General features: G+C 24.0%; 54 protein-coding genes (1 of these 54 only partly in view). 50 read left to right on the forward strand and 4 right to left on the reverse strand.

What is annotated here, in order from left to right; translation table 4 throughout:
* On the reverse strand, nt 1-326 hold the 5' portion of the coding sequence (locus tag SFLOR_RS02400) for an FMN-dependent NADH-azoreductase (protein ID WP_100916504.1). The gene continues 277 nt to the left of window position 1, outside the view; 326 of the gene's 603 nt are visible here — the first part of the coding sequence; its start codon is at nt 324-326; its stop codon lies beyond the left edge, outside the window.
* Nucleotides 327-426: 100 nt separating this feature from the next.
* On the opposite strand from SFLOR_RS02400, the gene udk reads away from it, so the two are divergent.
* The 19 genes from udk (at nt 427) to SFLOR_RS02495 (ending at nt 24,094) form a co-directional block, all read left to right on the forward strand.
* On the forward strand, nt 427-1,050 hold the full coding sequence (gene udk / locus SFLOR_RS02405) for a uridine kinase (protein WP_100916505.1): 624 nt from the start codon (nt 427-429) through the stop codon (nt 1,048-1,050).
* 202 nt (nt 1,051-1,252) lie between these two features.
* Nucleotides 1,253-3,187, forward strand: a complete 1,935-nt coding sequence (gene parE / locus SFLOR_RS02410; RefSeq protein WP_100916506.1) for a DNA topoisomerase IV subunit B — start codon at nt 1,253-1,255, stop codon at nt 3,185-3,187.
* A gap of 33 nt (nt 3,188-3,220) precedes the next feature.
* Nucleotides 3,221-4,201 (forward strand): hypothetical protein, encoded by a 981-nt coding sequence (locus SFLOR_RS02415; RefSeq protein WP_100916507.1) that lies wholly within the window; start codon nt 3,221-3,223, stop codon nt 4,199-4,201.
* A gap of 12 nt (nt 4,202-4,213) precedes the next feature.
* A complete protein-coding gene (gene parC / locus SFLOR_RS02420) occupies nt 4,214-6,919 on the forward strand; it encodes a DNA topoisomerase IV subunit A (protein WP_100916508.1) in 2,706 nt (901 codons plus the stop codon).
* 116 nt (nt 6,920-7,035) lie between these two features.
* Nucleotides 7,036-7,479 (forward strand): hypothetical protein, encoded by a 444-nt coding sequence (locus SFLOR_RS02425; protein WP_157806933.1) that lies wholly within the window; start codon nt 7,036-7,038, stop codon nt 7,477-7,479.
* Nucleotides 7,451-9,661: an SF1B family DNA helicase RecD2 gene (gene recD2, locus SFLOR_RS02430; RefSeq protein ID WP_100916510.1), complete on the forward strand. Its 2,211-nt coding sequence runs from the start codon at nt 7,451-7,453 to the stop codon at nt 9,659-9,661. Before SFLOR_RS02425 ends, recD2 begins: the two co-directional genes overlap by 29 nt.
* Nucleotides 9,662-9,699: 38 nt before the next feature.
* On the forward strand, nt 9,700-10,893 hold the full coding sequence (gene scm1 / locus SFLOR_RS02435; protein ID WP_100916511.1) for a motility-associated protein Scm1: 1,194 nt from the start codon (nt 9,700-9,702) through the stop codon (nt 10,891-10,893).
* Nucleotides 10,894-10,968: 75 nt separating this feature from the next.
* Nucleotides 10,969-12,111: an N-acetylglucosamine-6-phosphate deacetylase gene (gene nagA / locus SFLOR_RS02440; RefSeq protein ID WP_100916512.1), complete on the forward strand. Its 1,143-nt coding sequence runs from the start codon at nt 10,969-10,971 to the stop codon at nt 12,109-12,111.
* The gene (locus SFLOR_RS02445; RefSeq protein WP_100916513.1) at nt 12,101-12,679 is read left to right on the forward strand and encodes a hypothetical protein; all 579 of its coding nucleotides are present in this window, start codon (nt 12,101-12,103) and stop codon (nt 12,677-12,679) included. Before nagA ends, SFLOR_RS02445 begins: the two co-directional genes overlap by 11 nt.
* The gene (locus tag SFLOR_RS02450; RefSeq protein ID WP_157806934.1) at nt 12,672-13,655 is read left to right on the forward strand and encodes a Gfo/Idh/MocA family protein; all 984 of its coding nucleotides are present in this window, start codon (nt 12,672-12,674) and stop codon (nt 13,653-13,655) included. Before SFLOR_RS02445 ends, SFLOR_RS02450 begins: the two co-directional genes overlap by 8 nt.
* 1 nt (nt 13,656) lies before the next feature.
* Nucleotides 13,657-14,319, forward strand: coding sequence for a deoxyribose-phosphate aldolase (gene deoC / locus SFLOR_RS02455; protein WP_100916515.1), 663 nt, complete (start codon nt 13,657-13,659; stop codon nt 14,317-14,319).
* 410 nt (nt 14,320-14,729) lie between these two features.
* On the forward strand, nt 14,730-15,914 hold the full coding sequence (locus SFLOR_RS02460; protein WP_100916516.1) for an arginine deiminase: 1,185 nt from the start codon (nt 14,730-14,732) through the stop codon (nt 15,912-15,914).
* Nucleotides 15,915-15,939: 25 nt separating this feature from the next.
* A complete protein-coding gene (gene argF, locus SFLOR_RS02465) occupies nt 15,940-16,932 on the forward strand; it encodes an ornithine carbamoyltransferase (RefSeq protein ID WP_100916517.1) in 993 nt (330 codons plus the stop codon).
* Nucleotides 16,933-16,974: 42 nt separating this feature from the next.
* A complete protein-coding gene (locus SFLOR_RS02470; RefSeq protein ID WP_211282859.1) occupies nt 16,975-18,447 on the forward strand; it encodes a YfcC family protein in 1,473 nt (490 codons plus the stop codon).
* Between the two features lie 18 nt (nt 18,448-18,465).
* Nucleotides 18,466-19,398, forward strand: a complete 933-nt coding sequence (gene arcC, locus SFLOR_RS02475) for a carbamate kinase (protein WP_100916518.1) — start codon at nt 18,466-18,468, stop codon at nt 19,396-19,398.
* A gap of 107 nt (nt 19,399-19,505) precedes the next feature.
* Nucleotides 19,506-21,191, forward strand: a complete 1,686-nt coding sequence (locus SFLOR_RS02480; RefSeq protein WP_100916519.1) for a hypothetical protein — start codon at nt 19,506-19,508, stop codon at nt 21,189-21,191.
* Nucleotides 21,192-21,226: 35 nt separating this feature from the next.
* Nucleotides 21,227-21,757 carry a GNAT family N-acetyltransferase gene (locus tag SFLOR_RS02485; RefSeq protein ID WP_100916520.1) on the forward strand — a complete coding sequence of 177 codons (531 nt, stop codon included), beginning with the start codon at nt 21,227-21,229 and terminating at the stop codon, nt 21,755-21,757.
* A 53-nt stretch (nt 21,758-21,810) separates the two neighbouring features.
* Nucleotides 21,811-23,604, forward strand: coding sequence for a PTS transporter subunit EIIC (locus tag SFLOR_RS02490; protein WP_100916521.1), 1,794 nt, complete (start codon nt 21,811-21,813; stop codon nt 23,602-23,604).
* Nucleotides 23,605-23,698: 94 nt separating this feature from the next.
* The gene (locus SFLOR_RS02495) at nt 23,699-24,094 is read left to right on the forward strand and encodes a hypothetical protein (protein ID WP_100916522.1); all 396 of its coding nucleotides are present in this window, start codon (nt 23,699-23,701) and stop codon (nt 24,092-24,094) included.
* A 65-nt stretch (nt 24,095-24,159) separates the two neighbouring features.
* Here the strand turns inward: SFLOR_RS02495 and coaBC are convergent, their stop codons facing one another.
* A complete protein-coding gene (coaBC, locus tag SFLOR_RS02500) occupies nt 24,160-25,335 on the reverse strand; it encodes a bifunctional phosphopantothenoylcysteine decarboxylase/phosphopantothenate--cysteine ligase CoaBC (RefSeq protein WP_100916523.1) in 1,176 nt (391 codons plus the stop codon).
* Between the two features lie 123 nt (nt 25,336-25,458).
* On the opposite strand from coaBC, the gene rpsU reads away from it, so the two are divergent.
* The 10 genes from rpsU to SFLOR_RS02550 all read left to right on the forward strand — a co-directional run bounded on the left by rpsU (nt 25,459) and on the right by SFLOR_RS02550 (nt 32,386).
* The gene (gene rpsU / locus SFLOR_RS02505) at nt 25,459-25,623 is read left to right on the forward strand and encodes a 30S ribosomal protein S21 (RefSeq protein ID WP_100916524.1); all 165 of its coding nucleotides are present in this window, start codon (nt 25,459-25,461) and stop codon (nt 25,621-25,623) included.
* A 92-nt stretch (nt 25,624-25,715) separates the two neighbouring features.
* Entirely contained in the window at nt 25,716-26,156 is a 441-nt protein-coding gene (locus SFLOR_RS02510; protein WP_100916525.1) for a hypothetical protein, read from the forward strand.
* A 69-nt stretch (nt 26,157-26,225) separates the two neighbouring features.
* On the forward strand, nt 26,226-26,777 hold the full coding sequence (locus SFLOR_RS02515; protein ID WP_100916526.1) for a Holliday junction ATP-dependent DNA helicase RuvA: 552 nt from the start codon (nt 26,226-26,228) through the stop codon (nt 26,775-26,777).
* Nucleotides 26,767-27,705 carry a Holliday junction branch migration DNA helicase RuvB gene (gene ruvB, locus SFLOR_RS02520; RefSeq protein WP_211282860.1) on the forward strand — a complete coding sequence of 313 codons (939 nt, stop codon included), beginning with the start codon at nt 26,767-26,769 and terminating at the stop codon, nt 27,703-27,705. Before SFLOR_RS02515 ends, ruvB begins: the two co-directional genes overlap by 11 nt.
* Before the next feature lie 63 nt (nt 27,706-27,768).
* Nucleotides 27,769-28,050: a hypothetical protein gene (locus tag SFLOR_RS02525; RefSeq protein WP_100916527.1), complete on the forward strand. Its 282-nt coding sequence runs from the start codon at nt 27,769-27,771 to the stop codon at nt 28,048-28,050.
* Between the two features lie 215 nt (nt 28,051-28,265).
* Entirely contained in the window at nt 28,266-29,114 is an 849-nt protein-coding gene (locus tag SFLOR_RS02530) for a S66 peptidase family protein (protein WP_100916528.1), read from the forward strand.
* 15 nt (nt 29,115-29,129) lie between these two features.
* A complete protein-coding gene (locus tag SFLOR_RS02535) occupies nt 29,130-29,939 on the forward strand; it encodes a hypothetical protein (protein WP_169919184.1) in 810 nt (269 codons plus the stop codon).
* Nucleotides 29,940-30,005: 66 nt separating this feature from the next.
* Nucleotides 30,006-30,518: a hypothetical protein gene (locus SFLOR_RS02540; protein WP_100916529.1), complete on the forward strand. Its 513-nt coding sequence runs from the start codon at nt 30,006-30,008 to the stop codon at nt 30,516-30,518.
* 54 nt (nt 30,519-30,572) lie between these two features.
* Entirely contained in the window at nt 30,573-31,580 is a 1,008-nt protein-coding gene (locus tag SFLOR_RS02545; protein WP_100916530.1) for a hypothetical protein, read from the forward strand.
* The gene (locus SFLOR_RS02550) at nt 31,580-32,386 is read left to right on the forward strand and encodes a hypothetical protein (RefSeq protein ID WP_100916531.1); all 807 of its coding nucleotides are present in this window, start codon (nt 31,580-31,582) and stop codon (nt 32,384-32,386) included. Before SFLOR_RS02545 ends, SFLOR_RS02550 begins: the two co-directional genes overlap by 1 nt.
* Here the strand turns inward: SFLOR_RS02550 and SFLOR_RS02555 are convergent.
* Nucleotides 32,383-33,207, reverse strand: coding sequence for a hypothetical protein (locus SFLOR_RS02555; RefSeq protein WP_100916532.1), 825 nt, complete (start codon nt 33,205-33,207; stop codon nt 32,383-32,385). The genes SFLOR_RS02550 and SFLOR_RS02555 overlap by 4 nt on opposite strands.
* A 91-nt stretch (nt 33,208-33,298) precedes the next feature.
* On the opposite strand from SFLOR_RS02555, the gene SFLOR_RS02560 reads away from it, so the two are divergent.
* The 9 genes from SFLOR_RS02560 to SFLOR_RS02600 all read left to right on the forward strand — a co-directional run bounded on the left by SFLOR_RS02560 (nt 33,299) and on the right by SFLOR_RS02600 (nt 42,491).
* The gene (locus tag SFLOR_RS02560) at nt 33,299-34,234 is read left to right on the forward strand and encodes a hypothetical protein (RefSeq protein WP_100916533.1); all 936 of its coding nucleotides are present in this window, start codon (nt 33,299-33,301) and stop codon (nt 34,232-34,234) included.
* Between the two features lie 60 nt (nt 34,235-34,294).
* Nucleotides 34,295-34,879 carry a YqeG family HAD IIIA-type phosphatase gene (locus SFLOR_RS02565; RefSeq protein WP_100916534.1) on the forward strand — a complete coding sequence of 195 codons (585 nt, stop codon included), beginning with the start codon at nt 34,295-34,297 and terminating at the stop codon, nt 34,877-34,879.
* Entirely contained in the window at nt 34,866-36,158 is a 1,293-nt protein-coding gene (yqeH, locus tag SFLOR_RS02570) for a ribosome biogenesis GTPase YqeH (RefSeq protein WP_100916535.1), read from the forward strand. The genes SFLOR_RS02565 and yqeH overlap by 14 nt, the downstream gene beginning before the upstream one ends.
* A gap of 158 nt (nt 36,159-36,316) precedes the next feature.
* Nucleotides 36,317-37,279, forward strand: a complete 963-nt coding sequence (locus SFLOR_RS02575) for an ROK family protein (protein WP_100916536.1) — start codon at nt 36,317-36,319, stop codon at nt 37,277-37,279.
* Nucleotides 37,280-37,314: 35 nt separating this feature from the next.
* On the forward strand, nt 37,315-37,512 hold the full coding sequence (locus SFLOR_RS02580) for a DUF896 domain-containing protein (RefSeq protein WP_100916537.1): 198 nt from the start codon (nt 37,315-37,317) through the stop codon (nt 37,510-37,512).
* Between the two features lie 87 nt (nt 37,513-37,599).
* Nucleotides 37,600-40,161: an endo-beta-N-acetylglucosaminidase gene (locus SFLOR_RS02585; protein ID WP_100916538.1), complete on the forward strand. Its 2,562-nt coding sequence runs from the start codon at nt 37,600-37,602 to the stop codon at nt 40,159-40,161.
* Between the two features lie 10 nt (nt 40,162-40,171).
* Nucleotides 40,172-40,873, forward strand: coding sequence for an ABC transporter ATP-binding protein (locus tag SFLOR_RS02590; protein ID WP_100916539.1), 702 nt, complete (start codon nt 40,172-40,174; stop codon nt 40,871-40,873).
* A complete protein-coding gene (locus SFLOR_RS02595; protein WP_100916540.1) occupies nt 40,866-41,759 on the forward strand; it encodes a cation-translocating P-type ATPase in 894 nt (297 codons plus the stop codon). The genes SFLOR_RS02590 and SFLOR_RS02595 overlap by 8 nt, the downstream gene beginning before the upstream one ends.
* 246 nt (nt 41,760-42,005) lie before the next feature.
* Nucleotides 42,006-42,491: a hypothetical protein gene (locus SFLOR_RS02600; RefSeq protein WP_100916541.1), complete on the forward strand. Its 486-nt coding sequence runs from the start codon at nt 42,006-42,008 to the stop codon at nt 42,489-42,491.
* 58 nt (nt 42,492-42,549) lie between these two features.
* On the opposite strand, the gene SFLOR_RS02605 is transcribed toward SFLOR_RS02600, so the two are convergent.
* Nucleotides 42,550-43,197 carry a nitroreductase family protein gene (locus SFLOR_RS02605; protein WP_100916542.1) on the reverse strand — a complete coding sequence of 216 codons (648 nt, stop codon included), beginning with the start codon at nt 43,195-43,197 and terminating at the stop codon, nt 42,550-42,552.
* A gap of 275 nt (nt 43,198-43,472) precedes the next feature.
* Here SFLOR_RS02605 and SFLOR_RS02610 point away from each other — a divergent pair, with 275 nt between their 5' ends.
* From SFLOR_RS02610 to SFLOR_RS02660, 12 genes are all read left to right on the forward strand, one after another.
* The gene (locus SFLOR_RS02610; protein WP_100916543.1) at nt 43,473-44,336 is read left to right on the forward strand and encodes a Cof-type HAD-IIB family hydrolase; all 864 of its coding nucleotides are present in this window, start codon (nt 43,473-43,475) and stop codon (nt 44,334-44,336) included.
* A gap of 19 nt (nt 44,337-44,355) precedes the next feature.
* A complete protein-coding gene (locus tag SFLOR_RS02615; RefSeq protein ID WP_100916544.1) occupies nt 44,356-45,393 on the forward strand; it encodes an oxidoreductase in 1,038 nt (345 codons plus the stop codon).
* Between the two features lie 352 nt (nt 45,394-45,745).
* Complete coding sequence (locus SFLOR_RS02620; RefSeq protein ID WP_100916545.1) at nt 45,746-46,648, forward strand: BspA family leucine-rich repeat surface protein; 903 nt, start codon at nt 45,746-45,748, stop codon at nt 46,646-46,648.
* A gap of 567 nt (nt 46,649-47,215) precedes the next feature.
* Complete coding sequence (locus SFLOR_RS02625; protein ID WP_100916546.1) at nt 47,216-48,127, forward strand: type I phosphomannose isomerase catalytic subunit; 912 nt, start codon at nt 47,216-47,218, stop codon at nt 48,125-48,127.
* Nucleotides 48,128-48,221: 94 nt separating this feature from the next.
* Nucleotides 48,222-50,702, forward strand: coding sequence for a fructose-specific PTS transporter subunit EIIC (locus SFLOR_RS02630; RefSeq protein WP_100916547.1), 2,481 nt, complete (start codon nt 48,222-48,224; stop codon nt 50,700-50,702).
* A 208-nt stretch (nt 50,703-50,910) separates the two neighbouring features.
* The gene (locus SFLOR_RS02635; protein WP_100916548.1) at nt 50,911-51,735 is read left to right on the forward strand and encodes a MurR/RpiR family transcriptional regulator; all 825 of its coding nucleotides are present in this window, start codon (nt 50,911-50,913) and stop codon (nt 51,733-51,735) included.
* A gap of 70 nt (nt 51,736-51,805) precedes the next feature.
* A complete protein-coding gene (locus SFLOR_RS02640) occupies nt 51,806-53,461 on the forward strand; it encodes a PTS transporter subunit EIIC (protein WP_100916549.1) in 1,656 nt (551 codons plus the stop codon).
* Between the two features lie 3 nt (nt 53,462-53,464).
* Nucleotides 53,465-54,643 (forward strand): aminotransferase class I/II-fold pyridoxal phosphate-dependent enzyme, encoded by a 1,179-nt coding sequence (locus SFLOR_RS02645; RefSeq protein ID WP_100916550.1) that lies wholly within the window; start codon nt 53,465-53,467, stop codon nt 54,641-54,643.
* Between the two features lie 16 nt (nt 54,644-54,659).
* On the forward strand, nt 54,660-55,034 hold the full coding sequence (locus SFLOR_RS02650) for a Rid family detoxifying hydrolase (protein WP_100916551.1): 375 nt from the start codon (nt 54,660-54,662) through the stop codon (nt 55,032-55,034).
* Between the two features lie 263 nt (nt 55,035-55,297).
* A complete protein-coding gene (locus SFLOR_RS02655) occupies nt 55,298-55,933 on the forward strand; it encodes an ATP-binding cassette domain-containing protein (RefSeq protein ID WP_100916552.1) in 636 nt (211 codons plus the stop codon).
* Nucleotides 55,896-56,051, forward strand: a complete 156-nt coding sequence (locus SFLOR_RS05860) for a hypothetical protein (protein ID WP_157806935.1) — start codon at nt 55,896-55,898, stop codon at nt 56,049-56,051. The genes SFLOR_RS02655 and SFLOR_RS05860 overlap by 38 nt, the downstream gene beginning before the upstream one ends.
* On the forward strand, nt 56,041-57,573 hold the full coding sequence (locus SFLOR_RS02660) for an ABC-2 family transporter permease (protein WP_100916553.1): 1,533 nt from the start codon (nt 56,041-56,043) through the stop codon (nt 57,571-57,573). The genes SFLOR_RS05860 and SFLOR_RS02660 overlap by 11 nt, the downstream gene beginning before the upstream one ends.
* The last annotated feature ends 98 nt before the right edge of the window (nt 57,574-57,671 follow it).

Genomic DNA, 57,671 nt, shown 5'->3' on the forward strand with positions numbered 1-57,671 from the left:
TGATCTGCTAATAGAACATGATCTAGATAATTTTTAATTAAACCAGACACGTTAAAATTATTCATTGGACTTGATATAACTATTTTATCTACTTCTTTTAATTGATTAATATATTTTAAAGCATCGTTTTCATTGAAATATACTCCAAAGTTTTCTCTTGATAAAGTTTTGTGAGCCATTTCTTCTTTATTTAAATCTAAATTAATTATTTCATCATCTGGATTTAAAGCTTTGTATTCTTTAATAAATCTATTTGTTAAAGCTAATGAAAATGATTTTTCAGCAGGACTAACTGTTCCTGTAATTACTAACACTTTTTTTGACATAATTTCTCTCCTTATCGCTAGTTTAATTTTATAATTAAATTAATAAAAATAATTTATTAATTTAAGAAATTATATATAAAATAAATAAAAGAGGTATAAAATGGAAAAAGTTACAATAATTATTATTGCTGGGGGAAGTGCTGGGGGAAAAACAACTGTAGCACAAACAATAGCAAATGAAATTTTTATGGACAAAGATGTAGTACATTTATCAATGGATAGTTATTATAAAGATTTTAGTGATTTATCTTTTGAAGAAAAGCAAACTTTAAATTTTGATCATCCCAGTTCATTAAATATAGAATTACTTTGTCAACATTTAGATAATTTAAAACAGTTTAAATCTATTGATGTTCCTGTTTATGATTTTAAAACTCATTCACTTAAAAATGAATTTATTAAAATAAATCCTTCAAATGTTGTTATTTTAGATGGTATTCTTTCTTTACATATAGAGGAAATCAGAAAAAGAGGAGATATTAAATTATTCATTAGAACTGATGATGATATAAGATTTATCAGAAGACTTTTAAGAGATGTTAATGAAAGAGGAAGAAAACTAGAAGATGTTGTTAATCAATATCTAAATACTGTAAAGCCAATGCATAAATTTTTTGTAGAGCCATCTATTGATTATGCTGATTTAATTATTCCTTATTATGAAGGTAACAATATTGCAATTGACATGGTCGCTTCAAAAATAAGTAGTCTGCTAAAAAAATAAAATCATTTTAACCATTAATATATAAAGAAAATGAGTTGGAAAACTCATTTTTTTGATAAAATTTTTCTCATATTTAATGTTTTTTTAGTAATTTTTATGAAAAAAACAATAAAAACCCCTTAAATAAAGGGTTTTTTAAGAAAATTGACATTAAATATTTAAATGTGATATATTTATTCTAAATGGAATATGAGGTAAAAATATGAATGAAAATAATAAAGATTTATCTTATACAGAAGATAGTATTCAGATTTTAGAAGGTTTAGAAGCTGTTAGAAAAAGACCAGGTATGTATATTGGTTCAACTGATTCAAGAGGACTTCATCATCTAGTTTGAGAAATTGTAGATAATTCAATTGATGAAGCATTAGCAGGTGTTTGTACAGAAATTAATGTTTCAATCGAAAAAGATGGATCAGTAACTGTAAAAGATAATGGTAGAGGAGTGCCAATTGGGAATTATAAAGGTACAACTCAATCAACTCCAGAAATAATATTTTCAGTTTTACATGCTGGGGGTAAATTTGGTGGAGATGGTTATAAAACTTCAGGAGGACTTCACGGTGTTGGTTCTTCAGTTGTTAATGCACTTTCAAGTAAATTTAAAGTAACTATTTATAGAGATGGTGTTATTTCTAAAATCAAGTTTGCAAATGGTGGTAAATTAGTACAACCTTTAAAACAAATTGGAACAAGTAAGCAAAATGGAACAGTTGTTAATTTTTTGCCTGATGAAACAATGTTTTCAACAACTAAGTTCTCTTTTTCAACAATTAGTGAAAGACTAAAAGAGTCAGCACTATTAAATTCAGGACTTAAGTTAACATTGAAAGATAATAGAAGTGATAAATATGTTGAATATATTTATGAAAATGGTTTAACAGAATTTGTAAATGAACTTAAAGGAGGTCAAAAATCTTTATGTTCTCCAATTTTATTAAAAGGAAGCGAACAAAATATTGATGTGGAGATTGCTTTAACATATACAACAGATTTTTCAGAAACAGTTTTAGGTTTTGCCAATAATGTTAAAACAAGTGATGGGGGAACTCATGTAACTGGTTTTAGAACAGGTTTAGTAAAAGCATTAAATGAATATGGAAAAACAGAAAATATTTTAAAAGAAAAAGATAAAAGATTAGATTCATCTGATATAAAGGAAGGCTTAATTGCTATTGTTACTGTTAAAGTTCCTGAAGATTTAATTCAATATGAGGGACAAACTAAAGGAAAGTTAGGTACTAGTGAAGCAAGAACTGCTTGTGAAAAAGTTACAGAACAAAGTATTAGTTTTTGATTACAAGAAAATAAAACAATAGCTATCTCTATTATTGAAAAAGCTCTTTTAGCAAGAAAAGCAAAAGAAGAGGCAAGAAAAGCAAGACAAGCTGTTAGAGATCAAAAATCTAAATTTAAAGCAAGAAATATGCTTGGTAAATTAACTCCTGCACAAGGTAAAAATAAAGAAGATAATGAATTATTCTTAGTGGAGGGAGACTCAGCTGGAGGAAGTGCAAAATCAGGAAGAGATAGAAAATTCCAAGCTATTTTGCCTTTAAGAGGTAAAGTTATTAATGCAGAAAAAACTAAATTAATAGACTTATTAAAAAATGAAGAAATAACAACAATTATTAATGCAATTGGTGCAGGTATTGGAAGTGATTTTGATTTAAGTGATTCAAATTATGGAAAAATAATTCTAATGACCGATGCTGACACTGATGGAGCACATATTCAAACATTGCTATTAACGTTTTTCTATCGTTATATGAAGGAATTGATAATAAACAAAAATATTTATATTGCTATGCCACCTTTATTTAAAGTAACAACAGGTTCAAATAAAAAGGACTTTATTTATTTATGAACTGAAGATGAATTAACAAAGTTTATGAAAAAAGCAAAATCAAAACTGGAAATTCAAAGATATAAAGGGTTAGGAGAAATGAACGCTGACCAACTTTGAGAAACAACAATGGATCCAGAATATAGAAAGTTAATTCAAGTTACAATTGATGATGCACTTGCTGCAGAAAATTCGTTTAGAACTTTAATGGGAGATAATTCTGAAAAAAGAAAAGAATGAATTGAAGAAAATGTAAAATTCACACTTGAAGAAAAAGTTGAATTTATTTAATCAATAATAAGTATTTAAAGGGGTGATAATAGTATGGAAAGCAAATTGAATTTTAATCAAAAGGTACAGATTATTTTAAGTAAATTTGAAGAGCACAATAAAATAAATAAAGATATTAAAAGATATGGAAATATATTTAATACTTTTGCTTTTACTTGAGAAATTAAAAAACCAAATTTATTTTTTGAATTAAAATCAACTGATTATGATGAAAATAATTTTTCCATTACATCACTTGCCGGAGAACAATCAATTGAAATAAATATTGAAAATGATAATGAAGTTAACTGATTAATAAAAACACTTAATAAATTTATTGAAAAATCTTATAAAACAATGAAAAAAGCAAGAGAATTTTCAAAACCTAATGTAGGAATTTTAATTTATGATGAATTCACTGATTCTTACTTTTTAAATCCAACAACAGGACCAATTCTTTTAAAATCCAAAGAAATTTTAAAAGAAATTTCTTCAACAAGAATTGATATTTTTAATATTTTTATTAATTTGCGTTCTATTGCTGTTGAAGAAGACAGAAGAATTGAAATTTTTGGTTATTCAAAACAACAAATCATCAAATCAATTAATCAATCAATTAATAATATTAAAGAGTGCTCTACTAAAATAAGAAAAATAGAGGGTATTCCAAGATATATTGCAACATTAAAGCAAGAAGAAGAAAAAATCTTTTATAATAATTATGCAACAGTCAATTATGATTTAGAAAGTGAAAATCTTAAAAAAGTTAATGAAGTTCAAGTAGAAGCTAATTTGGAAAAGATTGAAGATTTAGAAAAAATATATATTCAAATAAGAAGAGATGAAGAGATAAACAAAACAATGATGGATTTAGCAAGAAGTTTAATTGCAAAAAATGAACCTAAACTTTATACACAAAATTCAATAACAGGTATGTGAACATTATCAAAAGAAGGTAGAGATACCATGAGAAATCTAAATATAATTGATTTCATTAATACAGATATTAGTGAAATCAATTATGAAATATATTAGGAGGAAAATATAATGGCAGTTAAAGATGAAAAGGGAATTATTAATTTTGCACTTGAAGAACTGATGGGTGATCGTTTTGGAAGATATGCTAAATATATCATCCAAGAAAGAGCCTTACCTGATGTTAGAGATGGTTTAAAACCAGTACAAAGACGTATTTTGTTTACAATGAATGAAATCAATTTAACTCATGACAAAGCATACAAAAAATCAGCTCGTGTTGTTGGGGATGTAATTGGTAAATACCACCCTCATGGAGATACTTCTGTTTATGATGCTCTTGTTCGTATGAGTCAACATTGAAAATTAAATATTCCTTTAGTTGATATGCACGGTAATAATGGATCAATTGATGGAGATAGTGCAGCTGCAATGCGTTATACTGAAACAAGACTTGCAAAAATTTCAAGTATAATTTTAGCAGATCTTCAAAAAAATACTGTTTTATTTGCTCCAAACTATGACGATTCAGAAAAAGAACCAACTGTTTTACCTGGATATTTTCCAAATATTTTAGTTAATGGAGCAACTGGAATTGCTGCAGGATATGCAACAAATATGCCTCCACACAATATTGTTGAAGTAATTGATGCAATTATTGCAACAATTAAAAATCCGCAAATTAAATTAACAGATATTTTAAAAATTGTAAAAGGTCCAGATTTTCCAACTGGGGGAATTGTAATGGGACAAGAGGGAATTGAATCTGCATTTGAAACTGGAAAAGGAAGAATTATACTTCAATCAAAAATGCACAGAGAAGAAGACAATATTGTTATTGATGAAATTCCTTATGAAGTTGTTAAACAAGATCTTGTAAGAAAAATAGGAGATGTTGTTGACGCAAATCCACAAATTGAAGTAAAAGAAGTTAGAGATGAAACAGATAGAACTGGATTAAGAATTGTAATTGAATTATCTCCAAAAGCAGACTATGAAATTACAAGAAAATTCTTATTAAAAAATACACCATTACAAGTTTCATATAATTATAATAATGTTGTTATTGTTGATAAACAACCAAAACAATTAGGTATTATTCCAATAATTAATGCTTATATAAAACACTATAAAGAAGTTTTTACAAGAAAAACTCAATATGATTTAGATAAGGCAGAAAAAAGATTAGAAATAATTGATGGTTTAATAAAAGCAATCTCTATTTTAGATGAAGTAATACAAATTATTAGAAATTCATCAAATAGAAGTGATGCTATTGCTAACTTGATTCAAAAATATGAGTTTAGTGAAACACAAGCTATTGCTATTGTTGATTTAAGACTTTATAGATTAACTTCAACTGATATTGTTAAATTAGAAGAAGAAAAAAAAGAACTTGGACAATTAATCTCTGAATTTAAATCAATATTAGGAGATGTAAAAGTTTTAGATTTAAAAATAATTGAACAATTAACAAAAACAAAAACTGAATTTAAAGTTCCTAGAAGAAGTGAAGTTGTAGGCGAAATTGAAAACATTGATGTAGAAATTAAAAAAACAATTGTAGAAAAAGATTACACAATTTGAATCTCACAAGATGGTTATCTAAAAGCAATTGAAGACTCACAACTTGGAAAAAACTCAATGGAAGACTTTAAACGTAAACCAAATGATATTTGAATTTCACAAGTGCCTGCTTCAAGTTTAGATTTTATTTTATTAGTATCAAGTGCAGGAACATACTATTCTATTCCTGTTTATAAGATTACTCCAAGTAAATGAAAAGAAACAGGAATGCATATAAATAAAGTTGCAACAATTTCAGGAAATGAAAAAATTCTTGCTGCATTTGTTGTAAAAAAATTTGAAAATGCAAAACAAGAAATATTGTTAGCAACTAAAAAAGGTATGATTAAACGTACTCCAATTGAAGATTTGAAAACAAAATTATTTTCTAAACCATTTAGAATTATTAAATTACAAAATGAAGATGAACTTGTGTCTGCTTCATTAGTAACATCTCAAACAAGAACAGTAACAATGCTTACAAGAACTGGATTTGCAGTTAGATATGATATTGCAGAAATTCCTTCTGCAGGTCCAAATGCAAAGGGTGTTAAATCAACAGTTGTTAAAGATGAAGATATTGTTGCAGGTAAAGCATTTACAACTGGAGATGTTCTAATAATTACAAATAAAGGTAATGTTAAAAAAATTAAACAAGATCTTGTTCCAATTATGACAAGACCAAAACGTGGTGTTAGATTATATCCATGAAATAAAAAACGTGATGAATTTGCAACATTCTTATACAATGTTCAAACAAAAGATATTCTAAATATTTTAGATGAAGAAGATAACTTAACACAATTAAATGTTAAAAACTTTAAATTTGCTGAATTAGAAGATGTACCTGAAGATTTAGATATGCCAGAAATAATAACAAGTACTTTAGAAAAATCATTTATTATTAAAAATGGTGATATGCCACCAGCTCCAAGAAGTGGTGATGAAGAAATTGCTAAAGTTATTGAACCTAAGAAAAATATTGTAGAAAAAGAAAAAGTTGAAAAAAAGAAAGTTGTTAAAGAAACACAAGAAGTTGAAAAACATATTGAAGTTAAAAAAGTAGAAAAAAATGAAGTACTTGAAAAAACAAATGAAACTAAAAATATTGAAGTAAAATTAGTTAACAATTCAAAATTAGAAAAAGATAATTCAAATATTGAAGATGAAGATACAAGTGAACTTAAAATAGATATAGATGATCTAGTTTAAAAAACTTCTAACTATTTAATATTCTTAAATAGAAGAATTACTTTTAATTTAAAATAAAAAATTATAAATACTTTCTAAGTATTTTTTTGTTTTATTTATGGTTAAATTATTAAGAAATGAGTGATAACTTGATTATTCAAATTATTGGTTTATATGAAAAAGATAATAGAAATTTAGCGAAATATTTATCAAAAAAATACTCAATGATTTTTTTAGATATATCGTATTTTACAAACAATAATAAAAAAGAAATGATTGATAAATACAGTTCATTTATTTTGAATAACAAAGATTTTATTATAACTGGTTCAATGAGTGAATTAATTTATTCATCTTTTTATAATAGAGATTACTTAATTTGATTGGATAAAAAAGATGAAGAAAAAATAAATAATAATATTAAAATACATAAATTTAATTCTTTATATAAAGAATTTGTAATGGCTAAGTCTTTTAAAATAATTATTGATTCAAATTTAAATTTAAAAGATCAAGAAAAAATATTTTTAAGTATTATGGAGAAAAATAATTATGATTACATACAAGGGAAAAATAAGTAGATTTATTTATAAAGGAGAAAATGGATTTGCTATAGCTATTTTTATTTTATTTAATAATGAAAAAAAATCTATTACTTTGACTGGACCTATATCTTTAATGAAAATGCAAATTATTTATGAAGTTACAGGAGAAGAAGTTGAAGATATAAAAAGAAATCAAAAAAACTTTTCTGTTAAAAGTTTTACACAAGTGAAACATTTTGATAGAGAAGGATTAATAAAATATTTAAGCTCTCCAGCTTTTCCCACAGTTGGAAAAAAACTTGCAGAAAATATTGTTGATTATTTTAAAGAAGATATTTTTAAAAAAATACTTGAAAATAAATCAGAGCTTTTGAATATTAATGACATGACAGAATCAAAAGCAGAAATTATTTTTGATGTAGTTTGTTCAAAATTTGGAGATAACAAAATACTTGATATATTTATTGAAAACAATTTAAAGATGGAGTTTTTAAATTCTCTGCAAAGAGAATTTGAGGATTCAAATATTATAGAAGATATTTTAAAAAATGATTTCTATAATTATGCAAATATAAATAAATTACAACCTTTTTTTGAGGTTGACAGAGTGGCATTGACTTTCGGTATTGAAGAAAATGATGAAAAAAGAATATCATGATATGCTAGTGAATATGTAAAGGAAATTTTATTTAGAGAAGGTAATACTTATACTTCTTTAGAAGAATTAACTAAAAAATTAAAACAACAATTTAATTTACCAGATAAAGAACTTTATAATAAATTGCTTTTTGCAAAAAATGAAAAGATACTTTATTTTAAAAATGAAAAAATTTATACTAAAGAAAGTTATGAAGATGAACAATACATCGCAAAAGAATTATCTACTCTTTTGAATAAATCAAATTCCTTTGTAAAGAGATTTGATTTTCAAGAAAAAATTAGTGAAGTGGAAAAATTTATTTCATTAAGAAGTGGAATTGAAAATTTTAAATATAATGAAGAACAGATTGATGCAATAAAAAAATTTATTGATAATGATATTTCAATTATTACTGGTGGTCCAGGAACTGGTAAGACAACAGTTATTACAGGAATTATAAAAATTTATGAATTAATTTATAATGATTCAAATTTTGCAATCACTGCACCAACTGGAAGAGCTGCAGGAAAAATAAAAGATGATTCTGGATATAAAACCTCAACAATTCATAGATTATTGCAATATTCAGGAAATGATATATTTGAAGCTAATGAAGAAAAACCAATTTATAAAAACTTAGTTGTCATTGATGAGTGTTCTATGATTGACAATCACTTATTTGCTTCTCTTTTAAAAGGTGTAAAAGGAATTAAAAAACTTCTATTAGTTGGAGACATTGAACAATTGCCAAGCGTTAATTATGGAAATTTATATCAAGATTTAATTGAATGTAATCAGTTTAAAACTACAAGACTTATTAAAAACAATAGACAAAAAACTAATAAAGGGGAATTGAATTCGATAATTGAAATATCTAATGCTATTAAAAATGAAACTATTAATGATTTTGATTTTGAAAACTCTACAAATGTAAATTTTGTATTTTCAAAAGACTATAGTCAAGTAGTAAATATTTTAAAAGAAACTTATTTAAATTTAAATCCTTCAAAATTAGAAGAACAATTAAATGAGATTCAAATTATAGCTCCGATGTATAAAGATCAATTAGGAATTGATAATATAAACAGCATTATTCAAAATCTAATTAATCCAGCAACTTCAAAAGTGTATAAAAGATTTGATGCAGAATTTAGGGTAAATGATAAAGTAATGTATATTGAAAACGATCCAATTTTTGAACTTTCAAATGGAGATGTTGGATATATCAAAGAATTAAATTTTATTGGTGATAAACTAAAAACAGCAAAAGTAGTATTTAATGAAAGAGAAATTGAAATGGGAAATAGCTCATTTCAAAAAATTAAATTAAGTTATGCTTGTTCTATTCACAAAACACAGGGAAGTGAATATAGAAATACCATTTTAGTTCTAGATGGAAATAATAGAGCTTCAAATTTCATTTTGAATAAGAAAATGCTTTATACTGCAATAACTAGAGCAAAAGAACAATTAATTATTATTTCAGATAATAATTTATTTATAAAATCTTGTTATAAAAACGCAAAAGAAAGATTAACTACACTAAAAGAAACTATAATTTCACTCAATATTGAATAATTTATATATATAATATAAAAGGACAAGGGGAAAAGTAAATGAAACATAAGAATACATATACAATTGCTATAGTTATTACTGTATTGCTTGTAACAACATTTATAGTTGCTGGTTCAATTTACAGTTCAATTGATGTTACAAAAATTTTAGAGAATAAATTATCAGAAAAGAATAATGACTCTTGAACTAATATCCAAGGACAAAATTTTGAAGTATTAAAAACTACAATCACTAACCCATTATCATTAGCATTTTTCTTATTTGGTATAGGAGGAGTTGACGAACTTAAAGCAACTTCAGATCCATTTAAACTTATAGTTTTTACAATAACTTCAATTATTATTATTCCCACTTTATTAATAGTATTTTTTCTTTATATGTCAATAATAATAACATTAACTTTAATTGAATTTATTAAAAGAGATTCAGAGGTAATGACACTAAAAAATGTAGGTAAATATGGTATGTACGTTTCATTTATTTCATCATTTTTATTTGCATTAATAGGGATTATAATATTTTGTTCAATTGAAAATAATCTTCAAAAGAATTATCAAGGTTTTGAAAAATATGATTCATTCTCTATCATGACTTTTTTAATACATTTATCAAAAGGAACAATTTTTAGTTGAGAAAAAAATGGATTGCTAAATAGTCCAAATATTGTTACAACTGTAAATGTAGCTTTAGTTTTCTTAGTAATTCTATTGCCAATAGCTTTCTTTTGTTTAATAATATTTTCATCATTTTATATTGCAATTTTTGTTGCCAAAAAAGATAGTAGATCTTCAAGATTTTTCAATTGATTAAAAAATATTAGAATTGATTCATTAAAAGAATACATTCAATTAAATCTTAGAAGTCCTTGAATTTGAATATTGTCAATTACTTTTGCATTTACAATAATAATTCCTGGTTTTGTACATCCTTATACAAACGTAACACAAATTTTAATAACTCTAATTAGTATTATAATTATACCAGTTGCATTCTTGCCAATGATAATTGGCTATATTATGGCTAAAAAAATTAAGAGATTTAATTATAATAGATTAATGTTTATTCAGATTTTATTATTAACATTAATAATTTTATTAATTCAATTAAATGCATCAATTTTCTTAAAAGATTATATGTTCAAATTTACTTGACTAAGTGCATTTCTACCACTTGTTACTTGTACTATATCAATGTTTGCAGCATTTGGTTTCATTAAATTTTCAGATAAATAAAATAATACGAATGTGTTATTTTTTTGTTTAAAAATCAAGGAAATGACTTAAAATATAATTGTTAGGAGTCAAAATATGATTTTAAAAAATGCAAAAATAGTGTTAGAAAAAGAAATCATTGAAAATGGATGATTAGAATTAGAGGGTAAAAAAATTAAATCAATTAATCGAGGAAGTACTGATTTAGAGGGTGTTGATTTAAAAAACAATTGATTAATGCCAGGATTTATTGACTGTCATGTTCATGGGGGCTATGGTGTGGATTTTGAAAGCGGGACAATTGAAGCTTTTGAAAAATTCTCAAAAAATGTTGCAATTGAAGGTATTACAAGTTATGTTCAAGGAAGTGTAACAAATTCTAAGGAAAATAATGAAAAGTATCTTCATCAGTTTGCACAATTTATGAAAAAAGAACCAATTGGTTCTAAATGTTTAGGATTACACTTAGAAGGACCTTTTATTTCTAAAGAGAAAAAAGGAGCTCATGAAGTTTCTTTATTGGAAAAACCAAATATTGACTCATTAAAACAACTAATAAAATATTCAAATGACAATATTAGAATTGTAACCTATGCAGCTGATTTACAAGATGGTAGTTTTACAAAATATATGTTAGAAAACAATATTTTACCAAGTGTTGGACATACAAATATGAGATTTGATCAATGCTATAAAGATTATGAAATAGGTTTTAGACATGTAACTCATTTATTTAACGGAATGAGTGGTGTGAGTCAATATGAACCAGGTCTTGCAACATTTAGCTTATATCAAGATGATATTTTGTGTGAAGTAATAACAGATGGAATACATATTGAAAAAGATACTTTAAAATTAATTTACAAAATTAAAGGTCCAGAAAATATTTGTATTATCACTGATGCAATGAATGCAAAAGGTTTACCAGATGGTGAATACAAATTGGGGAATTTGGAAGTTATTAAAAAAGGTATGAAAGTTTCTTTAAAAAGCAGTGGAGTTTTAGCAGGAGCTGGAGCAACCTATGATCATAATGTTAGAACAATGATAGAAGCAAATCCCGAAATTAAAATGCCAGATTTAGTTAAAATGACTTCAATCAATATTGCAAAACAGTTAAAAATATTTTCTCAAAGAGGAAGTATTGAGGAAAATAAATTTGCAGATTTAGTTGTTTTAAACAATGATTTGCAAGTTTTAAAAACAATAGTAGAAGGAAAAGTAATATATGAAAAATAAAATTAATCCTAGAAGTTTCACAATGATAAAATTTTTGTTAACTTTAGGTTTAATTTTTAATTACTCAATTTCACTAGTATCAGTTATTGATGTTTTTAAAAGTAAAAATAATAATTTATTATTAAATACAAAAACATACTTAGCAGTTCAACTACTATTATTTATTTCAGCGATTATAAGTATTTTAATTTTTTTCTTAGTTAGAAAAGATGTTAATAAGAAATTAAGTTATAAGTATAATAAGAAAGAAAAAAAATTAATTTATATAATATGTTTTCTTGTAGCTTTAATTTTCTTGATATCTTTAGTTAATTTACTTATGTTTTTATTTTTATTTAAAAATATTATTATAATGATATTTACATTTTTAATTATTCAGTTATTATTAGGAATTGGTGTTTCAATTTTGGAAAGTTACTCAAGACTTACAGAACAAGCTTTAGTTAATAAATTATGATTTAATAATGAAGAAAATACACAAAATGTAGATAAAACTTCTAAAACTGAAACAAAAGTTTTAGATAAAAAAGATGATTTTAACCCATTTATGGAGGAAAATAATGATTAAATTTGGAACTATAGGAACTTCTTTAATTACAGAAAACTTTATTCAATCTGCAGTTAAAAATCCGAACTGTAAAATAGTTTGTTGCTATTCAAGAGATAAAACAAAAGCACAAAATATTATCAGAGAAAATAAACTTTATGCCAAAGCAGTTGACAATTTTGATCAAATGTTAGATGAAGTTGATGCTGTTTATATTGCTTCACCAAATGGTTTACACTATGAACAAGCAAAATACTTTTTAACACAACAAAAGCATGTTTTGCTTGAAAAACCTTTAACGCTTTTATTTGATCAAGCAGTTGAATTATTTGAAATTGCTAAAAGAAATAATGTTTTTTTAATGGAAGCATATAAAACTTTTCATTGTCCACAATTTTCACATTTATTTGAATTTGTAAAAAATTATCAACCATTTATAGCAAATTTAAATTTAAATAAATATTCTTCAAGAATGGAGAAAGTCAAACTAGGTCAATTTGACTCTGTATTTGATGCAACCCTTGGGAAGGGATCAACTTATGATATGCTGATTTATCCAGTTGAATTAAGTATTGCACTATTTGGTCCTGTTGTTCAAGTAAAGGCAATGGGTCAAAAACTTACAAATGGAAGTGGAATGAGTGATTGTGTTCTTTTAACACATGAAAGTGATGTTCTTACAAATATTGTTTGTAGTAAAGTAAGCACAGGAAGAATTCAAAATGAATTACTCTCTGACATAGCAACACTGACTTTTAAAAATGTTATACAATTAGAAGAGATTAATTTGTATAATCATACAAATTCAGATGAAGTTCAACTAATTCATAAATCAAATAATGATAAAGATTTATTTGAATATGAAATATCTGTATTTTTAAAAATGATATATGAAAATGATTTTTACTTAAGGGACTATTTATTAGATATTAGTTGTGAAGCAATAAGAGTTTTAAATTTAGTTGAAAAAAATCAAGAAAAATTAGGAGATAACTAAAATGAAATTAAATAGATATATAGATCACACTTTATTAAAAGCAGATGCTAAAAAAAAGGAAATCGAAAAATTATGTAATGAAGCTAAGGAATGGGATTTTGCAACTGTTTGTATAAATCCATGTCATATTAGTTATGCAAAAGAATTACTAAAAGGTACAAATGTTGGTATTACAACAGTTGTTGGTTTTCCTTTAGGAGCAAACACAAGTGAAGTAAAAGTTTTTGAAGCAAAACAAGCAATTGAAAATGGTGCAACTGAAATTGATATGGTTATCAATATTGGTGCAGTAAAGGATGCTAATTGAGATTTAGTTTTAAATGATATGAAAGCTGTAAAAAAAGCATCTCCAAATAACTGTGTTAAAGTTATTTTAGAAAATTGTTTGTTAACAAAAGAAGAAATTGTTAAATGTTGTGAATTGGCTTTAGAAGCTAAATTGGAATTTGTAAAAACCTCAACAGGTTTTTCAACATCAGGAGCTAACTTAGAAGATGTTGTTTTAATGAAATCAATTGTTAAAGATAAAGCAAAAGTGAAAGCAGCTGGAGGAGTTAGAACTTTTGAATATGCAATTAAAATGATTGAAAATGGTGCTGAAAGATTGGGTACAAGTGGTGGAGTTGCCATTGTAAAAGGTGAAGAACATAAAAATGGATATTAAAACATTTTTGTAAATATAATAAAAACTGCTTTTATAAAGCAGTTTTTATTTTTTGAAAAAAGTTCTTTATTATTATAATCCTTTAAGAATTATAATAATAAAGTTTTTTATTTTCTATTCTTATTTTTAATTAGTAAAACCATTTTAATTTGTCTATTTTGAATGTTTTTTTTTTTTTTTTTTGAAATAAGATATTTCTGTAAAACAGTTATAAAAATGGAAATATTTCCCTTTTTATATAAATTAAAATTTTTATTTAAAAGAAAGAAAGAAATAATTATTTTAATTTATAGTTAATATTTAAAACTTTAATATAGAGAGTTTAGTATTAAAGATTTAAATTTAATTGAACTTTTTACAACTTACCTTATAAATCAATATCAATTGTATAAATTTAAGGAGGAATAGATATGAAAAATAAAATTAATGTGTATTCAGAAATAGAGCCTTTAGAATCTGTTTTATTACATAGACCTGGTAAAGAAATTGAGAATTTAACCCCTGATTTACTTGAAAGATTGTTATTTGATGATATACCTTTTTTAAAGGTTGCTCAAGAGGAACATGACAAATTTGCTGAAGTTCTTATAAATAATAAAGTTCAGGTTTTTTATATTGAAAAACTTGTACAAGAAGCTTTAGATCAAAATCCTAACTTAAAAGATAAATTTGTAGATCAATTTATTGATGAAGCAAAAATTGAAAAAGAATGAAAAAATAAATATCGAGAATTTTTAATGAGTATGTCTAATCTTGACATGGTAAATGAGATGATAGGAGGAACTAAAAAAATTGATTTAGATCCAAAAGATAAAAGTGATTATCCGTTTATATCAGATCCGCTTCCAAATTTATTATTTCAAAGAGACCCATTTGCTTCTGTAGGAAATGGAGTATTTTTAAATAAAATGTGAAGTGTTACAAGAAACAGAGAAACAATATTTGCTGATTTTGTGTTTAAAAATCACAAAGACTTTAAAGAACAAATTGAAATATATTATGACAGAAATAATGAGTTCCCAATTGAAGGTGGAGATGTTCTAGTTTTAAATAAAGAAATTTTAATTATAGGTATATCTCAAAGAACAAGTATTGATGCTGTTAGATTACTTTCTGATAAGTTATTTAAAAATACAACATTTAAAAAAATAATTGCAATGGACTTACCTAAATCAAGAAGCTATATGCACCTTGATACTGTCTTTACAAATATTGACTATGATAAATTTATTGTTCACCCATTAATTTTTGACGATATTAATAACTTTAAAATAATTGAAATATCACAAGAAGGTGAAAAAGAAATTAAAGAAAGTTTAGTTAAATTTTTAGAAGATATAACAGGCAAAAAAATTCAACTAATAAAATGCGGTGGAGAGGATTCAATTGCTGCAGGAAGAGAACAATGAAATGATGGAACAAATGTTTTGGCAATTGCTCCTGGAGTTGTTATTGCTTATGAAAGAAATTGAGCTACAATTGATCTTTTAGAAAAAGCAAAAGTAAAAGTTTTAAAAATACCAAGTAGTGAATTGTCAAGAGGTAGAGGTGGACCTAGATGTATGTCTATGCCTATTGTAAGAAAACAAAAATAATAAAAAGAAAAGAGGAATTTTAAAAATGATAAATTTAAGAGGAAGAAGTTTGCTAACAGTATTAGATTTTTCTAGAAGAGAAATTGAATACTTACTTGATTTAGCAAGGGACTTAAAAAGAGCGAAATATGCTGGAAATGAAGTTCAAAGATTAAAAGGTAAAAATATATGTCTTTTATTTCAAAAAACAAGTACTAGAACAAGATGTGCTTTTGAAGTAGCAGCAATGGATCAAGGAGCTGGTGTAACTTATATTGGTTCTGAAGGATCACAAATGGGAATTAAAGAATCAATTGCAGATACTGCTCGTGTTTTAGGAAGAATGTATGATGCAATTGAGTTTAGATGTAACAATCACAGTGATGTAGTTGAACTTGCTAAATATGCTGGAGTTCCTGTATTTAATGGTTTGTCAGATAAATTTCATCCAACTCAAATGATAGCTGATTTTATGACCATTATTGAAAAATTTGGAACTTTAAAAGATAAAAAACTTGTTTTTTGTGGTGATGCAAGAAATAATATGGGAAATTCATTAATGGCTTGTTGTGCAAAATTAGGAGTTTCATTTACAGCAGCAGCTCCAAAACAATTATGACCTGATCAAGATTTAATTAAAACTTGTAAAGAAATTGCCAAAGAAACAGGAGCTGTAATTGAATTTGAAGAAGATATTAAAAAAGCTGTTGTAGGAGCAGATGTCATTTATACAGATATATGAGTTTCTATGGGAGAACCAGATTCTGTTTGAGATGAAAGAATAAAATTATTGAAACCATATCAAGTTACTATGAATTTATTTAAATTAGCAAATAAAGATGCTATATTTATGCACTGTTTACCTTCATATCATGATTTAAATACTGATATTGGTAAAAAAATTAATGAAAAATATGGTTTAAGTGAAATGGAAGTTACAAATGAGGTTTTTGAATCAAAAAAATCATGAGCTTTCGAAGAAGCAGAAAACAGACTTCATTCAATTAAAGCAATTATGGTTGCTATGATTGGACTTTAAAAAATACTACTTTAGCAATTTTAAATTTGTGAAAGGAGTATTATGAAAAAAATAAAAGATAAAAAGAAATTTCAAATGCCAACAGCTTTTACAATTCTTTTCTTTATAATTACATTCTTTGTTCTTCTATCTTGAATATTGCAATGAAGTGGTGTAACTTATGAAGCTAATAAAGAAACTCATACTGTACAAGCGTTAGGTATATTAGATATATTTTATTCAATCATTCAAGGATTTCTTTCTAAAGCTGAAATAATAATTTTTATATTAGTTTTAGGAGGATTTATAAATGTAGTTTTAGAAACCAAAGCTCTAGAAGCTTTTACACAATCAGTGTCTAAAAAATTAGGTAATAAAGCTATTTGATTGATTCCAATATTAATGCTATTCTTTAGTTTTTGTGGTTCAACATATGGAATGGCAGAGGAGTCACTTGGATTTTATTTAATTATAATTCCTTTAGTATTGTCATCTGGATATGATAAGTTTACAGGTTTATTAATAGTATTGTTTGGTGCTGGAGCTGGTGTTTTAGCTTCAACTGTTAATCCATTTGTTATTGCAGCTGCAACTGATGCAGCTGGGGGTAAAATCTCAAGTGGAGAAGGTATGGCTTGAAGATGAATAAGTTGAATGTTTATTAGCACATTTGCGATTTTATATGTAATGTGATATGCAATTAGAACTAAAAAAAATCCCAATAAATCAGTTACATTTTCAACTTTAGAAGAAGATAAAGTATTCTTTTTAGGAGAAAGTGTTGAAGAGATTAAATTTAACAAAAGAAGAGTTGCAACTTTAATTGTATTTTTAATAACTTTTGTAATTATGGTCATATACTTAGTTGCATGAGATTCAATTTTAGGGGGAAATAAATTTGAATCAGCTGGTAAATGAATGAATAAAAATATTCCCTATCTTACTGCTCTTGTTCCAGGTTTTGGAAAGGGATACTTACCAGAAGTTGCTTTATTTTTCTTTGTAAGTTCTTTAATAATGGGAGCTATTAATTGAAAAGGTGAAAAAAACTATGTTGAGCAAATGATCGTAGGTACAAAAGATATGTTAGGAGTTTGTCTTGTAATTGCAACAGCAGCTGGTGTTGGTGTTGTAATGGAAAAATCAGGTATTCAACTTCTATTTGTAAATGGACTTTCAAGTGTAATGAAAGATATGAATAAAACTTTATTCATATTAATCTCATTTATCTTATTCCTACCTTTATCATTTGTAATTCCTTCTACAAGTGGATTTGCAGCTGCTATATTTCCAATTTGAGGACCATTGGCAGTAACAATTGGAGCAGGTTCAGGAAGTGTTCTTGCATTTAGTTTTGCAAGTGGAATTATAAACCTATTTACTCCAACTAGTGGAGTTGTTATGGGAGCTTTAGGAATTGCCAAAATGGATTATGGATCTTTCTTAAAAGAAGCATGAAAATTCATTTTAGGAATTACATTAGTTTGTTGCTTATTATTAATTATTGGATCATTTATGCCATCAAGTATATTTTAGAAATGGAGATATAAAATTATGTTAAAAATTGTTGTTGCTCTTGGAGGAAATGCTTTAGGAAATACACCAAATGAGCAAAAAGAAATAGTAAAAGAGACAGCTAAGAATTTGGTAGATTTAATTAGTGCTGGACATAAATTAGTTATTGTTCATGGTAATGGACCTCAAGTTGGAATGATAAATCAAGCATTCAATATTGCAAATACTTATGATAAAAAATCTCCACTTGTGGATTTTCCAGAATGTGGAAGTATGAGTCAAGGATATATTGGCTATCATTTGCAAAATGCTATTAAAAATGAGTTTGAAAAAAGAAAAATGAACTCCAATAACGTTATAACTTTAGTTACTCAAACCAAAGTTAGTAAAGAAGATAGTGCTTTTAAAAATCCAACAAAACCAATTGGTGATTTCTATGAAAAGCAAGTTGCTTTAGAACTTAAAGAAAAAAATAACTGAGATATGATAGAAGATGCAGGTAGAGGATATAGAAGAGTTGTGGCTTCACCTAAACCAGTTGATATAGTTGAAAAAGATGTAATTAAATATCTTCTAGAAAAAAACGTTTGTGTCATATCAGGGGGAGGAGGAGGAATTCCTGTAATTGAAGAAAATAATCAATTACAAGGAGTTGCTTCTGTAATTGACAAGGATTTTGCAGCTGCTAAAATAGCTGAAATAATACAAGCAGATAAATTAATCATTCTTACAGCAGTCAATAAAGTTCTTATAAATTATGGTAAAGAAAATCAGACTTCTCTTGATTCTGTTACTCTAAAAGAATTGGAAAAATATATTGGTGAGCATCATTTTGCACCAGGAAGTATGCTACCAAAAGTTCAAGCAGCAATGGAATTTGTAAAAAATAGTGGCAATCAAGCTTTGATTGGTTCACTTACAGAAACAAAAAGTGTAATTGAAGGAAAATCTGGAACTATTATTAAAAAATAAATTATCAATGAGTATAAAATTAAATTGATGATTAGATAAGGTTGTTTATAAAGCAACCTTTTTTTGATATAATATAGTTGTTATTTTGTATCTTGGGGAGGTTTATAATGGTAAAACATGGTTTTGAAATTGAAAATTATAATTTATCACCATCAATTAGAAAAAGAATTGATGATTTAATAAATTTAAATTTAAATCCTTCAACAATTAGTTTGATTACTGCTGAATTTTCCTCAATAAGTGATGAAATAAAGCAAAATATAGGAAAATATATAGCAAGACTTTTAGAAATAGAAAATTTTTTGCTTGAACAAGAATATAACAAAAGTAAAGATGCAAATTATGGCTTAAATTTTAAACAAGAAATAAATATCAAAAATCGTCAGACAAATCTTTTGAGAATACAACAGATTTTTGCTAAAAAAGATAATGAAAATGAAAGAGTAAATATTCAAAATAATGATCAAGATGTTAATAATCATTCTGGATATTTAAAGAGTTATAAAGAGGCAATGTTTATTAAAAATGAAAATGAAAAAAGTAGAAATGCTAAATTAGAAGAATTAGCAAATAAAAAACGAAGAATAGAGATGGCAGTTTTAGAAGAACAAGAGAAAATAAAAACTGCTCAAAAACAGTATCAAAGAGCAAAACTTGATGATGATGAAATTACTCAAGAAATAAAGCTTAATATTATTAAATTTGCAAATGGTAGATTAAAAGAAATATCTGAAGCTATTGAAACTTACAAAACAGTTGACAAAATACCAAATGAAGTTATTGATAGTAAAATTATAAACTCAAAAAATCAACAAGAAAACTTTGAAAATAAATTAAGCAAGGATAGTTTTTTTAATGAAGAGGATATCACACAAACATTGGAAATAGATTTAGAAACATTTTTTGATGTGCCTGGATTTGAAGAAGATGATAATTATGAATATGATGAATATTATGATTATGACTTTGATGATTACAATGAAGAAGAAAAGGAAATCAAACTTTCTGATATTGATTCAATAAAAAAACAAACAAATCAACATAAATATAATGAATTAGTTTCAACTAAACAAGAATCAAAACAAGAATCAAAACAAGAATCAAAACAAGATAAAAAAATATTAAAAGAAATAAATGCTGAAAAAATAATAAAGAAAATTAAAAAGAAAAATAGAGCAAAAGATAAAGAAATTGAAAGAATTTTAAAAGAAAAAGAACAACTTGAAAAAGAGCTAATCAAATTAAAAGAAGAAAAGAAAATTATTGAACTTAGAGAATGAGAAAATAAAAAGAAAAAATTAAATGAAAATTTTGAAGAAACATTAAAAAAAGAAAAAAGAAAATTTGATACTACTCATCAAATTCTTGAAAAAAAATGAAAAGCTGAGTCTATTAATCAAGTATTAAATTCAAAGAAAAAGGCTTTTAATGCTGTAAAAACTATAAAGGAAAAATCTAATAGTAATCCTGAAATAGATTCAAACAATGAATTGATATCACTTGAAAAAGCAAATGTGCGTAAAGTATTATTTGAAGAACTGCAAAGTTTAAAAGAAAACAATGAAGAAAAAATCTCATTTCAAAATAAAAATGATATATCAATAGAAGTTAAAAAACAAAATAAATTTGAAGAAGATGAAAAAAGAATAGGTTATTTGGAAAGAAAAAGATCTCTTAATATAATTTCAAAAGAAGAGTTAAAAGAACTTGAAACTAAAAAGAAAAATAATAATCATATTTCTTCAAAAATAAATTTAAAAAAATATAGATTAGTTACAAAACATAGCTCATAAAAGAATAAAAGTTGATTTATTAAAGGGAAAATAAAATGAAAATAAAATTAGTTGAACCTAAAATTGAGTATGAACAAAAATTAATAAATGCAATTAATGAATTTTTTGAAGTTGATAATATAAAAAACGACATTAATGGTAGCTCAAATATTACTAGTTTCGATTCAATTCAAAAGTGATTAGATTTTATTAATAAAAAAAATCTCGATGTAAATTTGGTTCCTTTTAATCAATATTTAGTTATTAATGAAACTAATGAATTAATAGGATTTGTAAATATAAGATTATCTTTAAATAATTATTTACTAAATTTTGGAGGGCATATAGGTTATTCTGTAGTTCCTAGCCATAGGCAAAAAGGCTATGCAACAGAAATTCTTAATCAAGCATTAAAAGAATGTTGAAAAAATAATATATTTGAAGTATTAGTTACTTGCAAAAAAGATAATACAATTTCTGAAAAAGTTATTCTCAAAAACGGTGGAGTTTTAGAAGATTTGAGAGAAAATGATAAAATAGAATATAAGAGATTTTGAATTAATAAAACAAATGGCGTTATTAGTTAACAAATAAAGCCATTTTTTTTATGCTAAAATAACGTTATGAGGTATGATAAATAATGCAAGCAGGTCAACAACTTTTCAATGGTTTTGATATATCATGATATACAAAAAATAGAATGAAGAGCTTTCTTAAAAAAGTTGGAGCAAGCTTTGGTTTTGTAATTATTTTAATGCCTATCTTTGGAATTATTTTATCTATAGGAAATGCTGCAAATGTAAGTTTTTTAAAAGAAATAGGAAGTATTTTATTTTCAAATATTGGTATTTGATTTACACTTGCAATAATAATTGGTTTTACTTCAAATAAGGGAGCAGCAGTCTTTACAGGAGTTTTATCTTATCTTGTAGTAAATGTTTTTATTGCAGCTTCAATAAATAAAAATAATGAAAATACTTTTTTTAATATTTGATTTTGACATAATCTTTCAGTAAATGCATATTTATCAAAATTATTTTTTGGTGGAATAGAAACGTTTAACTCGGGAGTTATTGGGGGAATTCTAATAGGAATTTATGTAACTTATATTTACAATAAATTTAAAGATACTCAACTTCCTAAAGGATTGGAATTTTTTGCAAGAGAGAAATTAGTTATTATTTTATCTGTTATTTTCTCTTTAATTTTTGCATCGCTTTTTATAATTATATGACCTGTATTTGGTTTTATATTAACTGCAATAGGAAGTGGAGTTGCTAAATCTCCAATTGGACTAGACTCATTTATTTTTAGAACAGTTCAAAGAATGTTAATTCCTTTTGGATCTAGTTTATTGTGACAATCACCAATGTGATATACCCAAATAGGAGGTAGTTTAAATGAATATCAACAAGATTTATTAATTCAATATTTATATAGAGTAACATCTCAAGAAAATCTGCAAACAATTAATTTATTAGCTTCAATTCCAGAAAAAGGCCACAGTCAACAAGAAATTATTGAGATTTTTTCTAAATACTTAAATGAATATATAAGCTATGATTGATTATTTAAATCTATGAATGAATGATTTGAAAATACAAATAGTATTTTTGCTACTAATCCAAGTGGAGATCAAATTATTTGAAATATAGTTTCAACAAATAAATATATAACAGTTGATGATTGTTGAAATTCTGGATTAAGAATAAGTAGGTTTATATCTGGGGGATATGTTAATTCAATTTTTGTTCTCCCAACATTGAGTTGTTTAATGTTTTTAATGACTCCAAAAGGAGAAAAAAGAGCTAAAGTGGGTATTTATATCACAGCTGCATTAACTGCAATGCTTGTGGGTGTGACAGAGCCTGTAGAGTACTTATTTTGTTTCACTATGCCATTATTCTATTTTTCAATATACTGTCCTTTTAATGGTCTGATAGCTGCAATTACCTCTTTATTTAAAGTTAAAGTTGGAACTTCTTTTTCAACAGGTTTATTTGATTTTACACTAAGTGGAATTGTTCCAACTGTAAATGGCGTAAATACAAGAATATGAATTATTCCATTAATTGGTATTTGTTCATCAATTACAATCTTTGCAATAGCATTTTTCTGATTTAAATTTTTTAATAAAAAAGAAAATTTAATTAATATAAATGCAAGAAAATTAAGAGACTCTTTACAATTATTTATTGAAGATTTGGGAGGATTTAAAAATATTAAACAGTACTCTTTAAAAGAAAATCAATTAGAAGTAGTATTTAAAAATGTACCTGATTTCAAAAGTTTATTTAATTATGTTAATAAAATTGAAAAACAAGAAAAAGGACTAAAACTTTCAATTAAACCAGAAAATGAAGAGGTAGTATTATTATTCGACAAAATATATGAAAATAGAAAGACAAAGAAAGAGATTAATAAAAGTATTTAACTCATATTTTTTATAATTTTAAAATAAAGAAAATACAATTTTTTGTTAATGTTATTTTTAAGTGTAAAATTATTTTGAAGGGATAAACTTTGTCATGAATAAAAAAAACTTAACAAAATTTCTATTTATAATTTATGCAATATTTGCAAGTTTTTTTATTATGAGTGTTTTGGGTCTATTTTTAGTACCATTATTTAATAAAAATTATGATCTAATTACAGTTTTTTCATCTATTTATTTAGAAAGTATTATAGGATTTGTTATTTTCTATTTTTCCATTGGATTTATTTTTTGTTCTATAGCATCATTTTTTATGATGAAAAGTTATGAAAAAGACAAATTCACTAAAAAAGTTATTTGATTTTCAATTCCTGGGTTTTTAGCAATGATTTGAGCAATTCCAATGGGTTTTATTTTATATAAATATATAACTTATTTTAAAAAACAAAAAAAAATTATTACAAGAAAAAGATTTAATTGAAGAAGATAACAAAGAATCAAAATTTTAAAATTAATATAAAAAATGAGATACTTCATTCTACAAAGTATCTCATTTTAAATGTTGTCATTTATAGTTTTTAAAATATTAAAAGCAACTTTATCTTTTTTTAATTGTTCAAATTCAATAACTTTTTTTGATTTAGCCAATAATATTTTAATTTCATTAAATTCAGATTCCATTGCATTTGCTAAATTAACAATTAGCATATCTAAATTCTTTTCATTTAATTTATTTCATGCTTTTTCTAAGTTAAAATCATTTGCAAGAGAAAAACCTACTAAAAATTGATGAGTTTTTTGTTTGCCAAGTTCTTTTAAAACATCAACAGAAGGGGATAAAGAAATTTTCAGATCTTCATCTTTTATTGATCTTTTTTCTATTTTTTTGTCAATATAATTTTCAACTTCAAAGTCATATAAAGCAGCACTACAAATAACTACATCATATTTTTTATAATCTTTTAACATTTCCTCAAGCATTTCATTGTTTGTTTTTACATAAATATTATCTTTATCAATATTGTTTGCTATTAAAGTATCACCAAACACTGTTTTAAGATATTTTGAGTTATTTTTTAAGATATTTCTTAATTCACTGCCCATTTTGCCACTACTTGCGTTTGTAATGTATCTAACTTTATCAATATAGCTTCTAGTTTTTCCAAAATTAAGCAAAATTGATTTTTCTTTTAATTTATCGAATCTATTTAAATAATTATCTATAACTTCTACAACTTCAATAGGTTCTAAAGCTCTTCCAATTCCTTCATGACCACTTGCTAATTTACCATATTTGGGCTCAATTCATTCAACTTTATTGGTTGAAATCAATATTTCTTTGTTTCTTTGATTTATAGGGTTTAAATACATATTTGAATTCATACTTGGAAATAAAATAGTATTATAGTTTGAAACAGCAAATATTAAACTTGCAATATCATCTGCTATTCCACTAGATATTTTTCCTATATAATTATAACTTGCAGGATATACTATATTTAAGGAACTTTCAAAGGCAATCTTTATGTGATCTCCATAGTGATGATTATCATAGAAATCCCTGTCAAAAATATCTTCTAAATGATCAATATTGTTTAAATTAACAAATTTCTTAGCATTTTTTGTAGCAATTATTTTAACTTCATATCTTTCTTTTAATAAGTTATAAACTTTCAATGATTTGCTTGCAGCTATTCCACCTGTGATTATTAAATTTACTTGTCTTTTCATATTTTAGTGTCCATTTCTTTTATAATTATCTTATTTTTTTTTATTTTTTTCATTTTTTTCTTAAAAAATATAGACATAATTAAATTAACAATCTATAATAAATTTTGACTAGGAGTTGAAAAAATGGCAAGTGTTGTTGTACGCGAAGGTGAACCAATTGAAAAAACACTAAAACGTTTTCAAAAAGTAGCTGCTTCAAATAAATCTGAAGCAAGAAAACGTGAATATCATTTAAGTAAAAAGGAAAAACGTATTTATAAACAAAAGCAAAATAAAAAATTTGGATAAGATCCATTTTTTTTTTTTTTTCTTATTTAAGTTTCTTCTTAACAAATAAGATATAATATTAATATATTTAATTATTAAACAAGGAGATAACTATGGCAATAAAAAATTCACAATCAAATGAGGTTAAAGTTTTAAGACCAGATGCTGTAAGCAAAAAAAATCCAAATCTTAATAAATTTGATAAGAAAAAAATTATAATTCCAGAATTTACTTCAAAAGTTGAATTACTAAAACAAGCTAATAAAGTAGCTTCTTATAAAAATTCAAAAGGTCAAAATTATCTAAATGATTTACCTGAGGGAGTTAGAAAATCAATTGAAGAAAAAGAAAGAATTAATTTAGCACTAAATTTTGGTAAAAGTAATGAAGCTGAAGAAATAAGAAAAAGACTTTCAATTGAAAAAAAACCAATCGATAAAAAAAGAGCAAATGAACTAAGAAATGAAAGAGAAGCATTTTTTAGAGCCAATATTGAAAAATTACAAATGTCAAATTCATCTAAAAAAAGAAGAACTAAAAAAGCTAGTATCTAATAGAAAATGAAATTTTAAAAAAATTTCATTTTTTTTATATTTTAGTCGATTTTTTAAAGGGGGATTAATATGTATTATTTGAAATGTACAATAAAAGATATTTCAACAGATTTAATAATTATTGAATCAGCCAATATTGGCTATAAAGGCTTTAAACTTTTTAATGACTTTGTAGAAAAAGAACAAGAGATAAATTTATATGTAGTAAATTATAAAAATGAGTTTATTAATGAACTTTTATTTTTTAATAAAAAAGAATCTAGAGATCTTTGTGAAATTCTTTTAAATATTAAAAATGTAGGAATAACAACTATCAAAAAAATATTTTTAAAAATGAAATATGAGCATTTTATAAAACTATGTGAAGAGCAACATATTGATGAAATTATTTTAAAAACTAAACTATCAGAAACAATTTGTAAAAAAATTGTACAAGAGATTAGAAACAAGATATTTAATGAGAAATATAATGTAAAACAAATGAGAGTTATAAATTCTTTAAGCAAATTAGGTTATAAAATTTCAGATATTTATAAATCAATTCAACAAATTGATTTTAATTTAACTGAAGAAAACATTTTAAAGAGTGCTATTTTAAATTTAAACAGTTATGGAAACTAATATTTTTAGACCAAATTGTTTAGAAGAATTTATAGGACAAAAAAATGTAGTTTCTAATTTAAATGTTTTTGTTCAATCTGCAAATAAAAGAGATAAAAGTTTAGATCATATTTTAATTCATGGTCCTTCTGGTTTAGGTAAAACAAGTTTGGGTTATTTGGTATCAAAAATAATGAAAAAGAAAATATATGTTCTTAATGGTCCAAGTTTGCAAAAACCAAGTGATATTATTTCTCCTTTAACTTCTTTAAAAGAAAATGAAATTTTATTTATAGATGAAATTCATTCTGTTTCAAAAGAGGTTTTTGAAGTTTTATATCCAGTTTTAGAAGACAATAAATTAAATATTATTATTGGTAAAGAATATAATTCAAAAGTTGTAAATATAAAAATTCCTAATTTTACTTTAATAGGAGCAACAACTGAATTAAATAAATTAACTACTCCATTCATAAATAGATTTCCAATATCTTTTCATTTTCAACATTACAGTGATTTTGAAATTTTTCAAATACTTAAGATAAATAGTAAAAAATTAAATATAAATTTAAATGATGAAATATTTAAATATATATCTAAATTTTGTCAAAATACACCTAGAGTAGCTATAAATTTATTGAAAAGAATATATGATTACATAATAATTCTTGATAATAAAAATATAGATATAAATTTAATAAAAGATATTTTCAAAAAATTAGAAATTTATGATTCAGGTTTAAATTCACAAGAAGTTAGTTATTTAAAATTATTAAATAAATACAACTATTTAGGAATTGAAACAATTCAACAAATGTTGGGTCTTCAACAACAAATAATAATAAAAAATATTGAACCTTTATTAATTAGAAATTTTTTAATAGAAAAAACAACTAAGGGAAGAAAAATTACAGCTAAGGGAAAAGAATGAATTGAAAAAAATTTATAAAACTATTGTAAACTTAAAATGAACACTTATAATAATTTGTATAGAAAAAGGGAAAATAACAATATGAAAAAATTATTAACTGTTTTGGGTAGTGCAATGTTAACAACTAGCACATTAGGAGCATCACTAAATACTGTTTCTTGTGGTGAAAATTATACATTAGCTGATTTTCAAAAATTATTGAGTGAAATTGAAAATCTTGAGGAGAACAAATATACAGAAGAATCTTTACAAAATTTAATGATTGTTATGATTGAAACCTCAACAAATGTTATTTTAGGTAAATCTGTTACTAAAAATTATAAGAAACTTAAAAATGCAATGAATGCTTTAGTATTAAAATAAAATTATTTATGGATTTATAAATAATGAATTAGGATAATAAATTATCCATAATTTATTCTTTATAAATTTTTTTATTTACAAAAAAATTTATAAATTAAGATATTTAATATAAAATGTATTTTTTTTTAAAAATAATTATTATCTTTATAACCAAAAATTTTTTAAGAAAAACTATATATGAAAAGTGATAAAATAATAAAGATGAGGAAATAACTATGAAAATAGCTGCATTTAATATAATTGATAGTGTTGAAAAAAATGATATAGGTTATTTTGAAAACTCTGTAGAATTCTTTAAAAATAAAGGTTTTAAAGTAATTGTTCCAGAAAATAAAATGACAGACAATAAGCAAGAATGAATTGAAAAAGATTTTGAAAGAATAATTAATAGAAAACCTTTTATTGCTTTACCAACTTTTTGTAAAGCAAATGAGGTTAATTTTATTAAAAAAGCTAATTGAAAAAAAATTAAAAAATCAAAAGTAATATTTTGTGGTAATTCTTTTATAACACCGTTTTTAAATGCTATTTCAAAATTTACTTCAAATGAAGTTTTATATGGACCAAATTTTATAAGTAATTTTAATTTGGAGTCTAAAGATGATACTTATGTTTCTTTAATAAAAAAAATATCAATAAAACATGATATTGAAGAAATCCAATTAAATAATCCTAAATTTTTTGGTAAGAAAATAGTTAAAGGTAATTTAATAGGAGGAGAAATTACTTCTTTTTTAGAAATGTATAAATCTGGATATATTTCAAAAGTAACAAAAAAAGATATTTTATTAATTGATGGTATTTTTAAAGATAAAGAAGATATTAAAAAAATAATATTTATTTTGAAAAGATATAAAATATTAAATAAAGTTAAAGGAATTTTAGTTTGCCAATCAGTTATTGACAATCAAGAAATGTTAAAAATATTTTTGTCAGAAATGCAAAAAATTAAAAAAACTAATATTGCTATTGGTTTAAAAGGTATGATGTCAGATGAAATAAATATATTAAAATTAAACAAAGAAATAATAATTAATTTTAAAGAATTTAAAATTTTACAATAATTGAAGGGATAAATAATGAAAAATAAAGTATGATATAAAAATTGACTTTGATATAGTCATCTTGTTTTGGCAGTAGTTTTTTTAAGTTTTTTAATTTGAGGTCTTTATTTGTGTGCTTTTAAAGAGTTTTGATATATAGATGAATGATCATCTAATAGATATTCATTAAAATATTTTACAAACTTTGATGTATTAATGAGTTTTTTTTCAGTTCAAGTGAATATAATGACAATAGTTTGATTAATTTTTTATGTATTAAATTTTAATAAAAGAAATTATGGTGTTACAAGCACAAGATTTAGAATGACTATTATGAATTTAAATTTAATAGTATTTATTATTTTTTGAGTTGGAATAATTTATTTCTTCTCAATTGATCCCAATGAATTAAGCAGATATACAAAAGGGCAAATTGCATGTACTATAGTTACTCATTTTATTGCTCCTTTAACTTTAATTGCATTGTATTGATTTACTATGGGTGAGCAAAAGTATAATTATTTAGATTTATGAAAAAAATGAGATCTTCACATAACTATTTTATATTCATTTTTATATATGATTTATGTTTATGTGAGAGGAACTATGTATGAAAAAGATTACTTCTTTGCACCTGCATGACCATATCCATTTTTAAATTTTAATAATTTATTTGTTGGAAATTCAGTTGTAGGTTATATGTTGTTATTATGTGTTATATTTATTATTTGAATTGTCGCTCATCATTCACTTTTAATTTTTATAAATAATTTAGCTTATAAAAATAGAAATAAAAATAAAACTTCTAATAAAATAAGTAAAACTCAAGTTGTAAAACATGAATAGTTACTATATGGCAGTAAAAAAAGTAATGTTATAATAATAGTAATTCAACTGTGGAGGTAATTCAAAATGGAAAATAAAGTTTATAATTTAAAAAAATCAAGTTTAGGAAAAGTTTCTTTTTTAGAAGGTACATCATTTTGTATGATTGAAGGAAAAACAAATAATAATCAAAAATTTAAAGAACTTATTATTGTAAGAACTGTTGAAGAAGCTATTAAAAAATTTCCACAATGATGATCAGAGGTTATTTACTCAAATATAGAAGATAAATTAACATTTGATAATAAAATAATTGATTGACTAATTCAGGAATGAGAAAAAGGGATTATATCTTTAAAAAATGAAATGTATGAAAACTTTGCTATTGAAGAAATTAAAAATATGAGTCCAGTTGAATTTATTAGATCTGAACCTGAAATGATAGCATTAACATTAGTTCATATTACAGTTAGGCACACAAATGGTTTTTTAAGTGTGCCAGTTAATAATATTGAAATTTCAATTAGATTTGTTAAAAATATATTGACCATTAATTTTTGAGAAGAAGGAAATCCAAAAACTGAAAAGCCTCAAATCTAAAAGATTAAATTTTAATCTTTTTTTTATTTGCTATAATTTAAATGGTGAAAAACATTGAAAAAAATATTAAATCTTTTATCTTCAATAACAATAATAAGTTCTTCAATTTTAACTGTAACTTCATGTGGAAATCCAATATCAGGAAGTAGTTTTTATAATACAAATTACAATAAAGCTTTTGGTATTATATTTTCTACAAAAGCTGAAGATAAGAGCATAAATTTTTCAATGTTACCTGATTTAAAAGCAATTCCTAAACCAGATCCTGGGCGATTAAAACCTTCTACTTTTAATTATGCAACTGATAAAATAAAAAAACTTAAGCTTAAAGACAACGAAATAAAACTGAATTGTGAGAATTATGTATGTAATCAAAATAACTCGTTTAAGGGTAAAAAACTTACAAGAGAAGAATACAATACAAATGATGAAGATAAAATTATTATTCAATATGCAATTGATGATTTAGCTCAATGATTTTTAATTCCCCCAGATTTTAATGAAGAAATATTTTATGATTTTAGTAATTTAGTTTTAAATGCAAATTATCAAAATAATATTTATTTTTTTAATAAAAATAATGAATTAGAAACTGAAGAATTAATTCTATGATCAAAACAAGATTATATTAATATATCAAATGAAAATAAAAAAATTGAGAATTCCTTTACTTTTTTTGACAAAGATATAAGATTGACAACTGAAATTATTGACTTAATTTTAAATTCAAAAAATTCTAAAATTGAAAATATTATAACTTTACCTGAAAAGAATAATGAAAATAAAAATAAGCGATTAGTAATTAATTTTGAAGATATTGATAAAGAAAAAGAAACTTTGACAAAACAAAGTGTGGAAAATTTATTTAAGTATTATCAAAACAATTTAAAATTTACAGAGAAAGTAGAAACTGAAAAACCTGAAAGTGATAATAGTCAAGTTGTTTCAAAAAAAACTTATAAATCTGATAATTTGAAATCTTTTGAAATTGAAAAAGCTGAAATTAAAGAAATAGTTATTAATATAAATTATAAATTAGATGTGAAGGGAGAGAGCAAATAATGAAAAAAATTCTTTCAATTTTCTCTTCAATATTTATAATTCCTCTTGCATCAGCATTAAGCGTTTCTTGTGAAGCAATTGTAACAATTGCATCAAAAAGTTATAAAGGTAAAACAGATGAAATAAATATATTTTTTAATGGTAAAAATATCATAAAACCTTATAATTTAAAATACCTAGAATTTATAAATGACTCATGAGAGCACTTTGGTTTTGAGTCAAGTTTATCTTCAAATAAGATTGAAAATAATCTAATCCTAGTTACAACTGATGAAGAAAAAAATTTTATTAATGTTTTATCAGAAATTTATAAACCCTTAGTAATTGCAACGGATTTATATGATTTTACAGGAATGACTATTATAGTTGAAAATATATTTTTAAATTCAATTAATGTAAAAAGAGTTAATGAAAATGACTATAGCACAACTATTGAATCAGAACTTGCATTAACTATAAAAAAAGGCTGAAAAGAGCAGGGGAAAATACTAGCTTCTTTAAGTAATTCAACACCTTTAGATAAAGCAGAAACATTTTTATTTATAAATAAAATTATCAATGGAATAGAATTGAATTTGAAAGTTAGTGATAATATGGTAAAAGATGAAAAAACTAATGAAAAATATTATGAAATTCAAGGCTCATTATCTGAGACACAACAAGCTCAGTTTACTTCAAAATTAATTTCTAGAGCAAATGCAAAATTATCTTTAGATTTAACAGATAAAATAACTTTTGATGATAAACAAAATACATTACAAATTGATGGTATTAACTATAAATTTGTTGAAAAAAGCAATGTTTAAACATTGCTTTTTTTAAATACTTTGCTGCTTTTAAAAATTTGATCTATAAGTTCAATTTTTCCTCTTAATTCTTCGCTAATCATTATTCCTTTATTAAAAATAATTATTTTAGAGTTTTCGTTAATTTTTTCTACACTAATTTCATCAATTTCATTTTCGTTAATTTCTTGACCAATTATATTCTCAAAATAGTGTTCTATAATTTTGCTAGCTTCTCTTTTCTTTTCAAAATCAGGATCATTTTCCACAATTTTCATTTCATCTTTGTAAAAATCACTTTGTTTTGGATTTTCCATATTTCAGATTTCTAGCTTTTTTAATGTTTTTTTTAGATTAGCTTCTAAAATATATTGAAGATCTTCATATTCAATTTCAGCTAATAGGGTATCTTCTCCAAGTTTACTCATTAAACTATCAATTATATTTAAAGATTTACTTAAATTTTTTATTATATTATTTAGTTGCATTTTCATAATTAATTCAGTTATTTTTTCTTGAATATTACTTGGATTTTTTTGAATAATTTCAAATAATTCTAATTGGGCATCTGCTCCAATATTTTTCATATCATCACCATTTTTGATATTTAAGCTATATTTTTCAATAAATTTTTTAATATCTTCATATTTCTTAATTTCTTCAATCTCTAATTTAATATTATTTAATATATATGAAGTAACATTTACATCTGGAGAGAAACTTCCAAAACCTGGATCATTGTCATCTAAAAAACTTAATTTGAAATTATCTATCTTTTCAATTATAAATTTTTTGAATCATTTTACAGAAATCTCATCTGTATATTCTTTTAAATTTTCCATATATTTTCACCTATACAAATATAATATATTATATTGGTTAATTTTTGAACTGAAAAATATGATATTATTTATTTAAAGTAGGTATATTATTATGAAAAGAAATTCAATAAAAATTATCGATGAAGGATTCTTTTTATTAAATGAAAATCAAAATTTCAGATTTGATAGAGAAGCATCTAAAAAAATTCTTGAGAACATTCAATTTCCAATAATAGTTTTAGATACAGAATTTTTTAATCATTCTCATGATAATGGAAATAATGATAATCAGTTGTATAGCGAATCAAATAAGGATTTAGTTTATGTTATTCAATATTCATTTGCTAAATCATTAAAAGAAATCTCTAATAGAGATAATAAAAAAGCTATAAAATCAATAACAATAAAAAGAAACTTTAATGATAAAACATATGATTTTTTTGATCAATATTTAAAAATGATTATTTCATTTTTAAATATGTGTAGAAATAAAGAAATTAGAACAATTGTTTGTGCAGGAGCAAGCAATGATATAAAAATTATTAATCAATGAATTAATGAAAATAAAAAATTATTTGCACGAAAAACTTTGAAAATGGCTTTCTATAATAAGGAATCGAAAGAATTAAATGCAAATTATTTTGATATATATGATATTTTAGAAAAAACTTTTTCTTTTTCAAATACTACTAAAACAGGAGAAGAATTTTGAAAAAGAGAAAATTTACCTAAAGGGAAACAAAACGAAGAAATGATTGCCTTAACAGGAACTAAAAAATTTTTTGATTGATTCGAAGAAATAAATCAAAATTTATTAAAAGATGAAAAAGATGATATTTACTCAATGTGTTGTAATGCTTATTCATTTTTCTCAAAGTCAAAAGATGCAAAAATAGATTTTGAAGAGTATAAGCAAATGAATAGAAATATAAAGAAAGTTATTGATCATTGTTATAATGATGTTTTAAAAGTTCTAGAATTTTTATCTTTTGTATATGAATTTACTCATGTATCTTATTCAAAAAATGTTTATATAAAAAAATATTAGTGTTAAAAAAGTAAAATTTAATAATGTTGGTATAATTATAATTGATTAGAGGTGCAAAAAATGGCTAAAAAAAAGAGAACTAATTTCTTATTATTAAACTATTTTAAACCATCAATTTATCTTGAAAGCTATGAAAAAGTCAATTTAGATTCACTTAAAAATAGCGGAATTAAACTTGTAATGTGTGATATGGACAATACATTAATAGGTTGAAATGAAAGAATTCCTTCAATTGATGTTATAAATTTTGTAAAAAATGTTTACTCTCATAATATGGAATTTGTATTATTTTCAAATAATATAAGAAGTAGAGTTGAAAATTTTGCAAAAAAAGCAGGAATTAAAAACTATTTTTGAGATTGTAAAAAACCTCTTTTAGGAAAAATGAAAATTGTAAAAAAGTTATTTAAATATAAAGAAGAGGAAATAATTTTAATAGGAGATCAATTAGTAACTGACGTTCTTGTAGCAAATAGAGCACATATTAAAAGTATTTTAGTATCACCTTTAAGTAGAAATAAAGAAGAAAGTAAAACTATTCAATTTTTAGAAAAACATATATTAAAAAAATTGTCACAAAAAAATATTTTACATGAAGGTTTCTATAATGAAGGAGAAATAGGGGGTAACTATGAAATTCTCTAATAAAGATAAAGTAGAAGAAAATGATGAAAATTTTAAAAATGATCAAGAAAACTCATTAAAAGCAGAAGATAATTCAAGTAATAAAATTAAACAAAAAAGTAAAGTTACACTAACAGAAGCAACTCCAGGTATTGGAAATACAACAAACTTTAATTCTAAAGGTCCCAAAAAATGCATTGGTTGTGGGAGACAATTACAAACAACTGATGATAGACAACCAGGATTTAGTTTAAATATTGAAAAACAAGATTTGTGTTTAAGATGTTTTAAAATTAAATATTATAACAAGCTTGTAGAACAAGAAATTAATGATCAAGACTTTATTAATATAATTGATGAAATCAATTCAACAACCAAAAAAATAAGATATTACTATGTTGTAGATATTTTTGATTTACCAGGAAGTAGAATGACCTGATTAGAAAAATTAATTTCTAAAAAGGAAGTTATTATCCTTGTAAATAAAATTGATTTATTTCCTAAAGCTGTTAAAAAAATTAAAATATTTAATTATATTAAAAAGTTTTTTGAAGATTCACCAATACGAGATTCAAAAATCATTTTAACAAGTTCAATTAAACAAGACTATGTTTACTCTCTTTTAAATGAATTAAAATCAGTAGACTATGATCAATATATTGTGGGTATTTCAAATGCTGGAAAATCAAGCTTAATAAATGCTTGTTTAAAATTGAATAAACAAATTCCTTCAATAGTTACTTCGAAATATGTAAATACTACTTTAGATAAAATTAAAATTAATTTTACAAAGAACAATTTTGTCTACGATACACCAGGGCTTGTAAAACACAATCATATTGCCATTGCAACAGCTCCAAATTATTGAGATTTCTTTTTCTTTCAAAAAGAGATTAAACAAGTTACTTATCAGTTAAATGCTGGTCAATCAATATTTTATGGAGGACTTGCTTGATTTACTTTTGAAGAAGGACAAGCAATTAATGAAAAAAGTGGAAAGAAAATGAAAACTAATTTTCATTTATATATAAATAAGCAAATGCCTTTGCACAGAACTAAAGCACTAAATGCTCAAGTTTATTTTAAAAAAAATCGTCATTTGCTTGCTCCAAGATTATTAAGCAATGATATAACTTTTGAAACTAAAATGTTTGAATATAATGATGAAAGAAAAATTGATTTACATATTTCTGGATTGGGATGAATTAGTTTTAAAACTTATAAAGATTTAAAAGTTTCAATAACAGTTCCAAAAACAGAATATGGAATTAAAATAACACAATTAGAATCTTTGATATAAAATAAAAATATAAAAGATTTTTAGTAATTAGTAAATATTTTTTATTTTTACTAAAGTATTTTATATTTGAATAAAAACTAAAAAAATTCCATAATTTGCTATTATTAAATACTTAAAAATGTTATATTTATATTAATTAATTTTGGGGAGGACTATAAATGAAATTAGTTTTAGCCATTGAAATAGGCATTACATCATCAAAAGTGGGTTTAGTCAATCAATATGGAGATTTGCAAGCTAAGTTTTCAGTTGATCATGATTTAGATAATTTATTGCCTAATTTATATAATAAAATAATTGAAGGTTTAGAAGCTATTGGTATTAATTATGAAAAAGAAGTAGAAAAAGTAGGTATAGCAATGGGTGGTTATGTAGATCACATTTTTGGTATAATAAAATTTTCTGCAAATTTGCAATTAACAAATTATAATGTAAAAGAAGAAGCTGAAAAATTATTTAATAAACCAATTTTTGTAGTAAATGATGCAAATGCAAGTGCATTGGGTGAATTTTGAATTGGAGTTGCAAAACAATTTGATTCTATTATTTTCTACTATATTGATAAAGGAATTGGTGGATCTGTTATAACTGAAGGTAAATTAGCACCAGGAGCTAGAGGTTTTGCAGGAGAATTTGGTCATGGTGGGGGAATTTTTCAAACAAAATATCCTTGTCCTTGTGGATTAGAAGGATGTATTGAGCCAATGTCTTCAACTTCAGGAATTGAAAATCACTTTAAAATATCTTTTAAAAATAAAAGAAATCATCCAGCAGCTAAATTTTTCAAAAATAAAGAGGAAATTACATTTAATGAAATAGTTGAAGTTTTTAAAAAAGAGGAATATCCTGTTGAAATAAAGGACTTGCTAGAAGAAGCACTTGAACCAATTATTATGCATATGGCTTTAATGATAAATGCTTTAGATCCAGAAGCAATTATTTTAAGTGGAGAATTGACTTTATTAGGAGACAAACTGATTGAAATTATTAAAACGAAAATTAAAAAGTATATAATTGATATGTTTTTAGAAGAATTAACTATCGAAATTGCTGAACTTGGAGATGATTCAACAATGATAGGTAGTGCGTATTATGCATTAAATGATTGAAAAATATTTTAATTTTCAATCATTTTTTTATGAAAGGAGCTTAAATTATGGAGCACTTATTAAAAAGAATTAATGAACTAGCTGCTATTGCAAAAGAAAGAAACTTAACAGAAAGTGAATTAGAAGAAAGAACTAAATTAAGACAGGAATATATAAAATTGTTTAGAAAAGGATTTGAACAACAACTTTCAAATGTAATAATTGTTGATAAGAATGGCAATGAAATAAAGAAAAATAAAAAATAAAAGAAGTTGCAAACCTTGTAAAATAATTTTTAAAAAAAATAAAATTATTTTATTATTTTTATCTATAATAACTTTAAGGGGGAATATATGAAGAAGTTATTATCAGGACTTATGATTTTTACAGTAGTAAGTTCAACAAGTGTTAATGTACTTTCATGTGGTAGAAAAACATTTGGAACAGATTTGTCAAAATTAGAGGATTATAGTTGAAATAAAGAGGAACCTTATTTTAAAAATTATAATGAAGTCTCAACAATAGACAGTCCAGAAAATTTTAAAGATTTAGGAAAAGTAGAAGCTTCAAATAAAGCTGAATTTTTTGATATATCAAAAATTAATACAGGTTTTAAAACACAAAATGAAATTGCAAAGCAAGCAACTACAGGAGTACCTTTAAATAGTAAATTTTTACCTAATGGAGGTAGACTTTCTGATGTTCAATTAATTGAAAAAAAAGATTATTATACAAGAATTAATAAATTAGTTGATTGAAAGTATGATCAAGATTTAGATGCGAAATATAATAAATCAAGAATTAAATTACAAGATAGTGAAAAAGTGCAAGATAGATGAGTTGATTCTCAAGATAAGAGAGTTAAAGAAATGAATATGTCTACAATAATTGATTCTACTTCAAATGAAAATACAATTGTTGGAAGAAATAGAACTTATGAGAGATCATTTAATAATTATCAATATAATGATATATTGGTAAGTTGAGCAGGAGCAATAGATGAAGGAATAATAGTTCCTCCAGGAAAAAATCAAGTTGAAAAAGCTCATATTAATGGAACTAAAATATTAGGAAATATTTTCTTAGATGGATATCATGGTTTAACTAAAGAAAGTATCAGTGGTTTTTTAGAAAAGGATAATTCTGGAAACTATTTAGTAGTTGATGTCTTAATTGAAATGGCTAAAAAATTAGGATTTGATGGTTGATTTTGAAATAATGAACCAAATGGTTCAAATCCAAGTGGATTTGTTGTAGATTACAATATAACTGTAGAAATTATGAGACAATTACAAGAAAAAATTAAAAAAAGTGAAGATGAAGAAATTAAAAATTTAATGGTTATTGGTTATAAAAATTATGGTAGTTTAGCAGTAGACAAAAATGGAACTGTTTCTGATAAAGAATCTGAACAAATTTATAATAATACAAATCAATTTTTAAATGACTTCTATGTTTTTCCAAATGAAGTTAAAGCATTTACAGATGCAAAAAATATTAAAGATAAAAAATTTGATATTTATAATATGTTTAATGCAGGTGCTTGAGTTGGAGGAAAAATCTGACTTGACAGTAATAAAATTGGAACAAGAGATTATAGAGATTTAACTCATCTTTTAGTAGATGAAAGTGGAATTCCATATGATTCAACTAATGCAGAAAGTATGAAAAAATTACAAAAAGATTATATGGACCCTAATGGAAAAGTAAAATTTGCAAAAGCAGATAGTGAATATGCAGGAGCTCAAAACTCTTTATCTTTATTTGCAGGTCATGTTCCTTATGATTTAGCATCTCAAGATATGGACAAAATATCTAGTGAAAAAAGTATGGATTTAGATACTTATGGTATGGTTGCTGCAAATAACTATGATGATATTTTATATACTGGAAAGAAAAAATCTCTTGCAAATGACGATATAGGTCTTGCCTATTTTCCAAGTAATAAATTTGATGATGAAATAAGTAAATATCCTCATAAATATAGCTATGGTGTAGGAAATATTGTTGCAGAAAAAACTACTTTAATTGATTCAAATAAAAAATTCATTACTAATTTTTCTACTGGACAAGGAAATAGATTTGCAACTCTTGATGGCTCTTCTAAATATGAGATTAAAAATTTTCCATGAAGTAATACAAATATAGCTGATGTTCAACCAACTTATAAATGAATGGTAAAAAATAGAGAAAAACAAATTTCTGCATTTGATGGAATTAGTGGTTATTACGATTATTATGATCCTTATTTAAAAGGTAACTCAATTGCTTTAGGATCTGGTTATGATAATAATGGAAAAATTAAAGAGGCAAGTTGAACTAAAGGTGAAAAATATGATTGAACAATTATGGGTTCTAATTATTTAACAAATGAGAATAAAAATGTAGAAATTATTTTTAAAGCTCCTGAAGAAATTGCAAATACTGTTCAGCTGTCTTTAAAAGATTCAAACAATGTAAAAACTAATACAAATATGTCAACACCAACTAATTTAGGTAATGGTTGATGATCAATTAAACAAGATGTTGCTAGCTCAATTTCTAAAATTGGTATTAATTTCACTGCTGTTGAAGATAAATTTAAAATTAATGTTGGTCAAATTTCTGTAGTTAAAGGAGATTCTAAAAACTTATTAGAAGATTCAAATCCACAAACTAAAATTCAAAGTGAATTGGAAATTTCAAGAGGAGATATAAAAAATCTAAGATTGAATTTTGAAAATTTAATTGATGAAAGTATATACAGTTATTATGAAATATATAAAAAGAATGCAAATGATAAATTAACTCTGATTGGTATGTCTAATTCAGATAATTATTTCATTAAAAATATTGATAAAAACACAAATGAATTTTACTTAAAAACTACAAATAATTTAACTAAAAAAATAGAATGAATTAAATTTGAAATTTAGGTGATAGAAAATGATTCAAATTAATAATGTATCAAAAAGTTTTGGTAAAAAAGAAGTTTTAAAAAATATATCCCTAGAAATTAAAGATGGAGAGGTTTTTGGTTTATTAGGTTCAAATGGTAGTGGAAAAACTACTTTAATGGAAATTTTAGTTGGACAATTAAAGCCAAACTCTGGTGAAATTTTAGTGGATAATAAGAAAAATGGTTACAAAAATATAGGTATACAATTTCAAGAAGGATTTTGACCAAAAGGTGTAACTTCATCTTTAATAATTAATTATTTCAAAAAGAACTCTAAAGCTGTAAAAAGCAAAGAAGTTCAAGAGTTAATTGATATTTTTGAAATTCAAGATTTTTTAAAAAAAGATTTGAATAGTTTAAGTGGGGGTCAAAAGCAAAGGCTAAATACTCTTTTAGCTGTTATTAATGATCCAAAATACATTTGTCTTGATGAAATGATAACAGGTTTAGATTTAAAAATGCAATTTAAACTAATAAATTATTTTGAAAAAATGAAAGAGCAAGGAAAAACAATAGTGATTATTTCACATATTCCTGAAGAAGTAGAAAAGTTATGTGATAGATTCGTTATTCTTAAAGATGGAGAATTGTTTTATTATGCAGAAGTTAAAAAAGCTGTTAAAGAATTTGGTTCAATAAGAAATTTAATGATGATTTATTATAATGAGGAATTGAAAAAAAATGTTTAATAAAAATGATAAAAATACCAAAGAAAATGAATCAAGATTTCTTAATGAATCAATAATGCTTTGAAATAATTTAAAAGTAATATCTATATCAGTTTTAAAAAACTTAAGAACATATTTATACATATTTGTTCTTCCATTGGCATTTATAACAGCTGCAATTTTTTATAGAACTCAAGGTGGATCAAGTGAAGTAAGAGTCGCTCAAATAGCAGGTTTCTTTCAAATCTCTTCATTTTTTATAATATTTCTAGTAAATATTACTATTTCGGAATGAAAAAACTCGGTTTTCTTAAAAAGGATTCACTCATCAGGAGTTTCAAAAACGAATTTCTTAATTTCTATAACATTATTTAATTTTTTAATAGGTATAGTATCTTTCCTTGTGAATTTTGCATACATTTTGATACTGTTAACATTTGTTATTAAAAGTACTTCAACTCAAAAACCATTATCTTCAGAATTGGAACTTATTGATTCAATGGGTTGAAGTGGTGTAGTGCTCTCTCTTATTTTCACTTTACTAATATCAATATTCTTAGGAACTGTAATTAGTGGTGTTTTTAAAAGTGTTGCACTTTCTCAAACAATAACAACATTCTTTATTTTATTTTCAATCGTTTTTTCAGATAACTTTTTATCTCCTGAAGTGATGGGAACTGTAAAAGGTTTAGTAGGTGTATCATATCTTGTACCATATAAACATTCAATATGAATTGGTTATTTAATGATTTCAAATGGTGCAAAAGATCTTATTTATCCACCAGTTACAACGAGATTATTTTTAAGTTTTAATCTTATTACATGATTACCAATTTTAACATCAATAATCTATACAAGTTTATTAGGCGTGGGAGCATACTTTACTTTTAAGTGAAATGCAAAATAAAACTATATTTTAAAAAAGTTAATAAAATTAATAGTAAATTATATAATAAATTTTAAAAAGAAAATAAATGAAAATTTAAAAGTTAAAATTAAATTTTCTTTTTTTTTTTTTTTTGAAAAAATGGATAAATTAAAACTCAATCAATATTCTTTTTAAATCTAATAAAAATGAAATAAGGTATAAAAAACATTAATAAGATATCGATAAAAATAATGGAAAGAATATTAAAAAGTGAGGTGTTATAATATGAATAGTAAGAACATTATATTGTGTTTTTCTAAAGAAAACTATGAAATAAAGGGTTCTATGACACTAGATGAATTCAAAAGGTACATGAATTTGCTTCCAAAAGAAGAAGCAATTAAGATAGGAAAAGCAATGAGAAAAGATGTTAATGAATATTTAAGTTTGGTCCCTAAAAGAGAAAGAAAAATTATAGAAAAATCTGTTGGACAACTTAATCCAATAATTGATATTGAGCAAAATGATTGAAAAGAAAAATATTTAGAAGAAAAAAATAAAAGAGAAAAATTAGAAAAAGAATTCAATGAATTTAAAATTGAAGTAAAGCAACTCATAACTGAATTAAGACAAGAAATTAAAATTTTAAGACAAGAAAATCAACAATTGAAACAAGAAAATCAACAGTTAAGAAAAGAAGTTCAAATATTAAGAGAGAAAGTAAATTATTACGATAAGAAATATAATAATGAATGTTTTTCTAAAATTTAATTAAAAAATAAAAATAATATTGAACAAAAAAGGACCTTGTACTTTTAAGGTCCTTTTTTTACTTAACTATTTTATATGCCTTTTCTGCAGGTCTTCTTGTTTTTTTAAAGGAATGGTGAAATTCTTGATTAGTATCAACTTTACCAATAAACATTCCTACTAATACTTTTTCATTTTCTAAATCAATTAGTTTATGATTTGCAAGTATTTTAGCAACACCTTGTTCATCAAATCCTTCACTTGGACAAACATCTAATCCTAATTCCTGAGCAGTATTTAATACAGTTCCTAATGAAATGTATGCTTGTCTTGAAACTCATTCATCTCTTGACATTTCTAATGTAGAAAGAACATGGTCTGATCCAGAAATCATAGTTTTTCTAATTTCTTCAAATTCATTAGGAATATTTCTTTCTGTTTGTTCTTTAAAATGTATTTTTTTTAAGTATTTTTCTTTAAAACCAATTCAAATAATAATTGCAGAAGATTGTGTTACACCAACTTGATTTCATCAAGCAGGTTTAATTTCTTCTTTTATTTTTTGATTTTCAATTAATATTGCTCTAAATGGTTCCATACCAAATGAGCTTGGAGCAAGTCTAATTGATTCTAATAATTCAACTTTTTGCTCATCAGTTAATTTGAAATCTTCCACATATCTTTTTGCAGAAATACGATTATTTAAAAATTCTAAACTTTTTGTCATTTTTATTTTTTCTTTCTATCATTAAAAGATTATATTTAAATAATAAAAAACTTTTGAACTTAAAAAGCCAAATTAAATTTTTTATATTTTTATTTTTTTTCGGTAATTAAACCATTTATCTTTTAACATTTAATTTTTTTAGTAAGTAGTATAAATATTTTTTCTATTTATATTACTTAATTATTATAAACTAAATATGGACAATAATATATTTTTTAAGTCTAAATATTTATAGTTTTCAAGTTAGAATATTATTATAACAAGGAGTTAGAATAGTGAAAGATATTAAAAGCATAGCAGCCACTGATATGGATGGCACAATTATTTATGAATGAGATAGAATTAGTGAAGAAAACAAAAAGCAATTATTAAAGTTTCAAAAAAAATCAAATAAGAGTTTAACACTAGTAACAGGAAGAAATTATTTTATGGCAGATTTTGCAGCAAAAGAATTAGATATCGCTTTGCCTGTAATTTGCTCAAATGGAGCATCAGTTATTAATCCAAAAACTTTTGAATATGTAGCTAAAAATCATTTTTCAAAAGAAGAAATAAAAGAGCTTTTAGAGCATTTTTTAGATACAAATATTGATATTTGTATCTCAAATGATTTTAGAACTCATTATATAAAAGAAGATGATTGACAAGATTTATTAATGGGAAATCAAAGCTCAATTGATTTTTCTCATTTTCCAAATGCTCAAGTGTTGTTTAAATATGATAATTTAGAACATTTAATCAAAACAGGATTAGATCATGATGAAAGTTTTCCAGTTATTGTGGCAAACACACAAACTGAACAAGAATTAAAAATGGTATTAGAACTTGTTAAAAAATATAATTTACTAGCATTGGAATTTCCAAAAGAGGGAAGCTGTAGAGTTGAAATATTTAAAAATGGAGTTACTAAAAGTTGAGGATTAAATGCGCTTTTAGATCATGTTGGTTTAACAAAAGAAAATATTCACGTATTTGGTGACGAACACAATGATTATCCGATGTTTAAAGATTTTCCAAATTGTTATGCAATAGGAAATGCAATTGAAGGTATTAAAGATTTAGCAAAAGAAGTTATTGATACAGTTCAAAATGCTGGTGTTGGAAAAAAATTAAATGAAATGATAGAAGAGTTTCAATAGAAATTTATAAGGGTAAAAAATGAAATTAAATGATAAGTTTTTTTTGATTGAAAATAAACAATCTAGAAATAGAATAGTTTTAGCTCCAATGGACAGTCAAGTTGCAATTGATGGATTTGTCAATGATATACATATACAACATTATGGAGCAAGAGCATATGGTGGGGTTGGAACAATCATTGTTGAAGGAAGTGCAGTTACAAGTGAAGGCAGATATAGGGAAAAAAGTTTAGGTATTTGAAAAGATGAACATATTGAAGGATTGAAAAGACTTGTAAATATTGCTCATTCTGGGGGAAGTGTTATAGGAATTCAATTGTTTCATGGTGGAGCAAAATCGCAATTAAAAGAACAAACTAAAAGTATTAATAATTATTTTGATTTTTTAAATCAAAGGAATTTAAAAATACTTGATTTAAAAGAGTTTTATGAAATTTGTGATGAGTTTGTAAAAGCTGCCAATAGAGCAAAACAAGCTGGTTTTGATTTTGTAGAAGTTCATATTGGAGATGGAGTTTTACTTTCAAATTTATTGATAGAAGAGTTAAATACAATAATTACTTCAAAAGATATTGAAAAAAGAATTGAACCAATTGTCTATATTTTAAAAAGTATTAAAGAAAATATTGACATTCGTGTGGGAGTAAGAATTTCAGTTAATGATGAAAATCCTGATGGAATTAAAGTAACAGATTATAAACAAATTATCTCTTTAATTGAACCTTACATATCTTATTTACATGTAAGTGGAGGAGATATTCTTTCAAAAAGAAAATCAACAATTGGTGCTGAAAATAAAGTTAAATTGCATAGATTAAACTATTCAGCTCAATTAATTGATTATACAAAACTGCCAATAATCACTTGTGGCAATTATGATTCAAAAGATGAAGTAAAACAAGCTTTAGAAAAATCAATTAGTGCTGTTGCAATTGGAAGAGCACTAATAGCTAATGCAAATTTTGTTATGACAAACTTGTTAGAACCAAATGAAATAGATGAAAGTTATCATTGAAATAACAATCCTTGATATAAACACCAAGATTTTTATAAGTAGTTGCTTTTAATTAAAATTAAAAATTAGATAATAAGATATTAATATATAAAGTGCAATTGAGTAGTTTCAACTCATGAAGGTATTAAAAAAATGATATGGTTTTGCTTATGTAAACAGAGATGAATTTAGTTTAAAAGATTTAAAAAGATATAGAAAAAAATAGTTTTTTTGATATAAAAATCTAATTGAAACAAATGAAAGTGAATTATAATTAATAATTAAATAAATTATTTGAGTAAAATATTTTTATGCTTATAAAATATTTTACTTTTTTTTATTATATATAAAAAATATTTATTAAGTTTTTTACATATAATAAAATATTTTAGAAAAGAAAAAAAAGGAATAAAATATGAAAAAAATATTGTCAATTTTAACTACTTTTATATTAATAACACCAACTGTCTCATCTGTCTTTAGTTGTCAAAAACTAAATCCCTCAAAACCTGAAACTATTCCACCAGTTGAGAAAGTTTCAAGTAGAAAAACTATTTATATAGATAGTAATGGTTTAAAACAAGAAACTGAAGAGTTAGATTTTTTAAATATAGATGCCAAAGAAATTCTTGAATTAGGTTTTAGTAAATATGGAGAAACAGTTAGAAATTTTCAAGGAAATAAAGTTCCTAAAGAATTACCAAAGCAAGTAAATTCATTGTTTAGTTTTTTGGCTCTAAATAAAAATTTAATAATTGAGAATTTAGAAGATTGAGACACATCTAATATAACTTCTATGAGTCAAACTTTTCGTGATGCAACAAATTTTAATACAGATATATCAAAGTGAAATACATCAAATGTAACGGACATGAATGAAATGTTTTATGAATGTAAAAAAATAAACTTCTCAATTAAAAATTGAGATACATCAAAAGTAAAAAGTATGAGTTCAATGTTTCAAGGCGCTAATATAGCTAAACAAGATTTATCAAATTGAAATACATCAAATGTAAAAAATATGAGTGGTATGTTTTTAAAAGCTCAAAATTTTAATCAAGATATTGGAAATTGAAATACATCAAATGTAACAAATATGAGGTCTATGTTTTATGAAGCACAAAGTTTTAATCAAGACATTGGAAATTGAAATACATCAAATGTAATGGATATGAATAGTATGTTTAAAAACTCACCAAAATTTAATCAAGATATTAGTAAATGAAACATTAATAAAGTTACTTTACATGATGATTTTGATTTTACAGCAAATAGGCAATGAATAAAAGCATATAAACCTAAATTTGAAAGAAACTAATTAGTTGAAGTAGTTTTAATTAAACAAAAAAATAGAGTATAGATCTCTATTTTTTTATTTTCTTAATTAATATCTGCTATATTTTTTGAGAAGTATGGCACATATTTATTAGATAAACAACAAATAGAATTAGTCTTTTTATTTTTTTATAAAAGTTTGTAAAGTTGTTTTTAATAAGAATAAAATAAATAATAGAGAAATTACTAGAAGTATATCTTTTAACTATTAATTGAACTTTATTAAATTAGCAAGAAAGTGATATTGGAACATAATATACAAGTAGAATTTATTTTCAAAAATTTGATATTAATTTAAGTTTAAAATGAAAAGTTGAATATAGATCTAAGTTTAAAAAATTTGTAAATATATAAATAAAAAAATAGATAAATAACATTAGCAAAGTAATGTGATAAATACATTTTATTAATCTAATACTTTTTCTATTTCATTCTAATTAAAATTTTTATTATCTAAAAAATATAATAATTTTTATAAAATTTCTAATAGTTATTTAATAGTAATATCATTGTTTTTGTTTTATAATGACTAATGAAAAGGATAAAAAAGATGAATAAAATAATTAAGTTATCTCCATTTTTCTCAGAAAGAATTTGAGGAGGAGAAAGATTAAAAGAATTTGGATTTAATATTCCAAATAATAAAATAGGGGAAGCATGACTTATTTCAACACTTGAAAATGGAATGTCATATTTGAAAAAAGAAAATATATCTTTTAAAGATTATTTTGAAGCTAATAGAGATAAATTTGGACTTACTAATAATCAAGAGTTTCCATTATTGACAAAAATAATTACTGCAAATGATTATCTTTCAGTTCAAGTTCATCCAAATGATGAATATGCTAAAACTCATCATAACTCTCTTGGAAAACCAGAAAGCTGATATGTTTTAGATTGTCCTGAAAATGCTAAATTAATTTATGGACATAATGCAAAGACTTTAAAGGAATTTGAAAATTATGTTTCAAAAGGTGAATGAAATAAACTACTTAAAGAAGTAGAAATTCAGAAGGGTGATTTTCTTTATGTAGAACCTGGAAAAATTCATGCTATTACTCCAGGAGTAATAATTTATGAATTGCAAAGATCAAGTGACATAACTTACAGACTTTATGATTATGATAGAGTTGATGATAAAGGAATCTCAAGAGAATTGCACATAAAAGAAAGTTTGTCAAATGTTTCTATTCCTGATACTAAAGAAGTTATTATTAAAAATTCAAAAGATTTAAAATTTAAATGTGATTTTTTCTCAGTTGAAAAAATTAACTCTATTAGTAATCAAAAAACAATTTGAAAGAATTTTAAAAATAATAAATGATTTCAATTAACAATAATAAAAGGAAATTGTACTATTAACAATATTGATTTTAAAATTGGAGAATCAGCAATATGCATTGATAATTTAAAACAATTGGAAATTTTAGGTGATGCAGAAATCTTAATATCTTGATTATAAAAACATTTTACTTATTATAAATGTTTTTTTTTTTTTTTTTACTTGATCATTTTTTGAAATTAGTTAGAAAATATTTTAGAAAGGAAACAGATAAATGGAAAATATTTATAAAGAAAAACTAATCTTTTTGAATTTAGATTTAAATTCAAAAGATGAAATTTTAAGATATATATGTAATAAAGCAAAAGAATTTGAATATGTATCAGATTCACAATCTTTATTAGAGTCTTTTTATCAAAGAGAGAAGGAAGGAACTACTGGATTTGAAGATGGATTTGCTATACCTCATGCAAAAATAAAAGGTATTAATCAAGCTTTTATAATTTGTGTAAGAACAGTTAATGGTGTTGAATGAGAATCATTGGATGGAAAACCAACACAGGTAATTATTGCTTTAATTATTCCTGAAAATGCTTCAGTTGAACATTTAGAAATTTTAAGTGCAACTGCTAAAAAATTGATGAGTTCAGAGTTAAGAGAAAAACTAAAAACTGTTGAAACTTCAAAAGAATTTGCAAAAGCTTTAAAAGTTGAGATTAAAAAACCAATAGCAACAAAAGAAACTTTAGCAATAAATGGTTATAAAGGAAAAAATATTGTTGCTATCACAGCTTGTGTTGTTGGTGTTGCTCACACTTATATGGCAGAAGATAAACTTATCAATGAACTTTCTAAAATTGGAGCAAATATAAGAGTTGAAACTCAAGGAAGTAAAGGAGTTGGAACTGAACTAACTGAAAAAGAAATTGCCAATGCAGATGTTGTTATTATTGCAGCAGATACAAAAGTAAATTTGCAAAGATTTAATGGTAAGCTAGTTTATTCAACTCACGTTGCAAGAGCAATTAAAGAACCTTTAAAAGTTTTAGAAGATGCTTTTGCAAAAGGTACAATTCAATCAAATGTTGAATTTAAAAATGACAAATCAATGAATAAGCAAAAAGAAGGTGTCTTACAACATATTTTTGCAGGTATTTCTTATATGATTCCTGTAATAATTGGAGGGGGAATTTGTCTTGCATTTTCTATAGGTCTAGCAAAAGCAATTTGAGGACCAGAAGCAAGAACTTCAGGACCATTAGATATAAATGGAAAACCTTTATATCCTTGGAATCCTTTAGCAGTAATGGACAAAATTGGAGGAGCTGCATTTACTCTAATGATTCCAATACTAGCAGGTTTCATTGCTAATTCTATTGCTGGTCGAGCAGCAATAGCTCCAGCAATGTTGGGAGCATTTATTGGAAATAATGCAACTTACTTTATGCCATTGCCTGGAATGCCCAATATTCAAACTCCAACAGGATTTGTTGGAGCAATCTTATCAGGTTTATTGGTTGGCTATTATGTTAGATGAGTTAATACTTGAAAGGTACACAAATCTTTAAAAGCAGCAATGCCAATATTTTTTATACCTTTAACAGCAGGAATAGGAATTTCAGTATTGTTTATCTATTTAATTGGAGGACCAATTGGATATGTAATGCAACAATTATCTAATGTTATTAAAGGGGGATATGAAAATCCTAACTTTGGAGTTGGTTTAGGTATTGCTTTAGGAATATTAATTGGTGCAATGGCATCATTTGATATGGGAGGACCAATTAACAAAATTGCTTTTGTAACTTGTACAATGTTAATTGATTCAGGTATTTACTATCCAATGGGAACAATGGCAGCAGCAATTCCTGTTGCACCATTAGGAATGGGATTAAGTACAATCTTATTTAAACGTTTCTTTAATAAAGAAGAAAAAGGATTAGGAATAGCTGCTATGATTATGGGAACTATTGGTATATCAGAGGGTGCAATTCCATTTGCAATTCGTGATCCAAAAAGAGCAATTGCTGCAAATATTGCTGGGGGAGTTGTTGCAGGAGCAATTGCAGGAGCATTTAAAATTCAAGACTTGGCAGGTCATGGAGGACCAATTGTTGCAATTTTAGGAGCAGTTCCATATGGATGACAAACTGCAGTATTCTTTTTAGCAGTTACATCTGGTGTTGCAGTTACAACTTCACTTTATGGACTAATGTTAATTTCAAGTAAAGGAACAATAGGTTCTTTAAAAGAAACACATGCAAATCATATTGAAAAACTTATTGAAGAGAAAAGTTCTCAAAAAAGAGATATCAATGATCAAATTAGAGTTTTAAGATCAACTATTAAAGTGTCAAAAAGTGAACAAGAAAAAAATGAAACACTTGTTAAAATTGAGAAATTAAAAAGTCAAAAAACTGATATATCAAAAAATACAAAAGAAAAAATTATAAAAGCAATTGAAATATTTGATCAACTTAAAAAATTTGAAAAAGATTATGTAAATCAAAATAAAGAACATACTAAAAACTTTATTAGAGCACAAAAAGAGCAAAAAATGATTTCTTTGAAAAATAAATTTATGAGTAAATCAAAAGAGTTAACTACTCTAGATCATTATGATAAAAAAATATATTTAGAGAGTTATTCAAAATCTGTTGAAGAAATTAAAGAAAATTATCAAGAGTCAATATTAAATTATCAAATTAAACTAAGAAAAAAGTTTACAAATGAATATAATGAAAAAGTGAAATAAATAAAATTTATTAAGCCAAATAATTGAATTTGGTTTTTTTAATTTTAATATAAAAATTTAATTCTACTTTAGTAAAAGAAGAAAGTAAATTACTTTTTAACAATAAAAAATATATTAAAGTCAAACTAATTTTTAAAAGATACTCTCTCTACTGTTAAAATTTTATTGAAAGTTTTTTTGCTAATTAAAAAAACAAAAGAGGAAGAAAATGGATGAATTAAAAATATACAATACTCTTAGAGAAATTGCGTTTAAAAATAATGTTGATATCAATTCTCACATTGCAAATTGAATTTTAAAAAATACTGAAAAAATAAAAAATATTAATTTAGAAACTATTGCAAAAAAAACAAATACATCTAAACCATCAATTATTAGATTTTGTAATAAACTAGGTCTTTCAGGATATAGTGAATTAAAATATCAATTATCTAAATTTAAAAAAAGTAGTTTGAGTTTGAATGAACAATTTAATTTTCAAAAAGAGTTAATTAAAGAAAATAATCATTATTTAAAGTATTTAGAAATAAAAAATAATTCTTCTAATTTAACTCTTGAGAAATATATTTTAAAAGAAAATGAAATAAAAAAATTTTTAAAAAAATTAGAGAAAGCAAAAACTATTTATGTTTTTGGTATGAATCTTGCATATAACATATCAAGAAATTTTGTTCAAAGAATAAGATGATTAAATAAAACTGTTATTCAAGAAAGAGATTTGAATTCAATAGAATCATATGTAGAACAAATAGATCAAAATGATATTGTAATAATTTTAAGCTTAAGTGGAAGTAGTAAACATTTAATTGATATTGTAAAAAAACTTGAAAGTAAAACTTTTATGTTTGGAATATTAGGAGAAAAAGGTGAGATTAATAAATATTGTGACTTATTTATAGATCTTCCAAATCTTGAAGAAAATATTTGAGATTCATTTTCTATAAGAGGTCAATGCTTAATTCAAATTTTAGACTATTTATATTTAGATTTTACAAATTATTTATTAGTAAAAGTACAAAGTGATTTACTTTAGTACACGATAGGCTCATAGTAACATAACGACTTTTAAATTTAAGTAATATATTTTTGAAAGGAGAGTTATTATGAAACATATTTTTTCAAAAAAGAGGGATGAAAAAAAAGAGAATGAAAAAGAAAGTAAAAAATTAAAAACTAAAAAGTCAAAAAATAGTTTGCTTAGCAAGTTTCAAAAATTGGGAAGAACATTTATGTTACCAATTGCTGTTATGGCATTTTGTGGTATTTTTTTAGGAATTGGCGCTTCTTTAACATCAGAAGCTACATTGACACAAATGCCTTGATTAAAAACAAGAGGGTTATTTGACTTTTTTGTATTTTTAAAATTAATAGGAAATATTGGTTTTACATTTTTACCTTTTATGTTTGCCATGGCAATACCATTAGGTTTAGCATCTGACAATCAAGGTGTTGCTGCACTAAGTGGTTTTTTAGGTTATGCAACAATGTTATTTAGTATAAATTTTACAATCAACATTTTTCCTTCAAGTTGATTACAAGAAGGAACTTTTATTGGAAGAACTACAAAAGAAATATTGGGTATTCAAACAATGGATATTGGTGTTTTAGGAGCTATTTTTGTAGGTCTTATAATATATAAATTACATGAAAAATTTCAATACATAAATTTACCAAATGCAATTTCATTTTGAGGGGGAACTAGATTTGTTCCTATAATATCAATACTTTTATTTTCAGTTTTAGCACTTCCAGCAACTTTCTTTTGACCAGCAATTGCACAATTGCTAGCATGAGTTGGATTGGTAGTTCAAAAGATAGGAGTGTTTGGTCCATTTCTATATAGGTTTACTGAAAGTTTAGTAAGACCTACAGGAATTCACCATGTTATAAATTCAATTATTAGATATACTGAAGCTGGTGGATCATGACAAAATCCTGTTAATAATGAAATAGTTTATGGAGCATTAAATATTTTTTATGAACAGTTAAAATATAATCAACCTATTTCAGCTGAAGCTACAAGATTTTTAAGTCAAGGGTATATGCCAACTGTAATGTTTGGTTTGCCAATGGCAGGATTAGCAATTTACTTACTTGCACAAAAAGAACAAAAGCCAATGGTTAAATCAATTATTGTACCTGGAATAGTTGCAAGCGTTGTTGGGGGAATAACCGAACCAATTGAATTCTTATTCTTATTTGTAGCACCAATGCTTTATTTAATTCATTGTTTTTTTATAGGTATGGCATATTTATTTGTCGCGTTACTCCAAGTTAAAATAGGAAATACGGATGGCAATATAATTGACTTTATTGTCTTTGGTGTAATTCAAGGTTTAAATACAAAGTGATACTACATATTAGTTATTGGATCAATTTGAGGATTTCTATATTTTAATTTATTTTACTTCTACATAAAATTAAGAAATGTACAAATAATTGGAAGAACAGAACTTACACCAGAAGAAAAAGAAAGTATTGTTCAAAAAGTTGATAAAAACAAAGTTAATGATTTTGATAAAGTAGCTGAAAAATATTTACACCTGTTAGGTGGAAAAGAAAATATTGAGAGCTTAAACAATTGTTATACTAGATTAAGAATTACTTTAAAAGAAACTAAACAGATTCAACAAGAAGATGTAAAAAAACTTGGAGCAATAGCTATTAAATATATTGATGAGTTAAATATTCAAATAATTATTGGACCAAGAGTTGAGAAATTAAAAAATGAAATAGCGAAATTAATGAAAAGTGGGTAGCTTATGAATAATTTTAATAAAATTATAAATAGAAAAAAGAATAAGGAAAGAAAATGATCAAGTGAATATTTAGAAAATAATTATTCAATTGATTTTTCTAAAAAAATTTATAACTTATCAATAGCAGATTTGGATTTTGAAACACCAAAATCTATTGTAAAAGCAATTTTTAAAAGAGCTAAAAGAAAAACTTATAGTTACACATATCAAGAAGAAAGTTCAATACTTTCAATAATTAATTGATACAATAAGGTTCACAATATTTTTTTAAAAAAAGAACTTATTAAACTAGTGCATGGTACAGTTAATGCAATGTTTGAAACAGTTAAGTGTTTTACAAATATAAATGATGCAGTACTTATTCAATCTCCAATATATCAACCTTTTGAAAGATCAATTATAAAAACTAAAAGAAAAGTTATTTATAATCGTTTAGTTTATAAGAATAATAATTATTTTGTAAACTTTGAAGAGTTTGAAAAACAAATTAAAGAAAATGAAATAAAACTATTTTTATGATGTAATCCTCACAATCCTGGTGGGAGAGTTTGAAATAATGAAGAGATAGAAAAGATTATAGAAATTTGTAATAAGTATAAGATTCTAATTTTTTCAGATGAAGTTCATGGGGATTTAACTTTAGAAAAAGAACACAACTCAATATTAAAATATAGAAATCAAATTAATAACTTTATAGTTTGCAATTCACCAAATAAAGCATTTAACTTGGGAGGATTAAAAGGATCTTACATGATTTGTTCAAATAATGAAATTATGAAAAAAATATTAACTCAATATGAAAATGATTCTTTAACTTCTTCAAATGTTTTTTTTCAACCAGCTTTAATTGCAGCTTATTCAAATGAGTATAGTTTTAAGTGATTGTTAAAATTAAAAAAATACATTTTATCTAATTATTTATTTTTCAAAAATGAACTTAAAAATTTTGATAATGTTAAAATAATGGAAATGGATGCATCATATTTGCTATGAATAAACTTAAAAACGCAAACAAATTGAGATGAAATTAAAACTATATTTTTAAAGAAAAATATGATTTTAAATTTTTATAATGAATTTGCAGATTGTGAGCAAGGCTGATTAAGAATTAACATAGCTATAAGCAAAAAACAATTAAAAGAAGTTACTAAAAAGTTTAAAGAAATTATTAAAAATTTATAGAAGGGAAGAATAATTTATGAAAGTAATAAATACATTAAAAGCACCAAAAGCAATAGGACCATATAGTCAAGCAATATTAACAGATGATAATTTTCTTTATTTATCTGGTCAATTAGGTTTAAATTCTGAAACTATGCAATTAGAAGAGGGAATTGAACTTCAAACTAAAATAGCATTAGATAATATTAATGAAATTTTAACTGAAGCTGATTTTATAAAAAATAATGTAATTAAGGTATTAATCTTTTTAAAAGACATAAATAATTTTGCAAAAGTTAATGAAATATATGAAAACTTCTTTAAAGATCATAAACCTGCTAGAAGTGCTATTGAAGTATCAAATCTACCTAAAAATGGTTTAATTGAAATAGAAGTAATTGCAAAAAAATAGATTAAGTTTTAAAGAATAGTAAATAAAATTAAGATTTTATAAGAAAATAGTATTAATGAATAAATTAATGCTATTTTTTTATGAAATTTTATGGATAAAAGAGCAAACAAAATAAAAACTTGTTAAAAGACTAGATTTCTTTACAAAATTATGTAAAATAAAAGTGTAGTTTTAAAAAGAATATTATTCAAAAATAATGAAAAAATTGAATAGATTACTTGTAATTTTAAAAATAACAAAGATAGAACTAGGTGTATTAATACATGTTACAAATAATTAAATTAAATAATATATCAAAAAAATTTGATAACAAACAAGTTTTAAAGGATATAAATATCGAAATACAAAATAATAAAATTTATGGTCTTTTAGGTAATAATGGTGTTGGAAAAACAACCTTAGTTAAGCTAATTTTCAATGAATTGAACTATGACACTGGAGAAATAATATATTTTAAAGATAATAAGCAATCTGAAATTGATTATGGTGAATGATATTATTTTTTAAAGAGTGGGAATTTACCTCAAGAAATTAAGGTTAAAGCTTACATTGAATATATTAAAAATTTAAATAATATATCTAAAAAAAGTTTTGAAGCTAAATATAATGAAGTAATTAAATTAATTGACGTTTCAGCATGATTAAAATTAAAAGTAGCTGATCTTTCAGCTGGACAAAAAAAGATCTTATTGCTTTTTATTTGTCTAATTTTAAAACCTAAGGTTTTATTTTTAGATGAACCAACAGCTAACGTAGATATACAAACAAAAAAAATGATGATAGAAACAATTGAAGCATTAAAAAAAACAAGGAATCATTATAGTTGTTATTACACATTTAGTAGATGAAGTAGAGCACATTTTGGATCATATATTTATTCTTGAAGAGGGAGTTATTAAAATAGATCAACCTTATAAATTAGAAGAAAATGGCAGATTAAAAGAACTATTTGAGTTACATACAAGCAAAACAATCAGTAAAAAAACAGAAATGGAAAATTATTTAAATGAAAAATAATAAATCAATAAATTTATTTAAAACGGTTTTACTAAATCAAATTAAAAATCGAAAGCTAATAATTTTAACATTAGTTTCCTTTTTTCTTTTAATACTTATAGATTCAATTTCAATTTACTTGGTTTTAGCATTTAATGATTATTCTCAACTTATACTAATTAATAAATTAATTATTGCTACTAGTTCTGTTTTAATTGCTTTGCTAGTTTTAATACATTGTTCACATCTTTTTATTTTACAAAAAAATGAAGGTTTATGAAAAATAGATTTAAACTTTGGTTACTCAGAAAAAAGTATTTTTCTATCAAGAATTTTATTATCATATTTTTTAATTTTAGTTTTAATTATTTCAAAGTTATTAATAAATTTAATTATTTATCTTTCAATTAATAAATACGATAGTTTATGAGCATATCAATTTTTTATAACTCCATTTGGATGATATAGTATATTTGCTTTTTTCATTCCAATTGTAGTTTTAGTATTCAGTGTTTTAATAAAATCAAGTATTTCAATGGTTGCTTCTACTTCATTTACAATATTTATCTTATTATTGCCACTGCTTACTATATTTTTTTCAGTTTTAACATCAACAACTGATTTTAATAAAAATCAAGCATTTAGTGATGCTTTAAAAAATCAAATTTTTTATAATATTAAAAAACAAATTGACAGAGATGATTTAAGTACAACTATTTATAATGAAAATTACACAAAAAGATATATAGAAAGTAACGGTCAAATAGAAGCTTTTATTATGTCAGGTTATGATGAAAAACAAATTAATTCTGATAAAGAATATTGAAAATTTATAAATGCTGTTGAATCACAAATAGATGCTAATCAACGTGATTTGCTTTCTTGAAATCAAATTCAAGAATGATCAAATAAAACTGTTTTGATTAAAGAAACTCCAGGTAAAATATTTGATAAAATAAATTTCAATTTTGATAGTAAATATGGAAATATATTGAATGCATATAAACAATTTATTTTAAATTGAAATATTTGAAGAAATATAAATGAAGAAAATCCAAAATCAGGTATTTTATTAAATCCAATAAACAAATATAAAATTGAAGCTAAAACAACAGCAACAAAATTTATGTTTAGAAAATCTTTTGAATCAATGTTATTTAATGTTTATGAAGTTATGCAAGTTGCTTTAGAAACAAACAGTAGAAATGGTATTGCTATTGCTAATCCAATAGTTACACTTCAACAAAAACAAAAATCTTATTTAATTTCAAATTTATTAAACCCAATAAGTCATTTTAATTTAATGTTTAATTCAATTAATTATCAAAAAAATAATACATTTTTAGATTATTATAATTATCACTCAATATTCTATGCTAAAACATATAATTCAAAAGTAGTTGGTAAAAAAGGGGAATTATATTTAGTTAACAAAATAAAACCATTATTAGATGTTTTATTTATATATTTATTTTATTTTGCAATAGGTTCTTTAATAATAGTATTAATGTATAAAAAATGAAAGCGATCATTAAAAAAATAATAAAAGCTTACTATTCTAATTAAATACTTCATAAAATTCTTGAATTAAAAAATATTTCAGAATTTTATGAAGTATTTTTATTTAGTATTTCTAAATTT

The organism is Spiroplasma floricola 23-6 (assembly GCF_002813555.1).
In the GTDB taxonomy this organism is placed as follows: Bacteria; Bacillota_I; Bacilli_A; order Mycoplasmatales; family Mycoplasmataceae; genus Spiroplasma_A; species Spiroplasma_A floricola.